Origin of the sequence: Segatella baroniae DSM 16972 = JCM 13447, from assembly GCF_000426585.1 — a bacterium.
GTDB lineage: Bacteria > Bacteroidota > Bacteroidia > Bacteroidales > Bacteroidaceae > Prevotella > Prevotella baroniae.
In genome coordinates this window covers 57672-113420 of record NZ_AUFQ01000012.1, presented here as the reverse complement: position 1 = coordinate 113420, position 55749 = coordinate 57672, and the positions used below count along the sequence as shown (strand labels likewise).

Below are 55749 nucleotides of genomic sequence, written 5' to 3'. Positions count from 1 at the left end.
GGCCGTCGCCCGAAAGCGGATGCAAAAGTAGGGACTTTAAAACGAAAAAACAAGGAAATGAGAAAGAAATGTGCGAAAAAAGCAATCTTTTTCCACTTTCTTTACAATAAGGCTTAGAAAAAGAGCTTATATTCACCTCTACACCCTCGTTTTTTTAATCATTGATGGCTCCACAATGCGGGCAGCGGCCCTTACGACGCAAGGTTGCACCGCAATTTCCACATTGATAAACCACTCGATGGTTACGGAAATACTGCCGAAGCGCAAATACGACGTAGACAACCAACAGCAAATAGCCTATATAATATAAGGTGGAAATACCGAACACGATATAATCCACAGCGCATACGGCAGCCAAACCACACAGATACATCACAGCCTCGCCCAATGACAGCTCATGCCGAACGTCATCTATAGCCGCAATCCCTATAATCAATATCGCCCAAACCGATATAAGGAATATTCCCAGAATCAAAGGCACCGAGAAGGGATTCAGCGTCGGATGGAAATAGAAATGCCGCCAGGTCTCCTGCGCAAACATCTGAATGCTGGCATAGAAGGTTGCAGAAGCGGCCACAACAATACACAACAAGGTGGGATAGAAGGAACTGATGTCTCTGAAATGCACGATATTCGCATTCTGGCGCATCAGTTTTCGAGTCACGTAAACAACACTGATGAGACTGATGATGACAAGGAATATCAGCAAATGGACATTGGAGAAAGTGTTGATAAACTGCGAGATCGGGTCGTCGGGCACCACGGCCGGCAACAACCTGCTTTCCTGAATCCATCCAAAAGTCTCCTGGTCACGGGCCAGCTGCACCCACACCGAGTCGGCATTCGCCAATGAATCGTTTTTCAGAATGCGGATGTCCGCAACAACCAGATGGTTGTGCCTGAACACCTTGACCGTATCTATCGGCAAGCCAGACAAGACTTCCTCCGGTTGCTGGCGCATAAGGCTCAGCGAATCCTTGCTGACAATGAAGTTGAAGTTGTTCGTATAGTGGTGGGTTGCCTGGAAAGTCAGTGAATCCTGCTGGTGCTCACTGTATGGCATGGCATTCCCATGACGGAAGGCCGGTTTGTGATAGCATGACGAAAACATCTCCGTCATCACCATACACATTATTATATATATGACACTTCGCACTGACTTCATATTTTATCCATCCTTTCTATTTCGTTGCGTAAATATTCATCTGACACTCATCACACTTAAATTCGAGCTGAAACCTGCGTCCGTCACCCAAAGTGAGAAACAGCGGCTCGTGCCAAACGGGCTTCCGCCCTCCTCGTTTCACGCAGAAGCCCAGCGAGTAGCGTATACAATGGCGGCATTGCATCACCAACGGATTGGCAACACTCCCATCCACTTCGTAGGCAGGCACCACTTCGCCCAAGTTCTCTTGCTCGTAGAATTTTACGGCAGACTCATTGGCTATGTTGTACAAATAAGGGAATTTCTTATATTCAGACTGCCAAGCCACCTTGACAGCCGTCCCTGCCTTGTCCGTAAGCTCATGCACAGCCTTCTTCTCCACATCAGCCTGCAACTTCTCCGTCAAATCACGCCGCAAATCGGCCAACAGACTGCTTGGAATGAAATATCGGTCAGCTTCATCTACGATTTTTACACGCTCACAGCGGTAAGGCGTATTGCCCAATTTCGTCAATTGTCTGTTTACATTCTCCGTCTGCGGCTTCTGTGCCTGCTGATGTTCAAACACGACCACAGCCTTCTTTCCGTTTGCCTCCAGCCGAAACCCGTCATCCGTCAGGCCATACGTCATCGCCAAGTCAATCTTTCGTTCAGCCGTCTTACCTGCCATCAGCTTTTCAAACGCTTCATCATTGTTGCGATACAGTCCGGTTCCAGGCTTCAGGTGTTCGGGCATACGCATGGGAAACAAGCGGTTGCCCACGGCCTTGTTCACCCTGAAACCTTCCAGTTCATGTTCCGCGTTGATGAAACACAACCCATCTCCATTGGCAAATGTCGCCGTCCCGGCCACACTGAAGCTGTTGCCACGTATTTCCTTCACCTTGCCCACATACTCCCCCATGGCCTTGGGCGTATCAAAGCTGGCTATGTCGGGCTGGCGTCCATGAAGAAAATAGGATGTAAAGCCACGATTGAACGTTTTTTGCAGATTGGGTTCAAAGTGATATTCCACCCGCCCATGTGAAGCTCTGCGATACTGTTTGGGATTCTCCTGCACAATCTTGTCCAGTCGTTGGCTATAAGCCGAAACCACATTCTTCACGTAAGCTACATCTTTCAGGCGACCCTCTATCTTAAACGAGCAGGCACCTACATCGGCCAACTCCTTCAGGTTGTCTATCTGGCTCATGTCTTTCAGACTGAGCAAATGGCGTTGCCGTTCAATTACGTGGCCGTCAGAATCGGACAAATCAAACTTCATACGGCAGAACTGGGCGCATTCTCCCCTATTGGCCGACCGATGAAAGCAATACTGCGACGCATAGCAGACACCCGAATAGCTTACGCATAACGCACCATGCACAAACGCCTCCAATTCAACATCGGGCAATGCTGCATGAATCTGCGCAATTTCTTCTGCCGACAGCTCGCGAGCCAGCACCACCCTTTGGAATCCCTGTGCATGGAGCCATTTCACTTTCTCTATACTACGACTGTCACATTGCGTGCTGGCATGTAGTTGAAAATGACAGTCGGGCATTTCCGCTACGATTTTGGACAACACGCCCATATCCTGCAAGAGCAGCGCGTCCACCCCCACTTCATCCAATTGCTTTATCAAAGCCATCGTGTCCTCCAGTTCTCCATCATAGACGATGGTGTTTACCGTCACGTGGACACGTGCGCCGAACTGGTGCGCATAGCGGCACAACTCACCAATGTCTTCCACCGAATTGCCTGCCGCTGCCCTGGCGCCAAACTTACGGGCGCCGATATATACGGCATCGGCACCATGGTCGATGGCAGCCATGCCACATTCCAGATTCTTGGCTGGAGCCAACAGTTCGAGAAGACGCATTGGAAAAGGTAAAAAAGTAAAAGGGTAAAAAAGTAAAGGGGGGGCTTTTAATCACTAACGTATCGCATTAATGTCATACGGCGTTTCCTGGTAAACATAATAGTCTATCCAGTTGCTGTAGAAGAGATTGGCCGAAGAGCGCCAAGTCACGACAGGCCCATCGGCGGGTTCATCATTGCGATAGTAATTCTGCGGCAACCCCACGTCATCCCGCTTGCCGAGGTCGCGCCGATACTCTATATCCAGCGTGTTGGGCGCGTACTCCAAGTGGCCCGTGATGAAGAACTCACGGCCGTTGCGGGCCATCACAATGCTCACGCCGCTCTCCGGCGACTCGGAAACGACCGTCAGCCCATCCACATGCTCTATGTCTTCGCGCCTCACTTCCGTATGTCGGCTGTGCGGCATGTAGAACACGTCGTCAAAGCCGCGGAATATCGGCAGCTGTTGGTTGAGCGGATACTGGCGGAAAATGCCGAACTTCTTCTTTGGCAACGGATATTTAGGCACGCCATAGAAGTGATAGAGGCCCGCCTGTGCCGCCCAGCAGATGTAGAGCGTACTCGTCACGTGGGTGCGGGCCCAATCGAAAATCGCAGTCACCTCCTTCCAATAGCCCACTTCCTCAAACGGCATGTGCTCCACGGGTGCTCCCGTGATGATCATTCCGTCGAACTTCTGCAACCTCAATTCGTCAAAGTCCTTGTAAAACATCATCATGTGCTCCACAGGCGTATTCTTCGGCGTATGGCTTTTCAGCTTCATGAAGCACACTTCCATCTGCAACGGCGTGTTCGACAGCAGGCGAATCAAGTCCGTTTCCGTCGTTATCTTCAACGGCATGAGGTTCAACACCACGATTTTCAATGGACGGATATCCTGGGTATGGGCCCTTGTATCATCCATGACGAATATGTTTTCCTTCTTCAGAAGCTCTATTGCAGGTAGTTTGTCGGGTAAACGTAATGGCATATTCTCTATTAAAATACAATGCAAAGATAGTGAATGATACCCACAAAAATAATGATTATATTCGAGATTCCAAAACGACACGGGTGATAAAACTACAGAGTGATGGAGATTCGCTATGCTTTGAGCGTGTAAAAGCATAGCGATTGGCCGCTAAAAGCAGCCCTTTGACAACGCAAAAGGACTGCGGTCAGAAGACAAAAGCACAGCCGGCAGACTGCTGACATTCGAGAAGTGCAGCGCCGACGACCGTTCACGAATGACGCTTTTTAGTTTGCCAACAAGGAACGAATCGAAAAGAATTCAGTAACTTTGCGGTCATCAAACCCAAAAGGACAATGAATTATACACGACATACAAAGAAATATCTCGTTCTCTCGATGGCCTTACCCTTGTTGATGGCCTGCGGAAACGAGAACAAAAGCAAGGAAAAAGACAACGGACAGGCCCTTCAAAATTCCATCAAAATAGACAGCGCGCTGAGAAATCGGCTGGCCGACTTCGCCAAAAAGCCACGCCCCAAGGGCAACTTCGGCTTTCATGTCTACGACCTGACGGCCGACAAACCCGTCTACGGCTATGACGAAGACAAGGCGCAGTCGTCGGCCTCGTGCATGAAGCTGCTCAGCGGCGTGGCCGGACTGCACCTCTTAGGCACGAAACACCTATATTCCACATCCATCTACACGCAGGGCCACATGGTGAAAGATACGCTCGTGGGCAGCGTGACGCTGAAGGTCGGGCTGGAACCGCAGCTCAACGGGCCCGACCTGAGGATGTTTGCCGAGGCCTTGCGACGCAAAGGTATCAAGCATGTGAAAGGCAATGTCAACCTGGACTTGCTGCTGCACGAGCCCGTGAAGAGCGAACCGCACTGGTATCCCTGGGACTTGTCGTTCTCCCGATATGGCATTTTCTACAAAGGCGCCGACCGCGTGAAGCGGGAATTCAAGGCTGTGCTGCGCAACCAGGGCATTGCCGTGAGCGACGCACAGCTCGTCATGGCGCAGTTGCCCAAGGGCTCGCACTGCATTTTCCGCTTCTACCGCTCCATCGATCGCGTGACCCGGCGCATGTGGAAGAACAGTTCCAACACGCAAGCCACATCGTTGCTCTATACCATCGGGCATAAGGTCAGCCCCAAGGGCAACTACACGGCTGCGGGAGTGGCCTATCTGAAGAAATTCATGCGTGAAGAACTCGGTCTGCGGGACACTACCCTCGTCATCCACGACGGTTGCGGACTCTGCACCTACAACCTCCTTTCGCCCCGATCGCTCACCACCGTGCTGCGCTACGGCTATCAACACAAGCCCATCTACAGGCTGTTGAGAAGCCAACTGGCCGTCGCGGGCGTGGACGGAACGATGCGGCGTGAGATGGCAGGAGCCAAGACGCGGGGCAAAATCAGGGCAAAGACCGGAACACTCTCCCACCCCTATGGCATCAGTTCGCTGGCGGGCTACTGCGAAGGGGGCAACGGCCACCTGCTGGCCTTCGCCATCATGGACACCGACATGTCGGTGCTCGACGCACGGGTGCTGCAACGCAAGCTGTGCGAGGCCATGGTGGAAAAGGAAAAGTAAAAGGGTAAAAAAGTAAAAGAGTAAAAAGCTTAGGCAAGTGTTTCTAAAGTCGCCGGGCGGTTGCATGCGCAGTATGCCGTGACCATGTTCCAACAAACCGCTTGAGTTAAATCACCGAGGTGGAAAAGACAAACGCGTACTTCCAAAAAGCAATTTGGAAATACGCGTTTGATGATTTTGCACAGCCTGGAGATTACCAGAGCTGGAGGCGTTCGTTCTCGGGAATATACATCTTGTCGCCCTTCTTCACGTTGAAAGCCTTGTACCATGCGTCGACATGAGGCAAGGCGCCATTCACACGCCACTTGCCCAGCGCGTGCGGGTCGCGCTTCACGCGGTTGCGGATTTCCTGATCGGTGATGTTCTGGCCCCAAACGCCGGCATAAGCCAGGAAGAATCGCTGCTCGGGCGTGAAGCCGTCGAGATTCTTCAGCGGCTTTTTGGCCGTGGCATTTTCAAACGCGTTGAAAGCCACCTGCAAGCCTCCGTGGTCGGCCAGGTTCTCGCCCAGCGTGAAACGGCCGTTGGAGTGGAGACCGGGCAACACTTCGATGGCGTCGAAGAAGTTGGCATAGAGGTCGGCACGCTCATTGAAACCCTTGGCGTCGTTGGCCGTCCACCAGTCCTTCATATTGCCGTCGGCGTCGTACTGGCGGCCTTGGTCGTCGAAGCCGTGGGTCATCTCATGACCAATCACCACGCCGATGGCACCATAGTTGAAAGCGTCGTCGGCCTTCGGGTCGAAGAACGGATACTGGAGAATGCCTGCCGGGAAGCAGATTTCATTGGTCGTGGGGTTGTAGTAAGCGTTGACGGTCTGCGGCGTCATCAGCCATTCGTCTCTGTCGACAGGCTTTCCGGCTCTTTCGTCGATGACCTTTTTGACGGCGAATTCACGACAAGCCAGCACATTCTCGTAGAACGACTTGGCGAGATCGATGTCGAGTTTGCTGTAATCAGTCCACTTGTTGGGATAACCAATCTTCACATAGAACTTATCCAGCTTCTTGTGCGCGGCAGCCTTGGTGGTGTCGCTCATCCAGGTCTGCGCGTCGATGCGCTGGCCGAGGCTGATTTGCAGATTGCGCACGAGCTGTTCCATCATCTTCTTGGATGAAGCGGGGAAGTAACGCTCGCAATACATCTTGCCCAACGCTTCGCCCATGACGCTCTCCACTTGGTTGGTGGCACGCTTCCACAGCGGATAATCCTCCTTGCGGCCACTCATCGTGCGGCCGAAGAAGTCGAAGTTGGCTTCACGAATCTCGTCACTCAAGTAGCTGGACGAACCACTGATGACGTCCCACTCCATCACGGCCTTCATCGTTTCAGCGTTTTCTGCACCGAGAATCTTGTCGAGTCCCGTCATGAAACTGGGTTGTCCCACCACGATTTCCTGGAGACAGTCGCTCTTCACGCCCTGCGCGTTCAGCGATTGTTCAAGGTCTATGTTGGGATAGTTGGCCTGGAACTCCTTCAGCGTCATCTTGTTGTAGTTGGCCTGCGGGTCGCGCAACTCGGTCATGCTCTTCGACACGAGCGCCAGCATGGTCTCATGTTGGAACACAGCCTGCATCTTCTGCTCGACCACAGCCTCCGAGAAGCCGTAGAGACGGAACATCTTGACAAGATATCTCTTGAAAGCTTCACGAATCTGGACGGTCGCCTCGTCGTTGTTGATGTAGTAATCTTTCTGTCCAAGCGTCAGTCCACCCTGCCCGACGTTGAGGATGTTCATCGTCACATTCTTCTCGTCGGCTGCAAATCCCGAGCCGTAGCTCTCGCCAAGGCCCATGTAAGGGTGCTTCAACTGCACCTCCTTGAGTGCGGCTTTCGTGTCGGCGGCCTCAATCTCGTCGAGCAACGGCTTCACGGGCGCATAGCCTTCCCGGTTGCGGCACTCCACGTCGAGGGCCTGCTTGTAGAAGTCGGACAACTTCTGCTCGGTCGTTCCTTTCTTGAACTTCTTCTTCTGAAGTTCGCCGAGAATCGTGTTGATACGCTTGTTGTTGTCCTCCTGCAACAGGTCGAAGCTGCCGAAGCGGCTGTAGGCGGCAGGAAGCGGATTGTTCTTTTGCCATCCTCCGGTTGCAAACTGGTAGAAATTCTCTGCAGGACTCGCAGTCTTGTCGAGGTTCTGCATCTTCAATCCCGACTTGTTTTGGGCTACGCCGCCAAGTGGCATGGCTGCCATCGCCATCATCGGAATCATCATTTTCATGTTCATTGTTGTTGAAATTATGTTGATTAAAACGTTCTATTCGTCACTGAAAAATAGAAACAGGAAAGCCACCGCTTACGAAGAACGGCGACAAAGGTTAAACATCACTGGCATTGAGCGGCTTCCAAAGCTTCGGAGAGCGTGAACCAATCTTCATTCTCCTTGTCCAAACGCCGCATAAGTCCGGTATATTCTGAAATCAAATCCATGTCGGCCGCATTCTCGGGCTTGCACAGCAAGGCGTCGATTTCGGCCTTGCGGCTTTCCAACTTGGCGATTCGGGCCTCGCAATCCTTCACGGCTTTCTCGGCTTTGCGAATCTTCTTTTGCTGTTCCTTCCGCTCGACATAGCTCTGCTTGCCGGCCGATTCCGCCGCTGTAGCTGTGGAAACGCTTGCCGGCTGCGCAGCCACCGCCTCGCTCTTAGGCCCGGACAAGGCCAGTGCCGCGTCGATATTCTCGGCCTGGTGGGCACGCAGATAGTCGTAGATACCGCCCAAATGCTCACACACCTTGCCGCCGCCGAACTCGTAAACCTTGTCTACAAGCCCGTCGAGGAACTCTCGGTCGTGGCTCACAATGATGGCCGTGCCGTCGAAAGCCTTGATGGCTTCCTTCAACACGTCCTTGGAAGGCATGTCAAGATGGTTGGTCGGCTCGTCGAGAATCAAGAGATTGACCGGCTCCATCAGCAGTTTGATCATGGCCAAGCGGCTCCGTTCGCCGCCGCTGAGCACCTTCACCTTCTTTTCAGACGTTTCGCCGCCGAACATGAAAGCCCCCAACAGGTCGTTGATTTTCAAGCGCATGTCGCCCGTCGCCACCCTGTCGATGGTGTCATGGATGGTGATTTCCTCATCCAACAGCTGGGCCTGGTTCTGCGCGAAATAACCAATCTGCACATTATGCCCTATCTTCAGGTTGCCGGCAAAGGGTATCTCACCCATGATGCACTTCACGAGCGTGGACTTTCCTTCGCCGTTCTTGCCTACGAAAGCCACCTTCTCGCCACGCTTGATGGTGAAGGTGACATGGTCGAAGACCGTGTGTGAACCGTAATCCTTGCGCACCTCGTCGCAGATGACAGGGTAATCGCCCGAACGGAGACAAGGCGGAAACTTCAGGTGCATCACTTTGTTGTCCACTTCGTCAACCTCTATGGGCACAATCTTCTCAAGTTGCTTGACGCGTTGCTGCACCTGTACGGCCTTGGAGGCCTGATAACGGAAGCGGTCGATGAAGGCCTTGATATCGGCCATCTCCTTCTGTTGGTTCTCATAGGCCCGCAACTGCTGCTCACGGCGCTCCTTTCGGAGCACCACATACTGGTCGTAGCTGACGCGATAGTCCTCCACCTGACCACAAGTCAGCTCAAGAGTACGATTCGTCACATTATTAATAAAGGCGCGGTCGTGGCTTACCAGCACGACAGCCTTGGCGCTTTGGGCCAGAAATTGTTCGAGCCATTGAATGCTCTCTATATCGAGATGGTTGGTCGGTTCGTCGAGCAACAGGACGTCGGGACGGCGCAACAAGATCTTGGCCAGTTCGATACGCATGCGCCAACCGCCCGAAAACTCACTGGTGGGGCGGTCGAAATCCGCGCGCTCGAAGCCGAGACCGGTGAGTGTACGCTCTATTTCGGCTTCATAATTCTCACCTCCCATCATCATGTAACGCTCGTGTTCCTGCGTGAATTTCTCCACCAGCTGGGCGTAAGCCTCGCTCTCATAGTCGGTGCGGACGGCCATTTCCTGCTGCATCCGCTCCAGACGGGCCTGCAACTTGGTGTTGTCGGCAAAGGCCTTGCGGGTCTCTTCCTTCACGGTCGTGTCGTCCTGCAACTTCATTACCTGCGGAAGATAGCCGATGGTCGTGTCGTTGGGCACGGCAACAGCACCCTCGGTAGGTTTCTGCAAGCCACACAATATCTTGAGCAACGTAGACTTTCCGGCACCATTCTTCCCCACCAACGCGATACGGTCGCGGTCGTTGACGACAAAACTCACATCATGGAACAATGGTTTTACCCCAAACTCTACTTTCAATCCTTCGATGGAAATCATAAAAATCAATCTATTTTCCTTACAAAAGTACGGCAAACAAGCGATATGGCCAAAAGATTCAGCGCTTTTTGGGTGCCGGCAACTCTTTGCAAGTGGCCTTCACAAGTTCTGAAAGCCTTGCGTGGTCGTCCACGTCGGCAATATAAAAGTAGTCCTTGGCACCGTCGTAAGGAGGTTGCAAGTCGACAACGGGCAACATTTTGCGACCCGCTTCCGTCGGCTTGATATACAGTTTGTCGTCACAGATTAGGCCGAATATCTTGCCGTGGCAGTAAATGCCATAGTCGCCAAACATCTTTCGGGTTGTGATGTCGCCTGCACAGGCGCATTGGTCGGCCACATATTGAACAAAATCGGGATTGCTTGCCATAAAAAACGTCTATGAATTAATAAGAAATCGTTTATGAATCAACTTGCTTCATGCTCAAGGCGATACGATTGCGATGGTGGTCTATCTCGACGACCTTCACCCGAACATGCTGATGGAGTTTCACGACTTCGTTGGGATCGCTCACAAACCGATTGGCCAGCTGCGAGATATGCACCAGTCCGTCCTGATGTACGCCGATGTCGACAAAGGCTCCGAAATTCGTGATATTGGTGACAATGCCGGGCAATTCCATACCCACCACGAGATCGTCGATGGTATGCACGCGCGCGTCGAAGGCAAATTCCTCCAACTGTTCACGTGGATCGCGGCCCGGTTTCTCCAGTTCCTTCATGATATCGGTCAATGTGGGCAGTCCCACCTCGGCTGTCACGTAACGCCGTATGTCGATGGCCTGCTGCCGTTGCTTGTCCTGCATCAGTTCCTTCACGGTGCATCCCTGCTCCTTGGCCATCTTTTCAACGATGTGATAGCTCTCGGGATGGACTGCGGAATTGTCGAGTGGATTCTTGGCGTCGGGCAACCGGAGGAAGCCGGCGCACTGCTGATAGGCCACATTGCCCAGCCGGGGCACCTTCTTCAGTTGCACCCGTGAGGCGAAAGCCCCATTCTCACGTCGATAGTCCACAATGTTCTGCGCCAGCACGGGGCCCAATCCGCTGACATAGGTCAACAGATGGCTCGAAGCCGTATTGAGATTGACCCCCACAAGATTCACGCAACTCTCCACGGTCATGTCGAGTGAGCGTTTCAACTTGGTCTGATTCACGTCGTGCTGGTATTGTCCCACCCCGATACTCTTCGGGTCTATCTTCACCAACTCGGCCAGAGGATCCATCAGCCGGCGGCCGATCGACACCGCGCCACGCACCGCCACGTCTTCATCGGGGAACTCATCGCGCGCTATTTTCGACGCGGAATAGATGGAGGCGCCGTCCTCGCTCACCACGTAAGTGGGCACATCCTTCAGCTGCCGCAGGATATCGGCCGTCTCCCGGCTGGCAGTTCCGTTGCCCACGGCGATGGCTTCAACCTGATATTGCCGCGCTATGTCTTCGAATTTACGGAGCGCGTCGCCCTTCGCCCTGTCGCCGACGGCAAACACCACCGTATGAAAAAGCAATTCACCCTGGGCGTCCAGGCACACCACCTTGCAGCCCGTGCGGATTCCGGGGTCGACGCCCATCACCCGTTTCTGCCCGAGTGGGGCAGCCAAAAGCAGTTGGCGCAGATTCTCCGCAAACACATGGATGGCTTCATCGTCGGCGGCTTCCTTGCTGCTATTGGCAAACTCGGTCTCGATGGCAGGTTTGACAAGCCGCTTGAAGGCGTCTTCGATGGCTTCACCCACCAGCTGTTGGCACCTGCCGAAGCCGTGGATATAGTGCCGTTTGATGCGGTTCGTACATTCTTCACCATCTATCTCAATCGTGATGCGCAAGAATCCTTCATTCTCTCCACGCCGCATGGCCAGCAGACGATGGCTGGTGCAACGCCGAAGCGGCTCGCTGAAATCAAAATAGTCTGAAAACTTCCGTGCGCCGTCAGCCTCACTTCTCGCCTTTACAACCTTGGAAGTGATGACGGCGCCGCGCTTGAACACGCTTCTCACCTGCTGACGGGTCTGCTCGTCCTCGCTCACAATCTCGGCGATGATGTCCTGTGCCCCCTTGATGGCGGCACCGGCGTCCCGCACGTCGCCCTTGACAAAGCGTTCCGCAGCCTTGACGGGATTCTCCTCGCGCTGCATCAGGATGATGGTGGCCAAGGGTTCCAGCCCCGCTTCTCGGGCCATCTGCGCCTTGGTACGGCGTTTCGGCTTGAACGGCAGATAGATGTCTTCCAGATCCGTGGCGTCCCAACACCGGTCGATGCGCTGCTGCAAGTCGGCCGTCATCTTGCCTTGCTCGGCGATTGTCTTGACAACCGTCTCCTTGCGCTTGGCAATTTCTTTCAGTTTGTCGTGAAGTTCGCCGACCTGTTGTATCCGCACCTCGTCCATCGAGCCTGTACGCTCCTTGCGATAGCGGGCGATGAAAGGGATGGTGCACCCTTCGTCCAACAACTGCAACACGTTGTCAACCTGCTGGACGGCCAGTTGCAACTGGCATGCAATCATGCTTGTAAAAATATTCATCCTGTCTTTTTCTAATCGAAAGCAAAGTTACGAATAATTAATCGTAATGCGTAGAAAGCCTGAAAATAAAGCAACGCTTTTGCCCAATCAAAAAGATTGTCTTATTTTTGCACCTCATTCAACACGATATATATGATGACCAAGGACAGCATAGAGGCCGCCTACTGCTTCTTCCACCAGAAATGGAACGTCTATTCGCGGTCGAACATCGACCGACAACGTGACGAAATAGAGTATGCCATCGACTCCTACACCCAACAGATGAGCCGTGAACTCTACGAGGCGATAGCGCAGGGGCAGCCGGACTACCTGCGCGCGCACGCTGCATTCCACGCCGACCTCGCGTCGGCCGTAGACCGTCTGGAGGCCATGCTTTAGCCTTTGGCCGCCATCGGCCACCGGCGCGCAAATCGCGCCACCGCCATACAGAAAAAGAGCGTGGACTACATCTCAAATGTAATCCACGCTCTTTGCGTTATGTAATTTTCATTTACTTCACCTTGTCTACGATGGCCTTGAAAGCTTCGGGATTGTTCACCGCGAGGTCTGCGAGAACCTTGCGGTTGATCTCGATACCAGCCTTGTGAAGGGCGCCCATCAAGGTAGAATAGCTCATGTTTTCGAGGCGGGCGGCAGCGTTGATACGCTGAATCCAAAGCGCACGGAATGTACGCTTCTTGTTACGACGGTCACGATAAGCGTAGGTAAGACCCTTCTCCCAAGTGTTCTTGGCTACTGTCCATACGTTCTTTCTTGCTCCATAGTAACCTTTAGTGAGCTTAAGAATTCTAGTTCTCCTTGCTTTTGACGCAACGTGATTTACTGATCTTGGCATAGTTTTCTTCTAATTTAAAAGTTCGACTAAAAAGTTAATGATTAACGGAGGCGGAGCAAGTCACGAACCTGCTTCATGTTGGAGTGGTCTACCAGTGTCTGGTGAACCAAGTTCCTCTTCTGTTTCTTTGTCTTCTTAGTCAGAATGTGACTGTGGTAAGCATGATGTCTCTTGATCTTACCCGTACCGGTGAGTCTAAATCTCTTCTTTGCACCGGAATTTGTCTTTACTTTTGGCATTTTTTTAAAATTTTAAAATTGTTATTGTCATTCGATGGCAACGCATATACCGGGCGTTACGCATCTTTTTTTCTGCATTCCTTCGGCCAAGAATCAATCCTCGGCAGCCTCTGCCAGCTTCTTCAAGGCCTCGCCACCTTTGGCGTTGGCCAAACCGTTCTTCTCCGCCATCGCCTCCTTTTCGGCATTCTGGGCTTCCTTGGCCTCAGCCTCACGGCGTTCGCGGTCAATCTTCTGTTGGCTCTTCTTCGTCACGCCGGCTTTCTTCGGCGCAAGGTAGAGAAACATCTTCTTGCCTTCGAGCTTCGGCATTTGCTCCACCTTTCCGTATTCTTCCAAATCGTTGGCGAAACGGAGCAGAAGCACTTCACCCTGCTCCTTGAAGAGAATCGAACGGCCGCGGAAGAAGACGTAGGCACGCACTTTATTGCCTTCGTTCAGGAACTCCATCGCATGCTTCAGCTTGAACTGATAGTCATGTTCGTCGGTCTGAGGCCCGAAACGGATTTCCTTCACTTCCACCTTCACCTGCTTCTGTTTCATCTCTTTCTGATGTTTCTTCTGCTGATAAAGGAACTTGGAATAGTCGATGATGCGACAAACAGGCGGCTGGGCGTTAGGAGAAATCTCTACCAAGTCTACTCCCGCTTGGCGTGCCAGCTCCAAAGCTTTGCGCGTGGGCATTACTTCGGCACCGCCATCGCTCACCACTCTCACTTCACGTACACGTATCTGTTCGTTGACACGGTACTGATTTTTCATTTTGTCATTCTTCATTCAACTATTTTAAAGCGCTTTATTTGTTAAACGGCTGCAAAGTTACTATTTTCCAACGAATTAGACAAGCAAATCGCCACTTTTTTAGGCTGCGACTCCATCCTTGTTCGCCAATGAACAGGCAGAGCACGCTACCCTCTGCCGCCGCATCCGCCCAACGGTCTACTTCAAGCCGACACCCAACCAACTTGCAAGGGTGCGCCAACTCGTTTGTAAAAGCATGGCTTTCAGCGCGCAACAAGCCTCCTTTTAGAAGCTAAAAGGGCTGCCGTCAGGAGTTGAAAGGGCTGCTTTCGCAACGCAAACGCTTGACGCCGACGGACACGTGGTTGCGGCTTGCTCTTCCGGCAATGGCGCTTCTGCCGGGACTTGGGCTTTGACAGGCCGCCGACCGTTTCGCCGTCGTGCCTGTATGGAGCCAGAAACGCCCCAAGACAAGACGGCGAACCAAACGCATCGGCCGACTATTCATGAAGGAAAACAAAAAAAGTGGACAAACGGCCGATTCCTTTTCGGAACAAACCGCTTGTCCACATATATCACTTCATCGCCCCTTCATTCCTGAAAATCAAGGCATTCGCCTCCATGGGAACGGGTGTGGGGGAAATGCTTTCAATTCACCACCTTCAGCATTTCGGCGCATTCCGCATTGATGCGCTTGCCAAATTCCTCCATGGTCATGGTGGCTTGCTCGCCGCCACCCTGCTTGCGCATGGCCACGGTGCCCTCGGCAGCTTCCTTGTCGCCCACGACGACCATGTAAGGAACGCGCTTCAATTCATTGTCGCGAATCTTGCGGCCAATTTTCTCGTTGCGGTCGTCAATCTGCGAACGCACGCCGACGCTGTCCAAGTACTTGGCCACCCGTCCGGCATAGTCGTTGTACTTCTCTGAAATGGGCAGGATGGAGACTTGGTCGGGGGTCAGCCACAAGGGGAAATGGCCTGCGGTGTGCTCGATGAGTACGGCCGTGAAGCGTTCCAACGAACCGAACGGTGCACGATGGATCATCACCGGCGTCTGCTTGGAGTTGTCTTCAGCCGTATATTCCAGCTTGAAGCGGGCCGGCAGGTTGTAGTCCACCTGGATGGTGCCCAACTGCCACTTGCGACCGATGGCGTCCCTCACCATGAAGTCGAGCTTGGGACCGTAGAAAGCGGCCTCGCCAATCTCCTCACGGGCCTTCAACCCCTTCTCCCGACAGGCCTCACGGATTGCGTTCTGGCTCTCTTCCCATATCTCGTCGGAGCCGATGTACTTCTCCTTGTCCTTGGGGTCGCGGAGCGAAATCTGTGCTTCGTAGTTCTCGAAATTGAACGTCTTGAAGACTTTCAGGATGATATCGATGACATTCTCGAACTCCGCTCTCACCTGGTCGGAACGAACGAAGATGTGGGCGTCGTCCTGTGTGAAGTTGCGCACACGGGTCAAGCCATGCAGTTCGCCGCTCTTCTCATAGCGGAAGACGGTGCCGAACTCGGCGATGCGCAGCGGCAGGTCCTTGTAGGAACGCGGTTTCCTCGCGTACACCTCACAATGGTGGGGACAGTTCATCGGCTTGAGCATGTACTCCTCGTCCTCCTCCGGCGTGCGGATGGGCTGGAACGCGTCCTTGCCATAGTGGGCGTAGTGGCCCGAGGTCACATAGAGGCTCTTGCTGCCGATACCCGGCGTGATGACCTCTTGGTAATTATAGGGACGGAGAAGGCTGCGCAGGAACTCCTGCAGGCGAAGGCGCAGGTCGGTGCCCTTCGGCAACCAGATGGGCAAGCCCTTCCCCACCCGCTCGGAGAACATGAAGAGTTCCATCTCCTTGCCTATCTTGCGGTGGTCACGCTTCTTGGCCTCTTCCAACATGACGAGATACTCGTCCAACATCTTCTTCTTGGGGAAGGTGATGCCATAGATGCGCGTCATCTGCTCGCGCTTGGCGTCGCCGCGCCAGAATGCGCCGGCCACGCTGGTTATCTTGATGGCCTTGATGGCACCGGTGGAAACGAGGTGCGGGCCACGGCAGAGGTCGGTGAAGTTGCCCTGTGTATAGGTTGAAATCGTGCCGTCTGCCAAGTCCAGGTCGATGTGTTCGCATTTATATTCCTGTCCGTCGGCCTTGAACTCCTTCAACGCGTCGGCCTTGGATACGTCATGACGCACGACAGCCTCGTTTTTCTTGGCCAACTCCTTCATCTTCTCCTCGATCTTGGAGAAGTCGTTCTCCGAAATGGTCTGGCCTTTGGGGGGCATTACGTCATAGAAGAAGCCGTTCTCCACGGCCGGGCCGAAGCCGAACTGAATACCGGGATAGAGTTCCTGAAGGGCTTCTGCCAACAAGTGGGCCGAAGTGTGCCAGAACGTGTGCTTGCCTTCATCGTCGTCAAACTTGTACAACGCGATGGTCGCATCTTCGTTGATGGGACGATTCAACTCTACCGTTTCACCATTGACACCGCAAGATACAACGTCGCGGGCGAGAGCCGGTGAAATGCTCTCGGCAATTTGCAAACCAGTAACGCCCTGTTCATACTCGCGAACAGACCCGTCTGGGAATGTGATTTTTACCATAACAACTAGTATTTTTTAATCGATGGCAAAAATAACACTATTTTTTGAAACTGAACAAGAAATGCGGTGAAACCTTCGCAATCAGCCTTCTGCATCGGCCCTTTGGGCCTTTCTCCACGCCGGCGGTCTCGTCTTTTGCTTAATTCGGTGGGCGTTGTGCCATGCGTCTTCGTGCAAACATGGCGCAAACAGACCGCATGGTCAAAGCCACTCCCCCTTATTTCCCATACCGCTTCAATACGGCATAAGCATTGTAAATGCCCAGTTCGCCGGCCTTGCTCAAGTCGGCCGCCCCTTCCCTCTTCCGTCCGGCTTCGATGCGGCAGACGCCACGGTTGAAATAGGCTTCGGCCAACTTGGGTTCCAAGGCGATGGCGCGGGTGTAGTCGTCTATGGCCTGCTCATAACTCTTCTGCGAGGCATAGACGTTCGCCCTATTATAATAAAGGTAGGGGCTCGAAGGACTCAACCGGATGGCCTTGTCCAAATCGTCGATGACCAAGGCGTTCTTCAACCTGACCTGCTCGGCGCCTCCGGTGAAGCGGCTCAGCTGAAACTGGCAGACGCTGCGCTGCCAATAGGCCAGCACATTGGCGGAATCTTCCTGTAGATAGGTGTCGAAATCGGCCAGGGCTGCGTCCAGATTCTGCACGACGCTGTAGGTGACTGCACGCTGGAAAAGGAGCGGAAGCACGTCGGAAACACGCTTGGCAGCGGCTATCTGGGCCGAGAGATGGTCGATATTGTTGAAATACACACGGCTTTCCTCTTCGGTCAACTGCTTCGGACTGCACGACACGAACAAGGGTTGCACGGGGTGCAGACCGGCATTGAAGTCTTCAACGGCTTTGTCATACATCTGATAGGAATTGACGCCGTTGGCGTAGGAGGTGTAGGAAAGGGCGAAAAGGGGCAGGATTTCCAAGTCGACATTGCGATTCTGAACATGTCCGCGGAACTCGCTCTTGTACTCGTGCTCCACCGTGTTCTCGTCGGCCACGACGATTTGGTTGTACTTTTCCGGGTCGATTTCGCTGCGCTTCCTCACCGCCTGCCTCATGCTCCTCGACCACCGGGGCTGAATGCCCAAGTGCTTGTTCATCTGTGCCTTGAAGATGCGGAACTCGTCCTGCTCCGCCTTGGCCGTCATCCCCAAGCGGCGATAACAGCTGGCTCGATAACTCAACCCTGTCCAGAAGTTCGGAAACTGCTCTATCACCGTGGAATAGTCGCGAATGGCAGCCCTCAGGTCGCCTGTCTTGTCGTGTAGCACGGCCCTGTTGAAGATGGCCATGACGTTCTGAGGCTCCATCCGGATGACATAGTCGAAGTCGGTGATGGCGCGGTTGTCGTCACCCAGCTGCATCCGCAGCAAGCCGCGGTTGTAATGGGCCAGGAAGTTGTTCGGATCCAAGTCCAAGGCCATGTCGTAGTCGGCCATCGCCCCTCGCAGATTGTTCACGTTGAGACGGGCCAAGGCACGGTTGACATAGTTGCCGACGAACTTCGGCTTCAGGTGGATGGCCTTGCCCAGTTCCGTGTCGGCGTCTTTCCAGCGCTTCCGCGCCAGGCTGATGTAGGCCCGGGTGGTCCACGCGTCGGCATTGTAGGGGTCGAGTGCCAGGCTCTTGTCGAGCCACTTCACCGCCGTCAGGGTGTCTTTCTCTTGCAGGTAGGCCTCCGAATTGAGGGTATAGGCCTGCGACATCTTTCCCCATTTGCCCACAATCGTATCGATGTCAAGGTGCAACTGGCGATAGTCTTTCATGTTCAACCGGCAGATGGCACGGTTGAACCAGAAGTTTCGGTTGGTGGGATTCAGCTTGATGGCCTCCGAATAGTCTTTGACAGCCGACTCGTATTTGTTCTGTCGGATTCTCGAAATGGCCCGGAGGTCATAGAGTTGGTCTACGAAAGGATTGAGACGGATGGCTTCCGTGGCATCGCCTTCAGCCCCAGAGAAGTCATCGAGATAGAACTTGGCGGCCGCCCGGTATTGCCAAGGCTGGTAGATGTAAGGCTTCAGTTCGATGATGCGGTTGAAATATTGTATCGAAAGCACGTAATCGTCATAGCTCAAAGCAATTTGACCGCTTGTCAACAGACGGTCAATATTATACTGTGCCCGGGCGCCGATGGCCGCCACGAGCAAGAAGCCTATTAAAAACGCCTTACGACTCAATGCTATTTCCTTACGACTTTCGTGCGATAACTGCAACGGAACTTGCCTTGCAAGATTGATTTGAGCTTGTTCTTGATAAGTTGCTTGCGCAATGGCGACAACCGGTCTACGAACATGTTACCTTCCAGGTGGTCGAATTCATGCTGCATGACACGCGCCAGATAACCTTCCACCCACTCGTCGTGCTCCTGAAAGTCGGCGTCGCGATAGACCACGTGTATCCGGCTCGGCCGATCGACCACCTCATGAATGCCGGGTATGGAGAGGCAGCCCTCTTCCATAGGCTCTTTCTTCGACTTCTCGTCCACCTCCACGATGTGCGCATTGATGAAAGCCTTGCGAAAGCCCTTGTATTCGGGCAGGTCTTCGCTCAACACATCCAGGTCGATGACCACCACACGGATGGCCTTGCCTATCTGCGGAGCCGCCAACCCCACCCCTTCACTGGCCGTAAGCGTCTCGAACATGTCGCTTATCAGCTCTTGAAGACCGGGGTAATCGGTCGGAATGTCTTGGGCAACCTTTCTCAATACAGGCTGCCCATAAGTATAAATAGGTAAAATCATTGTTTTCTCCTTGAATTAAAAGGTTTTTCTCGACGACATCCAGTCTTGCAGAATGATCGTCGCCGAGACTTCATCCACCAACCCCTTGTTCTCGCGCCGCGCCTTCTTCCTGACGCCTCCGTCGATGATGGCCTGGTGTGCCAATGCCGACGTGAAGCGTTCGTCATAATACGTGACGGGAATCTCGGGGTGGAGTTTCTTCCATCTGTTGACAAACGCCTCGACACGCTGCAGATTCTCGCTGGGCAAGCCGTTCATCTGCACAGGCTTGCCTATCACAACGCGCGCTACAGGCTCCTTTGCGATATAATTTTCAAGAAACTCCAATAAGGTGGAAGTGGAAACTGTGGCCAATCCGTTGGCAATGATTTGCAACGGATCGGTCACAGCAAGTCCGGTACGCTTTCGACCGTAATCTATCGAAAGGACACGCATTACTTTTTGAAGATCAGCCAAGCACCTTCGTAGGTACTGCGCAACTGATCGCGGCTGCGTGCCGCATCACTCTTGGAATCAAAAGAGGTCGCCACAACGCGATACATGTTGCGGTCTGCGTTGTAGACGATGGACGGCGTGTAGCCATTGGCTTTCAAAGTGCCCGTCAATCCCTCGGCGTTCGCCTTCAACGAGAAAGACCCCACCACCACGCCGAAGGCCTTGAGTGCCGGACCGGTGATGACACTGAAATTTTCGGAACGCACCACGACATTGTCCGTGTTGTCTATCACTGTGGTCTGCGTTGCCGGACGGGTCTCCAACGGGGTTACGACGGGTGTCGGTGTCTCGACCTGCGGCTCTGCGTTTCTTGCCTCCTGCGCCTTCGCCTTGTCGTAAGCTTTCTTATAAGCGCTTTCCGATGAGCGACAACTTACAAACGTCAAAGCCAGGCACAAGCCTGCGCAAGCCAACATGTATTTCTTCATAATCAAATGTTTTATTGGTTTTTACATTCATCTAATTGATGTTGGCGAAATTAATAAATATCTCGTAAAGCGTAAAAAGAACAGCACATAAAGTTTGTTAAATAGCTCAAAGACAATGGTTTTAACAAAAAATAGTAGTAAAAAGATTTGAAATGACAATTCTTTTGCCTACATTTGCGACACGATTCATATTAAATATTGAGCTTATGAAAACATTAGGTTACATCGGTGCTTTTCTTAGTGGCGCCATTGCCGGGACGGCCATCGGACTGCTCCTTGCTCCGGAGAAAGGTGAAGACACACGGCATAAAATCGCAGACGCAGTGGACGACTTCTGCAAGAAGCACGACTTGAAAGTATCTCGCAAGGATGTAGACGACTTGGTGGATGACATCAAGGACGCAACCGACATCGACGAGTAATCCATGACCGCTTGGCTTGGGACAACAACCTGCCGATTGACAGGCTGCCGCCCAATCCAAGCGGCTTCATTTCCTCACCAAAAGGCAATACAGACTTTGTTTTCGAACGACCAGAACATAGAGACCATAGGGCAGTTGATAGAAACCCTTCGGCATTACATCGGGCTTCAGAGCGAGTTCGTGAAGCTCGATGTCGTCGAGAAGATTGTCAGGCTTCTCACAGCCGTGTTGATGATGGGCATATTAAGCCTGCTCCTCATCCTCGTCATCATCTTTCTTTCCCTATCGGCAGTCCACGCATTGTCGGCCATCATGGGCCTCCCTTGCGCATTTCTCGCCATAGCCGGCTGCTACTTGGCCGTCTTCGTGCTCTTCATCATTTTCCGCCGACAATGGATTGAAAAGCCTTTGGTAAGATTACTGGCCGGTATTTTAATGCAGAAATGACATGATGAAGCAACAAACCGACACATCCTTCTCATACAAAGACTTGCACGAGATACGTGTCCGCAAAGAGATGATTCGACGGGAGATACAGACTGACGACGTCAGGATCAAAGCCTTGTGGAACGAACTCTTCCATCCCAGACGGTCGTCCGCCGACACCACCACGCCATCGAAGCGTCTTTCACGCTTCATCAACACCGGCGCGGGGATTCTGGATGGGGCGATTTTGGGATGGAAACTCTATCAGAAATTCAAGAAAATGAGGTAGAAAGCGCACCCGTTTTGGTTAAAATTGCTTTATACAAGTTAATAATAACTATATAATCGATAAATAATGTGGTGCAGAGTTGCATTATAAAGAATAATGTGTAACTTTGCATTGTGTTTTTCATAGTATTAGATTTAAGGTTAACAAGGTTGGAGTACAGCGGTACTCCTTTTTTTATGCCCATTCGCCAACCATCTATACCTCTATCACTTGCCCGTCGTATCCGAACTCAAAGCCCACGGGCAGCCGCTCATTAGCCTCTTTTTGCAAGCCTATATGGTGTGTTACATGGACCAATAGGGTGCGTTTTACATCCAATTCGCGGGCAAATGAGATTGCATCGGCTATGAGTTGATGGCTATGATGCGGCTTTTCCCAGCGCAAGGCATTCACCACCAGTGTCTTCACCCCTGCCAAGCAAGCATATTCAGACGCAGGAATTGTCTTCATATCCGTAATATACGCCAAATCTCCAAAGCGGAATCCCAGAATCGGCAACGCGCCATGCAGCACACGAATCGGAACTACGTCGATGTCGCCAAACGTCAAATGCTGATGAGGCGCAATCTCGTGCAGATTCAACTGTGGCACACCAGGATAGAGATGGTCTGTGAAGCAATAAGGCATCGTGGCCTTCAAGCCAACCACCACTGCCCGTTCGGCATAGATGTCGATATCTCCAAACAGACAGTAAGGGCGCAAGTCGTCGATGCCGGCCACATGGTCGTAATGGATATGGCTCAACAATACAGCGTCAATCTTACGGAAAGGAACGTCCATCAACTGCATCCGGATGTCAGGGCCGCAATCTATCAAGACACGCGTCGACTCCGTCTCCAGCAATGCGGCCGTCCGCATGCGCTTGTCCTTCGGATCCCTGCTCCTGCAAACCTCACAATCGCAGCCCAAGAGGGGCACGCCATGCGACGTTCCTGTTCCCAACAGCGTGAGCTTCATACGATATTGACCTCCGGATAGATCTGAATGCCAAACCGACCATGCACTTCCTGCTGTATCGTCCGGCAGAGGTCAAGCACCTCGCGTCCCGTTGCCTGTCCATAATTCACTAAAACCAAAGCCTGCTTGTCATGCACACCGACATTCCCCACACGCTTTCCTTTCCAGCCACACTGGTCTATCAGCCAGCCGGCGGGCACCTTCACATGGGTTGCATCGACCTCGTAATGGGGCATTTGCGGGCAATCTGCTCGCAGACTTTCATATTGTTCTCTGCCAATGATGGGGTTCATGAAGAAACTCCCTGCGTTTCCCAGGACGTCGGGGTCGGGCAACTTGGCCTGCCTTATGCGGATAATTGTTTCGCGCAACTGCAAGGCTGTGGGCTCCACAATGTGCTCCGCGTCCAAGGCTCCCCTGATATTGCCATAGTCCAAGTGGGGGACAAAAGTCTTGAAAAGGCGATATACGACTGCCGTTATGAGATATTTATCCTTCCATTCATGCTTGAACCGGCTTTGCCGATAGCTGTATTCACATTCCCTCCGCTGCAAGACGACAGCCTTGCCGGTGGCAATCTCCACCGCTTCCACACGTAAAATCAAATCCTTGACTTCTGCGCCGTAAGCCCCGATGTTCTGCACGGCACTGGCACCGACCTCTCCCGGAATCCAGGAAAGGTTCTCCGCGCCATACATCCGATGGCCAATGGCGTAGGCTATCACGTCGTCGAAACGGGTTCCGGCCCAACATTTCAGTTCAACTCCAGCCTCATCCTCCTTCACGACCTCCACCTCAAAGCGTGGTTCGGGCGTCACGACAAGCCCCTGAAAGTCCCGTGTCAACAACAGATTGCTGCCACTGCCTATCAACAGACTGCGGCCACTCTTCCGAATGTCACCTGCCGCAAGGCATGCCTCGTCGACAGTGGCGTAAACAAGGAAGCGGTTGCACGCAGCCGCTATGCCAAACGTGTTGTGCGACTTGAGATTATAATTTTCATACACTTTCATTTCAACCTACATTGAGAGCTTCATCAACTTCCACTGCCCGCCGACGCGTCTGAAAGTAAGTTCCGTTTCCAAGCCGTTCGCAATGCCGCGAATCACGAATATCTTCTGATTGCTCTCCGTATATTTCTGCCCGTAAATGATATTGTAAATCATATCATGCGGCAAACTGGGAGCAAACATGGGCCACTGCTCGGGGGCGAGCGTGCCAGTCATCGTGCTGAAATCGTCATCGGGGTCAGGGCCTGTAAACGACAGCGGGTCGTTGACGCTGCGAATCTGGAAAGCCGAGTCCACCACAAACTCACGATAGAATTTCAAGAACGAAGCGTTCTGGTTCTGATACATGGGCTTGTAGTTGATACTCGTCAACATCCATTGTCCATTGATGCGGTTGAAGAGATACTGTTCAACGGTTTTCAACTTGAAGAAAATCTTCTCGATGACCACATGACTGACACTGGTATCCTTCACCAGGTTCATCTGTTTCCTGCTGTCGAATATCAATGTGTAGAAATCCTGGTGCATGAAGAAGTGTTCCATCTTCCAGTTCGCCCGCTGAATCTGGTGGTCTTTCTTTCCATTCTTGTACACGTCGAGAGGGAAATGAATGCGTTTGCGTTGCAAACTCCTGTTGGCGGCGAAGTTGAAGATAAAGTCGTCGAAGAGTTCGTCGGCCGCCTTAGGCATGGGAGTCTCGGCAATAATGCTTTCCATCGTGTCGACCGACGACGTGTCGGTCAAGCTGTCATGACCCGTGAGAACGGAGTCTACCGGCGACGGCTTCTTATTTGAACAACCAATCGTTGAGAACCCAAGGGAAAGCAATGCTAAAAACAAGAGTAAAACAAATATTTTTCTCATAACATCACCAAAGTAATTGCACGCAAAAGTACAACTTTATTTCCATTGCAACAATAAAGTTTCTTGAAAAAAGGACAGCCGTTCAAAAATATGAACACGCGATTCCACTATATCAATTCTTTTAATTACCTTTGCAAAGCTAATTGATTGGGAATTAAAAGCTTTATATTGACATGTTATTAGAAAAGATTGAATCGTTACTTAAGGAGGTGAGTACGCTGACAGCAGCCAACGCCGAAGAGATAGAGCAGCTTCGCTTGAAGTATCTTAGCAAGAAAGGTGAGATCAACGCCCTCATGGCAGACTTCCGCAATGTGGCGGCCGACCAGAAGAAAACCGTCGGAATGAAAATCAACGAACTGAAGCAGTCCGCCATAGAGAGAATCAATCAGCTCAAGGAAGAGGCTCAAAATGCCGAAAGCCACAGTGACGACATCGACCTGACACGCTCCGCCTACCCCATCGGTCTGGGCACACGTCATCCCATTTCCATTGTTACAAACGAGATTATCGACATATTCTCTCGCATGGGCTTCACACTTTATCAAGGTCCCGAGATAGATGACGACAAGCATGTGTTCACCATGCTCAACTTTGCCGCCGACCATCCGGCCCGCGATATGCAGGACACGTTCTTCATCGAGCGCAGCGATCCCAACGACGTCACCAAGAACGTGCTGCTCCGCAGCCACACTTCGGGCGACGAAGCACACTATATGGAGACGCACGAGCCGCCCATCCGCATCCTGTGCCCGGGCCGCGTATATCGCAACGAGGCCATCAGCGCCCGCGCCCACTGCTTCTTCCACCAGGTGGAAGGGCTCTATGTCGACAAGAACGTCAGCTTCACCGACCTGAAGCAGGTGCTTCTCACCTTCGCCCGCGAGATGTTCGGCCCCGACACCAAGATTCGTTTGCGTCCCAGCTACTTCCCGTTCACCGAGCCCAGTGCCGAAATGGACATTTCCTGCAACATCTGCGGCGGCGAAGGTTGCGGCTTCTGCAAGCACACGGGATGGGTGGAGATTCTCGGTTGCGGCATGGTCGACCCGCACGACCTAGCTGCCTGCGGCATCGACCCCGACGTCTATACGGGCTATGCCTTCGGCATGGGCGTCGAACGCATAACCAACCTGAAGTATCGGGTCAACGATCTCCGGTTGTTCTCCGAGAACGACACCCGCTTCCTCCGAGAGTTTGAGTCGGCTTATTGAACGACCTACCAAGCGAAGTGTAAAGGATAAAGGGTGAAAAACCCGGAATCACGTGGCGAAGAGCCAATGGCGTCACGTGATTCCGGGCTCTTCACCTTTTAGTTTTTACTTTTATTGTTCTTCATTGCCATCCCTGATGGTATCGACCAGCATGGCCGCCCCCCTCCGAACAACTCGTGCACGAGCCTGTCGTATCCTCCGTATAGGGCAACGTGTGGTTGATTCGAAACACCAGCTTCACGTCACGCATCCATACCTTGTAGTCTTCTTCCAAAAAATCGCGAAGATTCACTGTAAAACGCTTTCCTTTCTTCTTTTATATTCTTTCCTCCTGATTTGATTAAACTATGCACAAGCATGGACATTCCCCGCAGGCCGCTCGTTGCGGCACGACTTCATTCCGCTGCCCAAGCCTCCTTTTCCTTTTCATTCGATTGTCTTGACGACCCGGGCGGGCACCCCCGCCACGACCACATTGTCGGGAACGTCTTTCGTCACCACCGATCCACCCGCCACAACGGCGTTTTCGCCGATGGTCACACCGGGCATTACCGTCACACGGCAGCCGAGCCAGGCGTTTTTCTTGATGTGAACGGGCTTGCAGCGCAGCGTGTTGTAGTCATGAAAATCATGGTTTGTGGTCACGATGTATGCCGTTCGTGCAGCGGCCGGCCCGCGTCGGAATGGATCACGGGCTACGCCATGCAAGAAATGCAGCGCATGCTGAAGGATCCGGCCCTCACCCTGACGGAAATCTCCGACCGCATGCGCTTCCCCAACTATCCCAATTTCACCAAATATGCCAAGAGCAACCTCGGCATGTCACCATCGGAATACCGACAACGGCTGGAGAAACGGGCCAGAACATGAAGGTGCCATGGCACTAAAAGATAGAAAGTGAAATCCGTTTTCCCAATCCGGCGAATATACGGAATAATGTTGAGAGCTGCACATCGGCATGTCCGTTCTCAATCCGTGAGATATAGCTTTTCTTCGTGCCGATTTTTGCTGCCAACTGTTCTTGCGTAAGCCCGGATTTCTTGCGCTCTTCCTTCAGTCTTTCCCCAAGAATGAAAGAATCTACTCCTGCTTCAAACTCCATTCTTTCAGGCGTACCTTCTGCACCGAAGTCTTCTGCAATATATTCCTCTATGGAAGTAAGTCCAAGTTGCTTCATTTGTTGCTCATCCATATTGCGTTTCCTCCTTTTTCTTATAATATTCATTCATGATACGTTTTGCCCGTTCGATCTCTCGTTGCGGAGTCTTTTGCGTCTTCTTTTGAAAAGCATTGAAAAGAATCACAAGACAATCTTCATCCATACAACAAAAGATTCTATATATATTACCGCTCTCTTCCACTCTTATCTCAAACAAACCAGGTACCCCCTCCACTCGTTTTAGAAAAGTTACAGGCACCACCTGTAAGGTCATGATATATAAAAACACCTGATAAATCTTGTTCAAAACCCGTCGTGGTTGAACCTTTTAAATTCTTTGAAGTAATCTCCAAAAGCAATGACCTGCCTTACATATTCGCGTTTGGGCATAATTATACCTTTGCAACAAAGGTAACTAATTAGAAAACATCATCCAAATATTTCAACAACGATTTTAAGTTATCATCATCTACAGACTTTTATCTTTTCAAAAGCAGCCTTTTGGGCTTGCAAAAGCTGCCCTTTCAGCGTGTCAAAGAGCAGCTTTTGCAAGCCCAAAAGGCTGCTTCTGCATTTCATCGGCACATCATTTCACATTCTACAGCCAACACGAAGAGGTAGTCGCTCAGGCGGTTGATGAATTGCAGGATGGCGGCGTCCACGGGATAACGTGCGTGCATGGTCCACAACCGACGCTCGGCCGTGCGACATCGGGCACGGGCCACGTGCAGCCAGGCATTCAGCAGCGTCTCACCCGGCACGGAAAAACAGAACTTCCCGTCGACAGCCATGGCGTCGATGTCCTGCTCCAACTGCGTGGTGAGGCCGGTCAGAGCCGTCATGTCGTTCATCCGTGCACCGGCAACGACGCCCATGATGCGCATGACCTGATTCTGAATGGCGTCGATCTGGCCCTTTCGTGGCGACTCGGGCATGGCGGCCTTCACCACACCCAGCACGGCATTCAGCTCGTCGAGCATGCCGTTGGCCTCGATGCGCACGTCATCTTTCACCACATTCTTCTCCCCCATCAGCGAGGTTTGTCCCCCATCGCCGTTTCTTGTATAAACTTTCATACTGATATTCCTTTACTGAAGATTCACATTTTCATTGTCGATACGGCCCCGACCAGCCCCCTACCTCCTTTTCACGACAACATAGATGATGACGGGCGCACCGATGAGCGGCGTCACGGCATTGAGCGGAATGACGCCGGCCCGCCCCGGCAAGGCACAGAGCACGTTGCAGGCGAGTGCCACGGCCATGCCGCAAAGGATGGTGCCGGGCAGAAGCAGCTGGTGGTTGTCGGTGCGCAGCAGCAAGCGGGCCATGTGGGGGACAGCCAGCCCGATGAAGGCGACCGGTCCGCAGAAGGCGGTGACGACGGCGGTCAGCAATCCCGTCACGACGAGCAGCCTGTTGCGCAGTCGTCTGACGTCAAAGCCCAAGTTCTCGGCATATTGCGTGCCGAGCAACAGGGCGTTGAGCGGCTTGACAAGCAGCACGGCGGCCGCAAGTCCCACCACCGTGACCGAGGCAAAGAGCGGCATTTGCGCCATCGACACGCTGCTGAAGTTGCCCATTCCCCACACCATATAACTTCTGACGCCCTCTTCGGTGGCGAAGAAGTTGAGCAGTGAGATGGCGGAATTGGCCAGATAGCCGATCATCAGCCCGACGATGAGCAACATCACGTTGCTGCGCATCACGGATGAAAGGCCGAAGATGACGGCCGTGACGAGCATGGCGCCTGCGAAAGCGGCCAACAAGACGGCCATGAAGCCCGTGAAGGTGACGCCGCCGGCCGTCAGGCTGCCGCCCATGGCCAACATGACGAGGGCCACGCCCAGGCCCGCGCCGCTGTTGATACCGAAGACATCGGGGCCGGCCAGTGGGTTTCGGAAGGCCGTCTGGAGCATGAGTCCGCTCACGGCCATGGCCCCGCCGCCCAACAGAGCCGTGAGTGCTTGGGGCAGGCGCGACTCCAGGATGATGAACCGCCACGACGGATTGCCGCCGGAATGGCCTGTCAGCACGCGAACGACCTCTTCCACGGGGATGCGGACACTGCCCACAACCAGGTTGAGCATGAAAAGCAGCCCGATGACCGCCCCCATCGCCACGCCATATCGTAGTCCTTTATTGCGCACGTAATGGATGATAATAACGTAACGGCCCCTGTTTCAACTCGGGATGGAATATCGCGACCATGTCGCTCAGCACCCTGTCGGGATGAAACGAAGCCTCTTCAAAATAATGATTCCTATTGGTGTCGGCGCCATAAACCCGCCCCGTGCGGAACGCTTTCATGGCCGTGTAGCCGGCATACTCGGCCCGCAGCTCGGCCAAGGTGGCCGGATGGTCGCCATACTTATAGAGCCACACGTCGGACTGGCCCGCGCCGTCGAGCACCTGCTCGAACGACAAGCTCAGGGAACCCATGCTCCGGTCGGCAGAAAAAGCGTATCGCCCACCCGCGTCATGGATGAATCGAGCCATGAAACTGCGTCCGCCGGGCACATACCACACGCCGCCCGTCCGCCGCTCGGTGATGACCGTGGGCCGACGGCGGGTCTTTCGAGCCTTGCCGCACAGTTCCTGATAGTTGCGGCTCACGTCGGCGAACAGCTTCCGCGCCTCTTCCTCCCTGCCATAGAGCATGCCGTAGAAGACCATCCACTCGGCACGGCCCAGCGGCGTGGCCTCCATGTAGTCGGCCGCCTCGACGATGGGAATGCCCATATCGTGCAGTTTGTCGTAGCCCCCGTAGTTCTCGTAGGGCGAAACGACCACAGCCTGGGGCCTGACAGCCACCAGCCGTTCGATGTCGGCGCCCATGCTGCTGCCACAATCGGCCACGCTGCCCTCGGCGGCACGCCGCTGCAGGTCGGGTATCTGAATGTATTTCAGGTCGCATACGCCGCTGATGGCGTCCTCGGCGTGCAGGTCGTAGAGCAGACCGCAGTGCACCGTGGTGAAGACCACGCTGCGTCTGACGGGCGTATAGACCACCGTGCCCTCGGGCAAGGGGCCTGCCGAGGCCGAATCCTGCCGAGAAACGAGCACATAGGTGTGCAGTGTCTTGCCCTCATGCCAAGGGTCGGCAAGCGTCACGAGCGAACAGCGAGGATGTTTGACGATGGTGAGGAGGCGGGCAAAGCGCAGCCGCAACGTGTCTCCCGCCCCCGCAACGGCGCCATTGCGGCCGCCGTTGCACGAGGCGAGAAGGCATAAAGCGGGGAAAAGAAGCGCAAGACAGACTTTTCGCATACATGATTTCCTTTCGGAACTACTCCGTCACCACACGGAAACCGGCATTGAAGAAGATGGCTGTCGGCCCCACGCCCGTCTTGTATTCAGCCAGCTTGGTGCCGGAAGTGTTGTATTGGTACACATAACCATCCGCATTGTAGTCTGCGAAGTTGCCGTCCTTGCTCTTGGGATTGGACATGACGAAGACATCGCCGCGCACCGGGTCTATCTTTACGCCGCAGGGAAACTCCACTTTGTCGGTCAACGCCCAGTCTTTCTTCGCATTTTCGGCCGGAGAAAAAATGGTATAAGACGCTTGCTGACCATAGGGCGCATTGACAATCACGAAGATTCCTTTGAGCACAGCTACGTAGTTAGCATCGGCCACCTTCTCAGAAGTGGATAAACCGTCCTTCAAACGACGCAGATTGCTTTCTGTCAACGGCTTATAATTGGCGTCGTATGTGGCCCAGTCGAGCACGTAGAGCTGGCGGTCGTTGCCGTAGTAGAAGCTCTGGGGATTGTTGAGACCCTTCACATCCTTGGTGATGACGGTGCCGTTGGTGAAGTCTATGATGGAGATATTGCCACCGCCCTTCGCGTAATTGGAGTTGGCAACGAACAGATTGTTGCCTACGACCAGCATGCCCTCGGGATAATTGCCCACCTTGTACTTGGCGGCAAGCTTGAAGGAGATGGTGTCGATGGCCGCAACGTAGCCACCAAAGGTGCTGACATACACCCTGCCGTTGTCGGCCACGACGTGACGGGGCGACTTTCCCTCGGCCGCTCCGAGCAGTTCGGTCGTCTTGATCTGCTTGATACGCTTGAAAGTAGTCTTGTCGAGCACCTCCACCGTATTCTCTTTGTCAACGGCGATATAGATCTTGCCGCCATAGACGAGTCCGTCGTTGGGCGTATTGCCCAGGCTCACGCCGTTGGCAGTCTTGAAAACCTGCTGCGTGGCCTTGTTGGTCTTGTAGTCGATGGCGGTCAGCGAGCCGTCGATATGACTGAATATATTACCGGCATTCACGACAAAAGCGCCTTCGCTGTAGACCTGTATGCCCGCAACGGGCTTGTCGTCCTTGTCACAAGCGGTGAAGAAGGCCGTTGCGGCCACCAACATTGTCAATCTAAAGAATAATTTTTTCATTGTTGTTTTTATTATTTGATGGGTTATGAATATTCCGTTCAGCGGCTCCATTCCCACGCAAGGGTCAGCATGAGCCGCCGGCCGGGCATGGGATAGTGGGCCACAATCTCATATTGCGTGTTGAAAAGGTTCTGCAGGTCGAGCCGCGCGCAGAGGGGTTGGCGGCCGACGGTGAAGCTGCGGTGGAGCGTGGCGCCCACGTCCGTGTAGGCTTTCATGTCGGTGCCCTCGTAATGGTTGTTCGTGGCCCAGGCGCGGCTCACGCCCGTGGCGTTCAGACTGATGTCGAGCCACGGATTCCGCCATCCCATGGCCACGTTGCCGGAGTGCTCCGGCGTGTAGGCTATCTGCCGACCATAGTAGTCGGACTGCCTGTTGGTGCGGTTTGCGGCCCGCAGATAGCTGTAGTTCGCGGCTATGGTCAACGTATGTCGACCACTCAGGCGGCATTCCCAACGTGCGGTGGCGTCCAGACCCAGCATTTCCACCTTGCCCAAGTTGATGTTCTGCCAGATGAACATATTATAAGGTATGGCGATGATTTTGTCGGTCACGTGGTTGAGATAGCCGTCCAGCGTCCATGTGAAATGGCTTCCACGGAGCGTTTTGTCGTAGGTGAACCCCAGATTGAGCTGGTCTGTCGACTCCGGCTTGAGCTCTCTGCTGCCATAATGGGCATAGTAGCTCTCATTGAAGTTGGGCGCCCGGAAAATGTTCTTATAGGAGAGGCGGACGAAAAGCAGTTCGTCGGGCAGCAACCTGTAGGACAACGAAAACGAAGGCGACAGCCTCCGCATGTCGGCGGAGGCCTCCGTGCGCCTGTTGCCATTGAGATGGAGCGAGTGCATCAGGCGGCCGACGGCCGACAACCGCCCCCGTCTGTAGTGGAAAGCGAGCGTCTGCAACCACGAATTGCGGTAAGGCAAGCCGTAAAGATTCCTGCTGCTGTTGAGACTGGCATGGCTGAAGTCGACGGAATAGTCGGTCGACAGCCCATCCGAAGGCTGCCACAGCACGCACATGTTGGCATAGTACTCACGTTGCCAATAGCGGGCGTCGTTCATGCCGTCGGGATAATTGCCGTCCACATAACCGCTTTCGGCCCAATCGGCCTTGGCGTTCCACTTCAACCGCCACTGTTTGCCCGCGACATACTGGTAGGTGAACTGGGCGAAAGCGTTGCGTTCGTGAAGCCGTTCACGATTCAGATTGGTGTAATACCTGACGATACCGGGCAGCAGACGGTCGTTGTCATAATAATACAGCTTGCCGTTCAACTGCCGGCGGTCGGTTTTCAGCATGAAGTTCACTTCTCCATGGCCGCTGTCCATGCGGCTGTTGGTGCGTCGGTCGCTCACGGTCTCAGTGACATTGCGGATGGTGTAGGGGTAACGGTTGTCCGCGTGCAGGTAGTCGAAGGCTGCGGAAAGGGTGAAATGAGGCGTGAAGCGGTGTTGCCAACCGACAAACGGGCTGACGTGGCCGAAGCTTCCGGCCTTGAGTTCGGCCCTGAGCGCAGTCGTGCGATGGGCCTCCGGCTGTTGCAAAGTGTTGATGTTCAAGACTGCGACCCTGCTTCCGTAGCGTGCGGGGACGAAGATGTCACTGCCATCGCCCACCGAAAGCGAGATATCCTTCAGGTTGGTCAGCGAGTAACGCGACAGGTCTATCTGTCCGCTTTGGCCGTCGCCGAGCATGATTCCGTCATAACCCACGCCCGTATGCTGCGCTCCGAAGCCCCTGACGCTCACCGTCTTCATTCCTCCCGCGCCGCCATAGTCCTTCAGGTTGACGCCGGGCAGGCGGTGCATGGCGTCTGCAAAGTCGACAATGCCCAAGCTCTGAAAGCTTTTACGGTCGAGCAACTGCACGACATTGCCGCTCACCACGCTTTCAGCAACGCGACGACGCTCGACGACAACGCCGTTCAGCTGGTGAATCTTGCCGGTGTCGACGGGCAAAGTCAAAGCTCCGCAAATGAACAATGCTGGTAATGACATAGAAAGAATACATATTCCGGCCCTCCTCGGGGCCTGAAACACAAGACGACAATTGGCAGGTCTTCTGACTCCACGGCTCCGGGAGGAGCGTCTTCCCAGGCAAATGCCCAGTGACTTCGGGCTCTCCGACAACGCCGTTTACAGCAGCGGGACTGTGCATGACTCTCACATGCTTCCCTTTTAATCAACGATATGAACCAACCGCACGTGCGAAGTTACGACATTCCCGCATGAAATCCAATGAAAACACGGCTTTTTAACAAAAATATATGATTCTTTCTTTTGTATATAAATCGGAATATACTACCTTTGCCACACCCCAAATACCATTTAGAAAGAAACGGCTTTCCCTGCGGAAGCCATGCGGCATTCCATTGAAAACATCATTCTAAATAACTAAAAACATGCAAGAAACAATTCACAAAGTGCTTTCCGGCGACTTCAACAGGCGCAAAGCACTGATGTTCGCCGTCACGGCGCTCATCACATTGGTTGTCTGGAACTTGCCCATCACCTGCTTTGGGATAGACGGGCTCACCGTAGTCCAGCAACGAGTCATCGCCATCTTCGTCATGGCCGTTCTCCTTTGGTTGACGGAAGCCATCCCCTCATGGGCCACCTCCATCGTCATCATCTTCGTTCTCCTCTTCTGTGTGTCCGATTCGGCATTCAATTTCCTGCAAGGCACAGAGGGGGAATACGGCGAACTGCTCGATTATCAAGGTGTCATGTCGTGCTTTGCCGACCCCACCATCATCCTTTTCCTCGGTGGTTTCATCCTGGCGATTGCCGCAACGAAGAGCGGACTCGACGTCATGATGGCCAAAACACTGATTGCTCCTTTCGGAAAGAAGAGCGAGAACGTGCTTCTGGGCTTCATGCTCATTACGGGTGTCTTCTCGATGTTCATCTCCAACACGGCCACGGCAGCCATGATGCTGACTTTCCTGACGCCCGTGTTCAAGGCATTGCCGGCCAATGGCAAGGGACGCATAGCCCTGACGATGGCCATTCCCATAGGGGCCAACCTCGGCGGCATGGGAACACCCATCGGAACGCCGCCCAATGCCTTTGCATTCAAGGTGCTCAACGACCCTGCCGGCATGAACATGGGAATCAGTTTCGGCCAGTGGATGATGATCATGGCACCGCTGGTGATTGTTCTTTTGCTCATCGCGTGGCGGCTGTTGCTCAAGTTCTTCCCGTTCAGCCAGAAGACAATAGAGCTTAAAATAGAAGGGAACATCTCGCACAACTGGCGCACTGTCGTCGTTGCCGCAACCTTTATTCTGACCATCATCCTGTGGGTGTTCGGCAAGAAGCTGGGTATCAACGCCAATACGGTGGCCATGTTGCCGATCGCCGTCTTCGCTTTCACGGGCGTCATCACGTCCAAGGACCTGCAAGACATCGACTGGGCGGTCATCTGGATGGTCGCCGGCGGCTTTGCGTTGGGCAACGCCATGAACCATACGGGCCTTGCCGCCAACGCCGTGAACAGCATTCCGTTCGGTGATTTCAACCCCATCGTCATCCTGGTCATCAGCGGTTTGGTCTGCTTCGCGCTGAGCAACTTCATCTCCAACACGGCCACGGCGGCCCTGCTGATACCTATCCTGACCGTCGTCTGCGTCGGCATGGGCGACAAACTCGACATGATCGGCGGCACACCGACCGTCTTGATCGGCATTGCCGTGGCCGCAAGCTGCGCCATGTCGCTGCCCATCTCCACACCGCCGAACGCCATCGCCTACTCCACCGGCCTCATCGAGCAGAAGGACATGGCCAAGGTGGGCGTGACGGTAGGCCTCATCGGCCTGGTCATCGGCTACTGCGTATTGATCGTCTTCGGCAAGCTGGGCATTTTCTGATACGCCCCCATCGATGGTCGAGGCCTGTCGAGCCTTGCATGAAGGTCCGGTCAAGCAGACATGAACAAAAAATCCCAGCGCGGTTTGCGCTGGGATTTTTCATTATAATATAAAACTATATTCGCGAAAGCGTGTCGAATCACTTCACGTAAACGACTGCCAAGCGGTTGGAAGTGTTGCCCTGAACACCCTTTCCCGTAGCTTCGTCAACGACAACACCCTTGTCTTGCAGGTACTTGGCCACTACATCGGCGCGAGCCTGTGAGAGTTTGTCGTTGATTTCCTTCGATCCTTCGGGCGAAGCGGTACCTACAATCTGAACGTGCTTGCCGGCTTTCACTTCATCCAAAGCGGCCTTTGCCTCCTTCGTGAGGGCCGACTTGCCCTGAGCGAAGGTCACGAACACGAGGTTCTCAACCTTTACCACCTGGGGTGCGGGGGCTTCCTTGACAACCGTCTTCACCACTTCCTTCGGCTTCTGGGCCAGTTCGTTGCGCAAACTGTTGATCTGTTCGTTCAACGCGTCAATCTCCGACTGGTCGCGAAGCTGGGCAATCGTGAAGTTGTGGGTGCCGTTCGAGTTCTTGAACTTGTAGACGATACCGGCGTTCAGCTGAACGAAGCCGTGGTTTACATTATACTTTACGTTGCCGCCGGCCAGAGAATAAGGATTGGCTACGGCGTCGTTCAGGCCATAGACGATGGCCGGTTCGAGGTAGAACTGCCATGCCTTCTTGGCACCGAGGTTGAAAGCGAAGTCAAGCGCAAGCTTGGAAGTGAGGTTGTTGGTGTGCTTTGCGGCCTTGAACTCTTTGGTGTTGCCGAACAAGTGGCCCCATCCGAGACCGGCAACGGCGCTCACTTCGAAAGCTCTGGGCTCACCCTTGTAGCCACCAAACCAATTGGAAAGATTCACCGTACCCAGCAGACTGGTGTTCAAGAAGCGAACCGCCGTGCCGGTGGACTTCCAGGGTTTGTTGGAGAAATAGGCATTGCTCTCCACAGCCAGGCCGAACACAGGAGTGAGATTGCGGCCCAGACGCACGCCGAAGTTGGGGTTCAAGCCCTTCGTCCATGCGTGACCGGTTGCCTTCGTGGCAAAACCGCCGTTAACTCCAAAATAAACATTGTCCAATGTCTTGCTTTCTGTCACTGTCTGAGCAGAAGCCGAATAGGTCATGGCTGCTGCTGCGAGAAATAAAATCAACTTTTTCATTGTCTCTCTAATACTTTAATTAAACACTAAAAATATCCTAAAATAATTTGAATTACATATAACTGTTGCTCAGAAGTACGGTCAAAATCATCGCGCAGACAAGTGATGACCCCTGTACAAAATTGCTGCAAAGGAATTAAAAAATCTTGGTAACTCCAAAATTTTCTTACAGAAAACTTGTTAAATAATACTTTGGGTGACAAAAAAGCTTAACTTCCAGCCGGCGTTGGCCCGCACAAAACTTGCAATCCACAGCCTCTCCCACGCCCATGTGCCCCGAAACACCGGACGGAAGGGCCTCTCTCGCTTTGCAAGGGCACCGCTTTCAGCTCCTGAAAGGGCTGCTTTCGCAAAGTCAAAGCACTGCTTTCGAATCCTGAAAGGGCTGCTTTTGCAAAGTCAAAGCACTGCTTTCGCAAAGCCAAGGCACCGCTTTGGGGCGGCAGAGGCATACAAAACAGGCCCGCATCACTGCGAGCCTGTTCCAAAATTAGAGAGTTATAAAAAAATCAAGTTATTGTCATTATCGTCTATTGATTGCTTTTTTCCGATGGACTTCCCACTCGTTGGAACCGCAGACGCCTGCAAGACCGTTCCTTCACGTCCGCCAACGCTTTGCTTCCAACAGGCGGCAGCCTCATTGATAAAACTCTTTCTTGCCTGCCGACAATGTATTCTTCATCAAAGAACATATCGTCATCGGCCCGACGCCGCCCGGAACCGGCGTTATGTAGCTGCACTTGGGCGCCACTGCCTCGAAATCGACGTCGCCGCTGAGCCTGAAACCGCTCTTTCGAGATGGGTCGGCGACTCTCGTCGTGCCAACGTCAACAACCACGGTGCCCTCCTTCACCATGTCGGCCGTCACGAAACCGGGTCGCCCTATGGCCGCAATGATGATGTCGGCCTCGCGGCATTCCTCCTTCAAATGGGCTGAATGACTGTGGCAAACGGTCACCGTTGCATCGCCATATTGCTTCTGCATCATCAGCTGCGCCATGGGTTTGCCGACGATATTGCTGCGTCCGAGCACCACACACTTCTTTCCCGAAGTCTGAACGGCATAGTGTTTCAACAGCGTCAGAATGCCGAGTGGCGTCGCGCTGATGAAACAGGGAAGCCCGATCGACATGCGACCGACGTTGATGGGATGGAAACCGTCGACGTCTTTCTTGTAGTCGATCGCCATGATGACCTTCTGTTCGTCGATATGCGTGGGCAAAGGCAGCTGCACGATGAAGCCGTCTACATCCTCATCACGGTTCAGCTTGTCGACACAGGCCAGCAACTCCTCTTCGGTGACATCGCTTTCATAGCGAATCAAGGTGGACTTGAAGCCGCACTGCTCGCAGGCGAGGACCTTGTTCTTCACGTATGTCTCGCTGCCACCATCGTGGCCGACCAGAATCGCCGCCAGATGAGGTTGCTTTCCACCGTTGGCGACAATCTCCTTCACCTCTTCCGCTATCTGCGCCTTTATGGCAGCAGCCGTAGCTTTACCATCGATCAGTGTCATCTTTGCATTCCTTTCATTTGACGCATCATGTTGGCCATGCCGTTGCCGGTCACCATCTTCATCATCTTCCGGGTCTGGTCGAACTGCTTGATGAGGCGGTTCACCTCCTGAATGTTGGTTCCCGACCCCTTAGCAATACGCTGTCGCCGGCTCGTATTGAGCACTTCCGGGTTCATGCGCTCCTTCGGCGTCATGCTCTGGATGATGGCTTCAATGCCTTTAAAGGCGTTGTCATCTATGTCAACGTCCTTGATGGCCTTGCCGACGCCTGGTATCATGCCCGCCAAATCTTTCAGATTGCCCATCTTCTTGATTTGTTGTATCTGGTTCAAGAAGTCGTTGAAGTCGAATTTGTTCTTCAATATTTTCTTCTGAAGCCTGCGGGCTTCCTCCTCGTCGAACTGCTCCTGCGCGCGTTCCACCAACGAAACGACGTCACCCATGCCCAAGATGCGGTCGGCCATGCGCTCCGGATGGAACACGTCGATGGCCTCCATCTTCTCGCCCGTGCCGATAAACTTGATCGGTTTCGCAACGACGGTACGGATACTCAAGGCCGCTCCGCCCCGCGTATCACCATCGAGCTTGGTCAGAACGACGCCGTCGAAGTCCAATCTGTCGTTGAACTCCTTGGCCGTATTGACCGCGTCCTGGCCTGTCATGGCGTCGACGACGAACAAAGTCTCGTGCGGTTGGACGGCATTCTTCAAGTTGGAGATCTCCGTCATCATCTCTTCATCCACGGCCAAACGGCCCGCCGTATCGACGATGACTACGTCGTTGCCCTTTGCTTTGGCCTGTTGGATGGCGTGTTTGGCAATCTCCACGACGTCCGTGCTGCCCGGTTCGGCATACACTTCCACACCGACCTGCTCGCCAACGACCTTCAACTGCTCGACAGCCGCGGGACGATAGACGTCGCAAGCCACCAACAAAGGATTCTTGTTTCTTTTCTTTTTAAGAAGGTTTGCAAGCTTTCCACTGAACGTTGTCTTACCCGAACCTTGCAAACCGCTCATGAGTATAATCGAAGGATGGCCGTCAAGACGCAGCGGAACCTCCTCGCCACCCATCAACTGGGCCAACTCGTCGTGAACAATCTTCACCATCAATTGACCCGGTTTCACAGCCGTGAGCACGTTCATGCCCAACGCTTTCTGCTTGACTGCGTCCGTAAAGCCTTTCGCCACCTTGTAGTTGACGTCGGCATCCAGCAACGCACGGCGCACATCCTTTAAGGTTTCGGCAACATTAATCTCCGTAATCTTGCCTTCACCCTTCAATATTTTAAACGACCGCTCTAATCGGTCGCTAAGATTCTCGAACATAATTCAATGTGATTTATGGGAAGTCTCATCTATACTTGTGCAAAATTACACAATTAATGATGAACCACGAAGATGGGATAGGTTATTTAAAGTATTTTAAAAGATGGCCTTTTAGACCCAACAGGCTGTCAAAGCTCGATTTTGACGACAAGCGGCAGGTGGTCGCTATAGCCGTCGTTGTACTTGTACATCGAGAAATTCCTGAGCGGCATGACCCCTCCATACCTGTCGTCAGGTGTCAACAGGAAAGGGAAATCCACGATATGGCTTTCCCATTTGCGGCGCCACAGGTTCTCGCTGACCAATATATGGTCCAGACTTTTCCATGTTCCCCGAAACTTGTACGTAGCTTTCGCCCCGTGGGTGCCCCGTGCCGTCTCCGTCACAGAGGCCATTCCGTGCGAGCGCAGCAGCCTCAGGCTTTCCCCCTCGGCGTAATCGTTGAAGTCGCCGGCCACGACAATCTTCGCTTCCGGCGCAGTGTGGCGCACGGAATCAATGGCTGCGCACAGTTGCCGGGCCACCTGCGCCCGGAAAGGGTTCGAAAAGGTGTCGCCGCCCGCCCTGCTCGGCGCGTGCACCACAAGCACGTGCAGCGTGTCGCCCGTAATCACCTCGCCCGCAACATACAGGATGTCGCGGGTGGGTTTCATGTCTTTGAGCAGCTGAATCCTGATGGAATGCGAGACGATGGGCCTGAAAGAGAACGGCGAATAGAGCAAGGCCACGTCTATGCCGCGCTCGTCCGGCGAGTCGGTCATGATGTATTCATAGCGTGCGTTGCGCAGAAGCGACTTCTTGGTGAGGTCTGTCAGCACGCTGTCGTTCTCCACTTCGCACAATGCTATCAGGTCGGGTTGCGTCCAGTTGACGCCCTCTCCCCCGCACGCCACCAGCTCCTGACCGATGTGGTTCAGCTTTTTCCAATAGCGATAGTGCGTCCAATGGTGGTAGCTTTGGGGCAGAAACTCCACGTCGTTCTTGAGGGTGTCATGCTCGGCGTCGAACAGATTCTCGCAATTCAGCTCCGCAATCGTGAAGATTCCCAGCAACAATGAAACGAGCCAGCTCATGAATTGCAGCGTACATGGCTGCGAATCTTCTCCAGATAGCGCCTCATGCCGTCGGCGTCTTTCGTGTCGATGATTTGCAACAGTTCCTTCAACTCCTCGCGAATCTTGCTCACCTGTCCACTCGTATAGGGGTTGAAGAGAATCTCCTGCAACAGATAGTCGTCCTCGTTCATCACTCCTTTCGCGATTTTCATGTGTCGTTTGAATGTGGTTCCGGGCGCATCCTGGTGCTTCATCACCGCCGCGAAGACGAAAGTGCTGACGAATGGAATGCTCAAAGAGTAGGCCACGGTCTCGTCATGCTCCCTGAACGAATATTCATAGATGTTCAGTCCCAGTTTTTGATACAGGTCTTTGAAGAAGATGCGCCCCATATAGTCGCCTTCATTGATGATGATGGCGTTCTCCTCGCTCAACTGGTTCAGGTTGGCGAAGGTGGGTCCGAACATCGGATGGGTGGAAACAAACGGATGACCGGCCGACAAGTAGTAGTCCTTCAGCCCCGTCTTCACGCTCGCTATGTCGCTGATGATACAGTTTGCAGGCAGATAGGGCATGACTTCCTCGAAGGCCGCGACGGTGTATTTCACCGTAACGGCGTTGATGACCAGCTCCGGTTGGAACTCCTTCACCTCCTCCAGACGCTGAAAACGGTAACAGTTGTAGGTGAACCGCAGGCGTCTGGCGTCTTTCTCATACACGGCTATCTCGTGGTCGAAGCTGAGCAGGTCGATGAAGAACGACCCCATCTTGCCTGCCCCCATCACTAATATCTTCATACAGGCTTACCGATTGATGATTTCCAACTGCTGTCGAACGCTCTCTTCGTGGATATGTTCAAACACCTGGGCGGCAAATTCGGGCGACATTCCACACAGGCTGGCCTGTGCGCCACGCTTCTCCAGGATCTCGCTATAGCGGTTTGCCTGCAGCACGGTCATGTTGTGTTCCTTCTTGTAGGTGCCGATTTCACGGCAGACGCGCATTCGCTTGGCCAAGAGTTCCATCAGCTGGTTGTCCAACTCGTCTATCTGGCTGCGCAACTGACGTATGCCTTCCGTCGTGGTATGCTCGTCGCGCACCACCAGCAGGCTCAGAATGTAGTCTAATATCTCGGGCGACACCTGCTGACTGGCGTCGCTCCACGCCTCGTCGGGGTTGCAATGGCTCTCCACAATCAGCCCGTCGAAGCCCAAGTCCATGGCCTGCTGGCAGAGCGGAGCTATCAAGTCGCGGCGTCCACCGATGTGACTCGGGTCGCAAATGATGGGCAGTTCCGGTATGCGGCGGTGCAATTCGATGGGAATCTGCCACATGGGCAGGTTGCGGTAAATCTTCTTGTCGAAGCTCGAAAAGCCACGATGGATGGCACCCAGCCGTTTGATGCCGGCCTGGTTGATGCGCTGCAAGGCCCCAATCCACAACTCCAGGTCGGGATTCACGGGGTTCTTCACCAGCACGGGCACGTCCATGCCCCTCAAGGAGTCGGCCAAAGCCTGCATGGCAAAGGGGTTGGCAGAGGTTCGGGCGCCCACCCAAAGGACGTCAATGCCATACTTGAGCGCCAGTTCCACATGCTCGGGTGTAGCCACTTCGGTAGCCGTGAGCATGCCGGTTTCGTCCTTCACGCACCTCATCCAGGGCAAGGCTTCTTCACCTTTGCCCTCGAATCCGCCCGGTTTGGTGCGCGGTTTCCACACACCCGCCCTGAAAATATGGCAACCTTTAGCTGCCAATTTACGAGCGGTGGTCATCACTTGCTCTTCCGTTTCGGCCGAACAGGGGCCGGCTATCACGCATGAGGGACGCTCGTTGTCGCTGGGCAACCCCAAAGGTAAAAGTTCTAATTCCATAGTTTGTATGCTTTATTGTTCATTTTTCGATTCGATTGACAACGTCTGCCTTGTCACTTTCCAAACACGTGCCTGACACGGGCCAACGCTTCCTCCATCTTCTCGTCCTTGGCACAGAGCGAAATGCGGATATAACGTCGCCCATTGGAGCCGAAGATGAAGCCGGGCGTGATGAAGACACGGGCCTCATGGAGCACCTTCTCGGTCAGTTCCTCCACGTCAGTATAGCTGTCGGGAATCCTTCCCCACAGGAACATGCCCACCTGCGTGCTGTCATACGTGCATCCCAGCGCGTCCATGATCTGCTCGGCGACGGCCCGCCGGCGCTTATATACATTGATATTGTACTCCCGGTGCCATTTGTCCGTGTTCCCACGCAGGGCCTCGGCCGCCGCCAGTTGTATGCCTCTGAAGGTTCCACTGTCGATGTTGCTCTTGATTTTCAGTATCCAACTGATGAAAATGGCGTTCGATGCGCACATGCCCACACGCCAACCGGGCATATTGAAGCTCTTGCTCATCGAGTTGAACTCGATGCAACAGTCCTTGGCGCCCGGCACCTGAAGGATTGAAAGCTTCTCCCCCTCGTTCAAAATGAAGGAATATGGATTGTCATTCACCACCACTATATGGTGTCTCCGTGCGAAGGCAACCAGCCGTTCGTAGGTCTCGCGCCGCGCGTTTCCACCCGTCGGCATGTTCGGATAGTTCACCCACATCAGCCTGACGCGGCTCAAATCCATCTTTTCCAACGCATCGAAATCGGGTTGCCAGCCACAGTCCTCGCGCAGGTTGTAAGTCCTGACGCGCGCGCCGAGTATCGTACTGAGCGACGTATAGGTGGGATAGCCCGGATCGGGCACCAAAACATCCTCACCGGGATTGACGAAGGCCAGCGTCACGTGCAGGATTCCTTCTTTCGAGCCGATAAGTGGCTGTATTTCACGGGCCGGATCCAAGTCCACCCGATACCAGCGGCTGTAGAAGTCGGCCATGGCGCCGCGCAACTCGGGTGTGCCCACGGTGGGTTGATAACCATGCGCGGACGGCAGCGCGGCCACCTCGCACAATTTGTCTATCGTTTGCTGCGATGGGGGCATGTCCGGACTTCCTATCGCCAAAGAGATGATGTCCTTGCCCTCGCTGTTCAAGCGGGCCACTTCTTTCAGTTTGCGGCTGAAGTAGTACTCCTGTATTTCAGAAACTCTTGCTGCGGGTTCTATCATAAGTCTGTGTTTTAGCCGGGTTGCTATATATAATAAGGTGTGACTCTCGGTCAACATTCCGCGTATTCGCCCAGAATCTTGATGTTTCTGACCAGCGGCGTTATCGCGTCGATGGACTGGCGGTAGCGCGTCGTGCTCTCGAAGGTCACGTCTACGTAGAACAAGTATTCCCACTCGTGGCCGATGATGGGCAAGGATTGTATCTTCGTCAGGTTGATTCCATAGAAACTCAGGATGGTCAGTATCTTGCTGAGCGACCCTTCCTCGTGCGGCAAGGAGAACACCAGCGAGGCCTTGGTGGCCTGGGAGGCGGGAAAAAGCATATCGGCCTCAAGCGCGTTGGCCACCACCAGGAAGCGGGTGAAGTTGTGTTTGTTGTCGTGGATGTCTCGTTGCAGCACCTTCAGGCCATAGATGTCGGCCGCGTAGGCCGAACAGATGGCCGCCCACCCCGTCTTTTTGTGACGTGCTATATACTCGGCGCTGCCTGCCGTGTCTTCCGCCTCCACGGCTTTCAGCCCCGGATGGCCCATCAGGAAGTGGCGACATTGCTGCAAGGCCACGGGATGGGAGTGCACTTCGTGAATGCTTTCCCAACCGTCCTGGGGCAGACAGCAGATGGAATGCTCGATATGGAGCTTATGCTCGCCCACAATCACGACGTCGGCCTGACGCAGCAGCTCGTAGTTGTGGAGCAGACTGCCCGCTATCGTATTCTCGATGGCCAGCATACCGATGGTCGTAGGGTCGTGGCGCATGCTGTCAAACACTTCTTCAAACGTGGCACAACACACCAGTTCCACCGCTTGGCCGCTGAAATATTCATGGGCGGCTATGTCGTGGAACGAGCCCGCCTCTCCTTGTATCGCTATTTTCTTCATTTTCGCCTACTCGCTGCTTGCTGTAACGAAAACGGTCCGCACTCTCAAAGAGCGGGACCGTTTCGTTATTTTTCTATAATTCCTAAGCTGAACTCTACACGCAACTTCCCGCTTCACAATTCCTTGCAAAGTAAAAATAGAAGTAAAAGTAAGATGCGCAAAGATTCATATCTATTGTTTTAATCTCTTAACAAGTGCAAAAGTAAAGCATTCCATCCATTCTGCCAAACAAATTGAAAGAAAAGTGTCGCTTGATACCTAACTTTTTTTACTATCTACAGTGCGTATCGTGAAACAACGGAACTATTTCACGAGTTCTTTCACCATGTGTCCATCGCTGTATTTCACGATGTTCAAACCTCGTGTGGGATGAGAGATGCGACGACCGGCTGCGTCATATCGGGCCGTTTCGACGGCTTTTCCTGCATCCGCCATACTGTCAATACCCGTCGTGGCACTATCGGAAATCGTACATTGGTCGGCGTTGACTATCTCCTTCGTCTTCGTATTGATGACCAAAACGCAGACATGGAGCTTCGATTTATCCTGAATGGTACGGTATTGTGATATGTTATTGAATGAAACTTTGTGGGTCTGTACTTCATCCGCTACGGCAGAAGGTTTGAGACTTCCCGTCAGTCCAGTATCTATTCCCATAGCGGAGATGGCTACATGGTTGAATTCCATACCATGAATGAATCTCGGACTATTGATAAAGAAGTCCATTTCCTTTGTGATACCCAGGTCTGCAGTACTTCCTGAGTAGTAGTTTTTCTGATAATATGAACTATGTTGCAGTTCATCAGCCGTCAAGACATAAGCAAGCGCATAGGGAGCTTCGGCCATATCAATACGGAAAATAGTCTCAGATGTTACTGAAATATTGTTCTTCTTTTCGTCCCAAACTGCCGACACCTTTACATCCAACTCTGCTCCTTTCTCCTGTTCAGACATGAAAGTGCTGGCAGCATTGAAGTAAGTGAAATTCGTTGTGCGGTCGAACATCACAGTTGGATATCTGTTATAACGGTTCTTCTGGCTTTGGTAGGAAGGGCAATGCAAGGGTTCCCTATTGGAATGAACGGATATACCGATGAACTCATCGGGGAAGGTATGTGTTAAGTTCTCTATCAGGGCAATGGCCCCGGGACAGTTTCCGCACCACATAGCCGTATAGGCTTCTGCTACGACCTTGCGCTTAGGCACTTGTGTGAGGGTCATTCGTGTGATGGTAGTATACGGAATCGTGGCACCATTGGGCTGTCCGTTGACTTTTGTTACATTGAAAGTCAGTTCCGTTACTGATATTTTCGTGTGTGGCGAAATATGTATATTGATGAGTTGGCTGTCGTGAGAGACGATAGCTTGAGGAAGAGAGAGTTCCTTTGTCTCGATAATTTCATTGCCGAAACTGAGCGTATACTCGATATTCTTTACCTCACTGTCACCATAGTTTACGAGTGAAACAGGAGCGTTAACACCCTCAGAGTTGATACCGACAAGCGCTTTTCGCATGGATACCGGCGAAATGGAGTTATTGTAGCCCCCTGAAACTTGTAGTGCTACAGCATAGATAGATGTATGCAACAGTGTCAACAAGAAGGTGACTATGACCCGTAAGTATGTTCTTTTTATCATGCTTTTATCTTTCAAGGGTTACTGAACGATTTTCTTTTCCGTACTTATCACTCGCTTGTCATTTATCTTCTTGATGATATAAGTGCCCTTGGCAAGTCCTTGCAGCGATGGCAGACTCTTGCCGATAAGGCGACCATCAAGACTATAGACATTATAATTGATGGTCTTGTCTGTGTTGAGGGTACCGATGCCTGTAGTTGTTTCGTCAAAAATAAGCGTAATAGATGGTCCTGATTTGTCAGTTACCCATTCATTATTCTCCCTTTTTGCAGTGAACAGCTGTAGAACAATGGTACAATGCGCCTTGTCTTTGCGCTCTTCTTTGGGTAAAAATTTTATTTCAAGTGACTTTCCCTTGGACATCTTAGCCTGCAAAAGAACTTCCTCTGTCTTGTAATTCCCGACTTCTTCCCACACTTCACAGGATTTGCTGAAGCATGCTTGCACTTCTCCTTCTCTGATGTTCTTGATCGAGCAAGAGAGAATCACTTGTTGAGCCATATCTGATATATTGTGAGCAAATATACCACTCGACATATACTTTGGAAATTCTGGTGAGTCTGGATCAATCTCTAACTTATTGACAGTAACTGTCGAGCCGTTGGCAATGACCTTTCCTGTGGCATCTACAAACTCAAGTGTTTGTGCCATCAAGGTTACCATACCAAACAATATAGCGCAACAAAGGGTAATTATTCTTTTCATTTTCAGTTATCTTTATGATTGTTTTAAGGTTTAACGAGTTGTTGACGGGTCACTTGAAGCACTCCGTCGTCATTATATACAAAAGCCACAATAGACATGCGGGCAGCCTCCCACTCTTCTTCGAGCCGGCAGTCGGCCTCTTTGCTGACAGAAGCTCCATGTCCAAGGGAGACAGTCTCCCCCCATTCACCGTTGACAGCAGCTCTCAGTATGTGGTTATGTATGTAGTCTTTGCTATACTTGCCATCAGGCATGGCTTGAATGGCCTTGATACCATCTTCCACAAGCCACAATTGTAACTTGCCAGAGAGGGCATTTCCCAAAGCATTGACTATGGCTTTGACATGTGAACGACGTGTTGCCGCGTCATAGCTGACGGCCAGTTTTATATCGACGGCAACCTTTTGCTGTATCTCATTGTAGACCAGCGACGGCCATTGCCAATCGTTGGTAAGCTTACCTCTACGATTGACCAACCCCAAAGGCAGAGCATTGACCTTCCAATGCTTATAATAAAGGTCACCGAGAGCGGTCCGAAAACCATTGATTGTGGGTGTACGTCGCAAAGCAAGCGACCCGGCATGGATGGCTACGGCTATCACCGTGTCGGCTCCGTACTGCTTCTGAAGCTGTTCGATGACTGTCGCAGCCCGCGGACAGTTGCGACATTTCTGTCCGGTAAAGTCTTCTATGAGTACACATCGCCCTACGGTTGCAGGTTTCACGTAGATGAGACGGTCGTCGCTGTCAATGCGGTCGCACGCTGTCAGCATGAGTATGGTGCAGGCAATAGTCGAAAGAAGTTTTATCATATTGCGTCAGAAGTTGTAATTATATGAAACGGTGAAACCCTTGCTGGCAGGGATATATCGACATACACCACCCGAACAGTTGTAGCCGCTGCGAGTTCTTCCATAACCGAACTGCAGCCGGTGCGCCTCCTTGAGATAGGTGACGAGTCCTTGGTAATAATGGATGTGGGTGTTGCCGCTGTTGTACATGTCGGAAACGGTGAACATCCAGCAGGGAGCCAGCGACAGTTCTGCAAGGCCGAAGAGCCAGTCTCGGTCGTCGTCTTTCGACGAGAGATATTGCATTTCGGCCCGCAACGTGGCCTTGGGAGCGAACTTATACTTCGCGTCGGCTATGAAAATATCCGACCGAATCATGCCGCCCTCACCCTCCACGATGGTCTTGTTGTAGAGCTGGTTCATGTACATGAGGTTCAGTTTGAAAGATTTGGAGAGTCGTTTTTCCATCTGCACGTTGACGTCCTGATAGTAAGTGGAAGGCCCCCAGGCCCAAAACGCCGACCCGTAGCCATCGGTTCCCTTGCCGCCGACATCGTTTCGACGCACGCCATGCACATGCGAGAAGTTCAGTTTCACGTTGGTTCCATACCTGCCGCCGAGCGTCGAGCGTCTTGGAAAGTTGTAACCCAAGGCCGCCTGATAAGCGCATTCGCCGCCAGGCTGCGTGGCATAGGGATAGAGAGCGGCCAAAGCGTAGGTGTGTTCCATTGCGAAAGCCGGCAGATGGTTGATGAAGAAGGAGGCGCCCACCATGCTGCGGCTGCTTCGCCAAGCCATGTTGATGCTTCGCTTGGCCTGCAACAGCAGACTCATCCAGCGCTTGGAATAAGAACCGGAGAGCATGGCTACATAGCCGTTGCGATAGATATAGCCGTTGTCGAACGAGGGGTCCTGGCTCTTGAAGGCATATTCGGCAAGGAGACTGACCGACCGGTGCTGCAAACGGGCACGCACATCGAAGGCATTGACATGGCGGGGCAGGCGCAAGCGGTGCGTGGCATCGGACATTACGTCCTCATCGCCCTCGTGCTTGTTGACGAACGAGGCGCCCAACATGACATAGGTGTTGCCTCCGAGGCCCTTGAACCATTCGTCGAGGCTAAGCTCCACGTCGCCACCCGACACCAGCGCGTGGTTGTATTCCCAATATCTGCGCTGCTTGCCGGTGAGCAACTTGAGGCTCACACCTCTCATCGGCTTATACTGAAGACGCGCGCCGAGCAGCGAATTGTCTATCCCCAGGCTGCGCTCTTCATAGGCGCGGAGGATGAATCCCGAGCCGAACTGCTCGTAAAAGCTGCCCAACGTAAGCTCGGCGTCCTTGTAACGTCCCTTCAGATAGAAGTAGGGCACGCCCCATCCCTTAAAGTCGTTCTCGAAACCGGGCAGCGGATGCTTGAGATATTCCAACCGCAATCCGGCATCCACATGCTTGCTGGTGGCATTCAGCTCCACGTAGGTATTGGTAAGGAAGTCTCCCGAAGCCTTCGTCGCGCCTATCTTGTCATCCTTCTGCGGCAGAAGGATGTCGCTCTGCACGCTCCCCGAAAGCCTTATCCTGTCGCCGTTTTCCTGTGCCGGCGACACCATGGCGGCGCAGACCAGCAGTCCCGCCAAGACATAACTTCTCATGCTACTTGCCACAGGCCTCCTTCACCTTCTCATACAGTTCTTCCTCGGCGCCATCGGTATATCCGTTGTGCTTGAAGACGATGTTTCCCATTCCGTCGAGCACCATCACGTAGGGTATCAGCTGCACGCCGAGCGCGCGCTTCAGGTCGCCGTTGGGGTCGAGCAGCACCTCATAGGGCCACCCATGTTCGTCGACCAGAGGCTTCACCTTGTTTATATTCTGCGCCTGGTCTATGGAAACGGCAATCAGTTTCACACCCGTTTCCTCCTGCCAGTCGGCATACACTTCGTTGATGGCTTTCAATTCACGATTGCAGGGCTTGCACCATGTGGCAAAAAAGGATACTATCATCGGCTTCCCTTGATTGGAAAGCGTGTCCAACCGTACGCTTTTGCCTTCGATATTCCTAAGGGTCAATTTGGGCAGTCCTGTCTGTGCATGAAGTGCCAGACTAAAAAAGACCGTCGCAAACAGCAGTCCCACTTTTCTCATACAGCGTTCAGATTATAATTTTGAGTGTGCAAAGTTACAACAAAAAAGCAACAAACGGAAAAAGATGGCAATGGATTTGAGCCAGAAAGGCATGTTAAAAAGTCCATATCCTGCTGCATTTTGACATCGCCGCAATATATCTTTACCTTTGTTGCATAGCTTATGGTCTACTTTCTTTAATTTCTTGCTCGAGATCATCAAGATAACGCGCATCTTCATCATCTGCCAAACGTGCCTGATACTGCTTTCTTTTTTCTTCAAAACGGCTATAGACCTCCTTAACATACTGCTCCATTTCAAAATTAGAAACGCAACCATTCCCTAAAAGAATCTTTTGTCCTTGAAAAGTAAGCAGATTATTCACGTTCTCTCGCCAGAAATCCAAGGTCAAATCCTTGTGTTCTTTTACTCTCATTTCGGCTGATTCAAGAAATATTGTCGTCAAACGATTCAACTTTTCAATCTCTTCTGCTCGCAAATAATTCTTCGCTATAATGATATCGCCTTTGCGAACAACATCTCCTTTCCATGTTGTTAACCCCATATCAGGGGCTTCGGAATCAGCACGACTTACGATAAGTTCCGCAGCAGTCTTCTCTGTCACGGCATAAAGCAACTTGTTCTGCGTCTCCGCAAAGAACATTTGTGTAGCTTTTTCGCGTGCTTCATAATCACTACTGAGTTTAAATAAGTCACGAAGTTTTTGATAGAATCGCTTCTCCGAAGCACGTATGTCACGGATACGGGCAAGCAATTCATCAAAATAATCAGGACGCCCATCTGGATTCTTAAGCCGCTCATCATCCATAGTAAACCCTTTAACCAGATATTCTGCCAGATGCAGGTTTGCCCACTGCCGAAATTGTGTACCCCGAATGCCTCGAACTCTGAAGCCAACGGCTATGATCATTTGCAATGAAAAGTAGAGAGTGTCGTATCGTTTGCCATCTAAAGCAGTTGTCAAATATTCTTTGACAACTGCTTTTGCATCTAACTCACACTCTCTCAGGATGTTGTTTATATGATAACTAACAACTTGCTTGGAGGTGGAAAACAAGGTGGCTATTTGCAATTGATTGAGCCAAACATTGCCATCTCGCGCCATCAGTGCGACATTGATTTTACCATCTGCTGAACGATACATAATCATACCATTCTGCTCACTGCCCATATCGGGTACAATACCTTTGTTCATGCTATTTGCAAAAGATTCTTTGACAAGGTGTTTGCCTTTCCTTCCCCCTTCTCTACTCCTTGGGCACGGGATAACTGTAGCGGTAGCGCGGCGGATAGGCGGCGCGGTCGCCATTATACCAGGCGCCCTCCACGGACAGCTGGACCGAGAAAGCGGGCGTCGGCGAGTACTTGACCGCAGCTCCAAGCACGTCGGCGCCGGGCGTCATCATGCCCATTCCCGCCGTATAATAGGGATATATATTATAATAAGGTGAACCCAGTCGGCCGGCATAGCTGTCATGATTGTCGGCAATGTTCTTCTTTCCATACACCCAGGCTTCCCAATGGTCGTTGAACCGATAGCCCAAGGCGGCATAGAGGGCGCCGTCGCGATAGGAGTCGCTGCCGTAATTGAAATGCTGGACATAACCGCCCACGGCCAACCACAGCTTACGGTCCTTGTCGAGAGGCGACAACCAGGTGGCCGAAAGACGTTGGCCGAAGCCGCCCTTGTGGGGAGCGTGCTTGCCGAAAGTGGCAAAAGCACTCAAGTCCAGGCTGGCATTGAGCCCTTCGTGCAGACCCCAGCCGTAGCCGTTCCAGCCATAACGCCAGGCATAATAGGACAAAGGAGGTTGAGGCGCGCCCTTGTCGGCGCGCAACGTGTCGTGCTGTGCCGACGCCAAAAGCCCATGAAGCCCCAACAATAGCAATATCAAGATCTTCTTCATACGTTGCTTTCAACTTTTACTGTGTTGCAAAGTTAATTAAATAACTTGAATTTATTTTGGACGTTAACCTTTTTATGTTATTTTTGCCAGCGTTGTATTAAATTACTGATATTTAGCAAGTTGCCCGCATTTTGCCGACGACGGCGGCCGATGGCCCAACGGCTGTTTTGCAAAAGCAGCCTTTTCAGCCGCTAAAAGCACTGCTTTGACACGCTCAAAGGACTGCTTTCGGAAAACAAAAGGACTGCTTTCGCCGTGCAAAAGGGCTGCTTTCAGAAAGCCATCGTGGGCCCGTGTCCCGAACACGATTGGCGACTTGCTGCAAGTAAAACCCTATCAAGAATGAACATGATGAAAAAGAAACTGATTGCCAGCCTGTTGGTCATGGCTGTTCTGCCCCTCTCGGCACAGAAAAAGACCACCACGCCCCAGCGTCCCATAGCCAAACGCGTGTCCGATTTCTTCAAGAAGACCAAGAAACAGGTGTCCTATACGGGCCAGCGCATTGGCGAAGCCATCGGCTTGGAACAATCGGAAGTGGACAAGACGCTCATCACCATAGACGGCGTGAAATACATGCCTGTCTACAAGAAGGACCTCATGGTCGACCGCGAGGAAGCGGCCCGACTGGAAACGGCGGCCCGCACCGAGTTCCTCAAGAAGTATCCCAAGGCCGAAATCGTCACTTCGGTCGTGCCGCAGGAGGACTGGAACCACTATGCCATACACAAGAAGAAAATAACGGGCTACAAACGGCGGGCATACGTCTACATTCTGGCCAAGGATGGAGACGACGCCTACCTGAACGCCAGCTACCTGTTCGAGGCCGAAAGGGAGCCGGGACAGGAGTATGTGAACGCCCGCGAATATCCGCAACTGAAGCGGGTGGACGCCATTCCCTCATCCGTATTGGGCAAACTGGAGCAATAGACGGATGAAACTGTTCAGCAATCTTTTCAAGAAGAAAGAGAAGACGGGGGCGGAAGCGGCCGTCGTGGAAGAGGAAAGGCCTACTTTCGGGGCGCAAGGGCCTGCCGACGAAGAACCGGCGCAGCCCGACGAACCGTCAGCCTCGCTGCTCGACGCATTCAACAGGCTGCAACAACAGGTAGACGAGTCGCCCGAAGACACGGCACTGCTGATCCGCATGGCCGAAATCGCCTGCCAACTGAAGGACTACGTGGCCATGCAGGACGCCTGCGAGCGGGCCGTCGTCGTGGACAGCAGCCTGCTCCGTGCCCACCATCTCTACGCGGAGGCCTGCCAAGCCCAGCACGATGTCATCAACGCCATCGCCATGAGCACCAAAGCCATCATGCTGCTTGAAGGGCAAGACACGGCCTATCCGCAGGCCGCCGACCTCTACCGGCTGCGCGGGGAGTTGCTCATGCGCGTCGGAGACAAGGCCGGCGCCGAGGCCGACATGCAGAAAAGTGTTTCAGTTGAGCCCGTCCGCCCCGCCAGGTGACGGACGTTTTTGAAGCCGAAGGCGGAGATTGAACTGACAAAAAGGAGATAAAGCCAAGCTGTCAAGCTGTCTTTATCTCCTTTTTGCTGTCATTTCATGAACTTGAGGCGCATGGAATTGAGCACCACCGACAGGCTGGAGAAGGCCATCAGCGCCGAGGCCCACATGGGAGAGATTTGAAAATCAATGCCGAAAAGGTAGAGAACACCGGCTGCCAGGGGAATACATACGATATTGTAGATGAACGCCCAGAAGAGGTTTTGCCAGATCATCCGGACCGTATGGCGGCTCAATGCCACGGCGTCGGCCACACTTTGCAGGTCGTCGCCCATCAAAGTGACTTGCGCTACGTCCATGGCGACGTCGGTGCCGCGGCCCATGGCCATGCTCACATCGGCCAAAGCCAGGGCCTGGGTGTCGTTGATACCGTCGCCGATCATGGCCACCACTTTGCCTTCGGCCTGCAACTGCCTGACGAGTTGCTCCTTGTCCTGGGGCAGCGCCTTGCTGCGGTAATGCCTGATACCTGCCTTTTCGGCCCAATACCGTGCAGCTTCTTCCTTGTCGCCGCTCATCATGTAGACCTCGACACCTGCCTTCTGCAACCGCTCCATCACGGCCCGCGCGTTCGGTTTCAGCGTCTCGCGCTCGTCCAGCGGCAGCTCGTCGGCCTTCGTGAAGTCGATGTTCTGATTGGGAATGGTCAGCGTTCCGGTCTTGTCGATGACGATGGCGTTCACTTTCCGCAGCCTTTCGAGCGCAGATGCGTCCTTGATGAGCACCTGTTTCTCGGCCGCCTTGCCGATACCCACCATCAAAGCGGTGGGCGTGGCCAGGCCCATGGCGCATGGACAGGCGATGACCAATACGGCGATCGCGCTCAAAACGCCCTGGGGCAACGCGGCGTTTCCGCCGAGAATCCACCAGGCAAGGAACGTCATCAATGATATTCCGGCCACCACGGGCACGAAAACGATTGCCGCCTTGTCGATGACACGCTGCACGGGAGCCTTGGAACTCTGGGCCTGCTGCACCATGCGGATGATGTGGGCCAGGGCCGTTTCCTCCCCTATCTGCCTGGCCTTCATGCGCAGTTTGCCCTGGCTCGGAATGGTACCGGCCAACACCCGGCTGCCTTTCCGCTTGGCCACGGGCGACGGTTCGCCCGAGATCATGCTCTCGTCTACGTAGGCCGCGTCGGCCGTCATGAAGCTTTCGGCCCATGTCACCTCACCGTCTACGGGTATCTTCTCGCCTGCCCACACTTCCAGCACGTCGCCTTTCTCGATGGTCGAGATGGGAACGTCCTCCAACTTGTCGCCGTCCACGAGGCGGGCAGTCTTGGGTTGAAGCCCCATCAGCTGGCGTATGCTCGACGCGGTGCCGTCCTTCGCCTTCTCTTCAAGCAAGCGACCGGTCAGCACAAAGGTGATGATCATGACCGAAGCGTCGAAATAGGTGTGCCATTCCATGCCGCGGCTGCCCCACACTTGTTCGCCCCAAAAGGTGTTGAAAGCGCTGAACAGGAAAGCCACAGCTGTCGACAGGGCCACCAACGTGTCCATGTTGGCCGCGCCATGGCGCAACTGCTTGGCCGCCGACACGTAGAAACCGCGACCGCAATAAAGCAGGTTGGCCACCGAAACGATGAGCGCCAGCTGGTTGGCCGTACTCTTGTTGGTGATTCCCAGCCAGCCCATGGAAATGGCCATCACCAGCAATGAGAACATCCAAGACAAGAGAGTCTTGCGACGCAGCAGGCCGAACTCGCGCTTCTCGATGGCCTCCACCGACTCGTTCGCGTCGACAATCAGGTCGTAGCCGATATCGTTGACGGCTTTCTTCAGCTGCTCCAGGCTGATGACATCTGCATCGAAATCGACCAACGCGCTGCGCCCCGGCAGGCTGACAGAGGCCTCCGTGACGCCATGGAGCGAGTTGAGTTTGCGTTCAACGTTGGCAGAGCATGCCGAACACGCCATGCCAACGACGGGAATCGTCTGTTTCATGCGCCCTCCTTCACAAAGAAAGCTCGTAGCGGCCGGCTCCATTGACGGCCGCTTGGATGGCTTCGGGGGTTGCGGGAGCCTCGAAATCGACCGTTACATTGGCCTCGTTCAAGTCGGCTTCGGCAGCAACGACACCGTCGACACCCTTGATTGCGTTTTCCACATTGGCCTTACAATGTGTGCACTTCATACCCGATACTGTGAAAGTCTGTTTCATTTGTTTGTCTCCTATTATTGATTGAACTGTTGCAAAGATACGCCTTATACCCATTTTATATATTATATAATTATGGATGAATATTACATGATTCCGCAGAACTGCGGAACCGCGGGCGGGAGCTGCTTCCGGAGCAGGCGGAAAAACGTCAAATAACTTGAATTTAAGCCCCTTGCGGTTAAAATAAGCTAAACCGTTAAACTTTTGAAGCGCAAACCCTGTCTTCTATTATATATTTGCAAGCACATGACGGCCTGCCAACGGCCACGCATGGCCCGCAGACCGGCACGAATATGATTAACTAAAAACAGAAGAATATGAAGAGAAACGTTATCTTTGTCATGACGCTGGCCAGCGTATTGCTCGCAAGCAGCTGCGCCAGCAAGAAGGAATTGCTGAATTGCCAGACGGAAAACAGAGAACTGACAAGCAACTACCAGAACGCGAAAGAGGAACTGGCAGCATCGAAAGCGCGCGTGGCCAGCCTGGAAGAGCAGCTGGCACAGCAGAAGAAAGACTACGCGCAACTGCAAAATTCGCTGGACAAGAGCTTGAACAATGCCAACTCCAACAACATCAACATCTCGAAACTGGTGGACCAAATCAATGAGAGCAACCAGTATATCCGCCATCTGGTGGAGGTGAAGAGCAAGAGCGACTCGCTCAACATGGTGCTCA

Annotated in this window: 55 protein-coding genes and 1 riboswitch (1 of these 56 cut by a window edge); of the genes, 11 read left to right on the top strand and 44 right to left on the bottom strand. The window is 53.1% G+C overall.

Going from position 1 to position 55749, the window contains the following annotated elements:
• Nucleotides 1–154: 154 nt before the first annotated feature.
• Genes K334_RS0108860 through metA form a run of 3 tightly spaced genes read right to left on the bottom strand, consistent with a single transcriptional unit; the run spans nucleotide 155 to nucleotide 3998 of the window.
• The gene (locus K334_RS0108860) at nucleotides 155–1165 is read right to left on the bottom strand and encodes a TFIIB-type zinc ribbon-containing protein (protein WP_025880670.1); all 1011 of its coding nucleotides are present in this window, start codon (nucleotides 1163–1165) and stop codon (nucleotides 155–157) included.
• Nucleotides 1166–1181: 16 nt separating this feature from the next.
• Entirely contained in the window at nucleotides 1182–3026 is a 1845-nt protein-coding gene (locus K334_RS0108855; protein WP_025880669.1) for a peptidase U32 family protein, read from the bottom strand.
• A gap of 54 nt (nucleotides 3027–3080) precedes the next feature.
• On the bottom strand, nucleotides 3081–3998 hold the full coding sequence (gene metA, locus K334_RS0108850; RefSeq protein WP_025880668.1) for a homoserine O-acetyltransferase MetA: 918 nt from the start codon (nucleotides 3996–3998) through the stop codon (nucleotides 3081–3083).
• Nucleotides 3999–4333: 335 nt separating this feature from the next.
• Between metA and K334_RS0108845 the strand changes: the two genes are divergently transcribed.
• A complete protein-coding gene (locus tag K334_RS0108845; RefSeq protein ID WP_025880667.1) occupies nucleotides 4334–5581 on the top strand; it encodes a D-alanyl-D-alanine carboxypeptidase/D-alanyl-D-alanine-endopeptidase in 1248 nt (415 codons plus the stop codon).
• Between the two features lie 193 nt (nucleotides 5582–5774).
• Here K334_RS0108845 and K334_RS0108840 read toward each other — a convergent pair whose 3' ends face one another.
• The 4 genes from K334_RS0108840 to K334_RS0108825 all read right to left on the bottom strand — a co-directional run bounded on the left by K334_RS0108840 (nucleotide 5775) and on the right by K334_RS0108825 (nucleotide 12393).
• Complete coding sequence (locus tag K334_RS0108840; RefSeq protein ID WP_025880666.1) at nucleotides 5775–7808, bottom strand: M13 family metallopeptidase; 2034 nt, start codon at nucleotides 7806–7808, stop codon at nucleotides 5775–5777.
• 98 nt (nucleotides 7809–7906) lie between these two features.
• Nucleotides 7907–9868, bottom strand: coding sequence for an ABC-F family ATP-binding cassette domain-containing protein (locus K334_RS0108835; RefSeq protein WP_027444841.1), 1962 nt, complete (start codon nucleotides 9866–9868; stop codon nucleotides 7907–7909).
• A gap of 58 nt (nucleotides 9869–9926) precedes the next feature.
• The gene (locus tag K334_RS0108830) at nucleotides 9927–10238 is read right to left on the bottom strand and encodes a TfoX/Sxy family protein (RefSeq protein WP_025880665.1); all 312 of its coding nucleotides are present in this window, start codon (nucleotides 10236–10238) and stop codon (nucleotides 9927–9929) included.
• A gap of 31 nt (nucleotides 10239–10269) precedes the next feature.
• Entirely contained in the window at nucleotides 10270–12393 is a 2124-nt protein-coding gene (locus K334_RS0108825; protein ID WP_027444840.1) for a Tex family protein, read from the bottom strand.
• A gap of 132 nt (nucleotides 12394–12525) precedes the next feature.
• Between K334_RS0108825 and K334_RS0108820 the strand changes: the two genes are divergently transcribed.
• A complete protein-coding gene (locus tag K334_RS0108820) occupies nucleotides 12526–12771 on the top strand; it encodes a hypothetical protein (protein ID WP_025880664.1) in 246 nt (81 codons plus the stop codon).
• A gap of 112 nt (nucleotides 12772–12883) precedes the next feature.
• Here the strand turns inward: K334_RS0108820 and rplT are convergent, their stop codons facing one another.
• The 8 genes from rplT to K334_RS0108780 form a co-directional block, all read right to left on the bottom strand.
• Nucleotides 12884–13228 carry a 50S ribosomal protein L20 gene (rplT, locus tag K334_RS0108815; RefSeq protein ID WP_021590233.1) on the bottom strand — a complete coding sequence of 115 codons (345 nt, stop codon included), beginning with the start codon at nucleotides 13226–13228 and terminating at the stop codon, nucleotides 12884–12886.
• Nucleotides 13229–13269: 41 nt separating this feature from the next.
• A complete protein-coding gene (rpmI, locus tag K334_RS0108810; RefSeq protein ID WP_025880663.1) occupies nucleotides 13270–13467 on the bottom strand; it encodes a 50S ribosomal protein L35 in 198 nt (65 codons plus the stop codon).
• Between the two features lie 93 nt (nucleotides 13468–13560).
• Complete coding sequence (gene infC / locus K334_RS0108805) at nucleotides 13561–14244, bottom strand: translation initiation factor IF-3 (protein ID WP_021590227.1); 684 nt, start codon at nucleotides 14242–14244, stop codon at nucleotides 13561–13563.
• 612 nt (nucleotides 14245–14856) lie between these two features.
• The gene (gene thrS, locus K334_RS0108800) at nucleotides 14857–16806 is read right to left on the bottom strand and encodes a threonine--tRNA ligase (protein WP_021590262.1); all 1950 of its coding nucleotides are present in this window, start codon (nucleotides 16804–16806) and stop codon (nucleotides 14857–14859) included.
• A 217-nt stretch (nucleotides 16807–17023) separates the two neighbouring features.
• Nucleotides 17024–18988 carry a tetratricopeptide repeat protein gene (locus K334_RS0108795; RefSeq protein WP_027444839.1) on the bottom strand — a complete coding sequence of 655 codons (1965 nt, stop codon included), beginning with the start codon at nucleotides 18986–18988 and terminating at the stop codon, nucleotides 17024–17026.
• Nucleotides 18989–18990: 2 nt separating this feature from the next.
• A complete protein-coding gene (gene def / locus K334_RS0108790) occupies nucleotides 18991–19554 on the bottom strand; it encodes a peptide deformylase (protein WP_021590257.1) in 564 nt (187 codons plus the stop codon).
• A gap of 15 nt (nucleotides 19555–19569) precedes the next feature.
• Nucleotides 19570–19989: a Holliday junction resolvase RuvX gene (gene ruvX, locus K334_RS0108785; RefSeq protein ID WP_025880658.1), complete on the bottom strand. Its 420-nt coding sequence runs from the start codon at nucleotides 19987–19989 to the stop codon at nucleotides 19570–19572.
• Nucleotides 19989–20477: an SPOR domain-containing protein gene (locus tag K334_RS0108780; protein ID WP_021590245.1), complete on the bottom strand. Its 489-nt coding sequence runs from the start codon at nucleotides 20475–20477 to the stop codon at nucleotides 19989–19991. The genes ruvX and K334_RS0108780 overlap by 1 nt, the downstream gene beginning before the upstream one ends.
• Nucleotides 20478–20683: 206 nt before the next feature.
• Between K334_RS0108780 and K334_RS0108775 the strand changes: the two genes are divergently transcribed.
• The 3 genes from K334_RS0108775 (at nucleotide 20684) to K334_RS0108765 (ending at nucleotide 21614) form a co-directional block, all read left to right on the top strand.
• A complete protein-coding gene (locus K334_RS0108775) occupies nucleotides 20684–20899 on the top strand; it encodes a YtxH domain-containing protein (protein ID WP_025880657.1) in 216 nt (71 codons plus the stop codon).
• Nucleotides 20900–20995: 96 nt separating this feature from the next.
• Nucleotides 20996–21346 carry a phage holin family protein gene (locus K334_RS0108770; RefSeq protein ID WP_021590161.1) on the top strand — a complete coding sequence of 117 codons (351 nt, stop codon included), beginning with the start codon at nucleotides 20996–20998 and terminating at the stop codon, nucleotides 21344–21346.
• A gap of 1 nt (nucleotide 21347) precedes the next feature.
• Entirely contained in the window at nucleotides 21348–21614 is a 267-nt protein-coding gene (locus K334_RS0108765) for a hypothetical protein (RefSeq protein ID WP_025880656.1), read from the top strand.
• Between the two features lie 195 nt (nucleotides 21615–21809).
• On the opposite strand, the gene K334_RS0108760 is transcribed toward K334_RS0108765, so the two are convergent.
• From K334_RS0108760 to K334_RS0108750, 3 genes are read right to left on the bottom strand one after another with little or no spacing between them, the layout of a single operon-like run.
• Entirely contained in the window at nucleotides 21810–22571 is a 762-nt protein-coding gene (locus tag K334_RS0108760; RefSeq protein WP_025880655.1) for an MBL fold metallo-hydrolase, read from the bottom strand.
• Nucleotides 22568–23584, bottom strand: a complete 1017-nt coding sequence (murB, locus tag K334_RS0108755; protein WP_025880654.1) for a UDP-N-acetylmuramate dehydrogenase — start codon at nucleotides 23582–23584, stop codon at nucleotides 22568–22570. Before murB ends, K334_RS0108760 begins: the two co-directional genes overlap by 4 nt.
• A gap of 6 nt (nucleotides 23585–23590) precedes the next feature.
• Nucleotides 23591–24445: a DUF4348 domain-containing protein gene (locus K334_RS0108750; RefSeq protein ID WP_021590279.1), complete on the bottom strand. Its 855-nt coding sequence runs from the start codon at nucleotides 24443–24445 to the stop codon at nucleotides 23591–23593.
• Between the two features lie 173 nt (nucleotides 24446–24618).
• Here K334_RS0108750 and pheS point away from each other — a divergent pair, with 173 nt between their 5' ends.
• On the top strand, nucleotides 24619–25659 hold the full coding sequence (pheS, locus tag K334_RS0108745; protein WP_021590175.1) for a phenylalanine--tRNA ligase subunit alpha: 1041 nt from the start codon (nucleotides 24619–24621) through the stop codon (nucleotides 25657–25659).
• A gap of 121 nt (nucleotides 25660–25780) precedes the next feature.
• On the opposite strand, the gene K334_RS14830 is transcribed toward pheS, so the two are convergent.
• Together K334_RS14830 and K334_RS15275 are read right to left on the bottom strand one after the other, a co-directional pair.
• The gene (locus tag K334_RS14830; protein ID WP_154655583.1) at nucleotides 25781–25951 is read right to left on the bottom strand and encodes a hypothetical protein; all 171 of its coding nucleotides are present in this window, start codon (nucleotides 25949–25951) and stop codon (nucleotides 25781–25783) included.
• Between the two features lie 134 nt (nucleotides 25952–26085).
• Nucleotides 26086–26304 (bottom strand): acyltransferase, encoded by a 219-nt coding sequence (locus K334_RS15275; RefSeq protein WP_021590204.1) that lies wholly within the window; start codon nucleotides 26302–26304, stop codon nucleotides 26086–26088.
• On the opposite strand from K334_RS15275, the gene K334_RS15175 reads away from it, so the two are divergent.
• Entirely contained in the window at nucleotides 26281–26529 is a 249-nt protein-coding gene (locus K334_RS15175; protein WP_211225443.1) for a helix-turn-helix domain-containing protein, read from the top strand. The two genes, K334_RS15275 and K334_RS15175, sit on opposite strands and share 24 nt — an antisense overlap.
• 13 nt (nucleotides 26530–26542) lie before the next feature.
• Here the strand turns inward: K334_RS15175 and K334_RS0108730 are convergent, their stop codons facing one another.
• From K334_RS0108730 to K334_RS0108695, 7 genes are all read right to left on the bottom strand, one after another.
• A complete protein-coding gene (locus K334_RS0108730) occupies nucleotides 26543–26851 on the bottom strand; it encodes a helix-turn-helix domain-containing protein (protein ID WP_021590167.1) in 309 nt (102 codons plus the stop codon).
• A complete protein-coding gene (locus K334_RS13800) occupies nucleotides 26844–27125 on the bottom strand; it encodes a type II toxin-antitoxin system RelE/ParE family toxin (RefSeq protein ID WP_306302551.1) in 282 nt (93 codons plus the stop codon). Before K334_RS13800 ends, K334_RS0108730 begins: the two co-directional genes overlap by 8 nt.
• A gap of 268 nt (nucleotides 27126–27393) precedes the next feature.
• Nucleotides 27394–27894 carry a cob(I)yrinic acid a,c-diamide adenosyltransferase gene (locus tag K334_RS0108715; RefSeq protein ID WP_027444838.1) on the bottom strand — a complete coding sequence of 167 codons (501 nt, stop codon included), beginning with the start codon at nucleotides 27892–27894 and terminating at the stop codon, nucleotides 27394–27396.
• Nucleotides 27895–27954: 60 nt separating this feature from the next.
• Nucleotides 27955–28935 carry an iron chelate uptake ABC transporter family permease subunit gene (locus K334_RS0108710; protein ID WP_036890205.1) on the bottom strand — a complete coding sequence of 327 codons (981 nt, stop codon included), beginning with the start codon at nucleotides 28933–28935 and terminating at the stop codon, nucleotides 27955–27957.
• Nucleotides 28936–28957: 22 nt separating this feature from the next.
• Complete coding sequence (locus tag K334_RS0108705) at nucleotides 28958–30088, bottom strand: ABC transporter substrate-binding protein (RefSeq protein ID WP_025880651.1); 1131 nt, start codon at nucleotides 30086–30088, stop codon at nucleotides 28958–28960.
• A gap of 19 nt (nucleotides 30089–30107) precedes the next feature.
• Nucleotides 30108–31226, bottom strand: coding sequence for a YncE family protein (locus tag K334_RS0108700; protein ID WP_027444837.1), 1119 nt, complete (start codon nucleotides 31224–31226; stop codon nucleotides 30108–30110).
• A 38-nt stretch (nucleotides 31227–31264) separates the two neighbouring features.
• Complete coding sequence (locus K334_RS0108695) at nucleotides 31265–33226, bottom strand: TonB-dependent receptor (protein WP_051218714.1); 1962 nt, start codon at nucleotides 33224–33226, stop codon at nucleotides 31265–31267.
• A 37-nt stretch (nucleotides 33227–33263) separates the two neighbouring features.
• A riboswitch (cobalamin riboswitch) is annotated at nucleotides 33264–33443 on the bottom strand.
• Between the two features lie 187 nt (nucleotides 33444–33630).
• Between K334_RS0108695 and K334_RS0108690 the strand changes: the two genes are divergently transcribed.
• Nucleotides 33631–35097: an SLC13 family permease gene (locus K334_RS0108690; protein ID WP_025880650.1), complete on the top strand. Its 1467-nt coding sequence runs from the start codon at nucleotides 33631–33633 to the stop codon at nucleotides 35095–35097.
• A gap of 139 nt (nucleotides 35098–35236) precedes the next feature.
• On the opposite strand, the gene K334_RS0108685 is transcribed toward K334_RS0108690, so the two are convergent.
• From K334_RS0108685 to K334_RS0108615, 15 genes are all read right to left on the bottom strand, one after another.
• Nucleotides 35237–36313, bottom strand: a complete 1077-nt coding sequence (locus K334_RS0108685) for an OmpA family protein (protein ID WP_025880649.1) — start codon at nucleotides 36311–36313, stop codon at nucleotides 35237–35239.
• Nucleotides 36314–36950: 637 nt separating this feature from the next.
• On the bottom strand, nucleotides 36951–37829 hold the full coding sequence (gene folD, locus K334_RS0108680) for a bifunctional methylenetetrahydrofolate dehydrogenase/methenyltetrahydrofolate cyclohydrolase FolD (protein WP_025880648.1): 879 nt from the start codon (nucleotides 37827–37829) through the stop codon (nucleotides 36951–36953).
• Complete coding sequence (gene ffh / locus K334_RS0108675) at nucleotides 37826–39157, bottom strand: signal recognition particle protein (protein WP_021590243.1); 1332 nt, start codon at nucleotides 39155–39157, stop codon at nucleotides 37826–37828. The genes folD and ffh overlap by 4 nt, the downstream gene beginning before the upstream one ends.
• Before the next feature lie 128 nt (nucleotides 39158–39285).
• Nucleotides 39286–40230 carry an endonuclease/exonuclease/phosphatase family protein gene (locus tag K334_RS0108670; RefSeq protein WP_025880647.1) on the bottom strand — a complete coding sequence of 315 codons (945 nt, stop codon included), beginning with the start codon at nucleotides 40228–40230 and terminating at the stop codon, nucleotides 39286–39288.
• Entirely contained in the window at nucleotides 40227–41009 is a 783-nt protein-coding gene (locus K334_RS0108665; RefSeq protein ID WP_025880646.1) for a prephenate dehydrogenase, read from the bottom strand. The genes K334_RS0108670 and K334_RS0108665 overlap by 4 nt, the downstream gene beginning before the upstream one ends.
• A 6-nt stretch (nucleotides 41010–41015) precedes the next feature.
• Nucleotides 41016–42083 (bottom strand): bifunctional 3-deoxy-7-phosphoheptulonate synthase/chorismate mutase type II, encoded by a 1068-nt coding sequence (locus tag K334_RS0108660; protein ID WP_027444835.1) that lies wholly within the window; start codon nucleotides 42081–42083, stop codon nucleotides 41016–41018.
• Nucleotides 42084–42136: 53 nt separating this feature from the next.
• Nucleotides 42137–43309 (bottom strand): pyridoxal phosphate-dependent aminotransferase, encoded by a 1173-nt coding sequence (locus K334_RS0108655; protein ID WP_025880645.1) that lies wholly within the window; start codon nucleotides 43307–43309, stop codon nucleotides 42137–42139.
• Nucleotides 43310–43359: 50 nt separating this feature from the next.
• Entirely contained in the window at nucleotides 43360–44190 is an 831-nt protein-coding gene (locus tag K334_RS0108650) for a prephenate dehydratase (RefSeq protein ID WP_021590200.1), read from the bottom strand.
• A gap of 303 nt (nucleotides 44191–44493) precedes the next feature.
• Nucleotides 44494–45828 carry a hypothetical protein gene (locus K334_RS0108645; protein ID WP_025880644.1) on the bottom strand — a complete coding sequence of 445 codons (1335 nt, stop codon included), beginning with the start codon at nucleotides 45826–45828 and terminating at the stop codon, nucleotides 44494–44496.
• Between the two features lie 18 nt (nucleotides 45829–45846).
• Nucleotides 45847–46533: a T9SS type A sorting domain-containing protein gene (locus tag K334_RS0108640; protein WP_025880643.1), complete on the bottom strand. Its 687-nt coding sequence runs from the start codon at nucleotides 46531–46533 to the stop codon at nucleotides 45847–45849.
• 23 nt (nucleotides 46534–46556) lie between these two features.
• Nucleotides 46557–47345 (bottom strand): Omp28 family outer membrane lipoprotein, encoded by a 789-nt coding sequence (locus tag K334_RS0108635; protein ID WP_025880642.1) that lies wholly within the window; start codon nucleotides 47343–47345, stop codon nucleotides 46557–46559.
• Nucleotides 47346–47351: 6 nt separating this feature from the next.
• Nucleotides 47352–48977 (bottom strand): DUF6029 family protein, encoded by a 1626-nt coding sequence (locus tag K334_RS0108630; protein ID WP_025880641.1) that lies wholly within the window; start codon nucleotides 48975–48977, stop codon nucleotides 47352–47354.
• Between the two features lies 1 nt (nucleotide 48978).
• Nucleotides 48979–49470, bottom strand: a complete 492-nt coding sequence (locus K334_RS0108625) for a TlpA family protein disulfide reductase (protein ID WP_025880640.1) — start codon at nucleotides 49468–49470, stop codon at nucleotides 48979–48981.
• Nucleotides 49471–49630: 160 nt separating this feature from the next.
• Entirely contained in the window at nucleotides 49631–50665 is a 1035-nt protein-coding gene (locus K334_RS0108620; protein WP_021590261.1) for a virulence RhuM family protein, read from the bottom strand.
• Nucleotides 50666–50717: 52 nt separating this feature from the next.
• Entirely contained in the window at nucleotides 50718–51377 is a 660-nt protein-coding gene (locus tag K334_RS0108615) for a hypothetical protein (protein WP_021590172.1), read from the bottom strand.
• Nucleotides 51378–51725: 348 nt separating this feature from the next.
• On the opposite strand from K334_RS0108615, the gene K334_RS0108610 reads away from it, so the two are divergent.
• Together K334_RS0108610 and K334_RS13795 are read left to right on the top strand one after the other, a co-directional pair.
• Nucleotides 51726–52307, top strand: a complete 582-nt coding sequence (locus K334_RS0108610) for a Tat pathway signal sequence (RefSeq protein ID WP_211225442.1) — start codon at nucleotides 51726–51728, stop codon at nucleotides 52305–52307.
• A gap of 4 nt (nucleotides 52308–52311) precedes the next feature.
• Nucleotides 52312–52845, top strand: a complete 534-nt coding sequence (locus K334_RS13795) for a hypothetical protein (RefSeq protein ID WP_025880637.1) — start codon at nucleotides 52312–52314, stop codon at nucleotides 52843–52845.
• An 89-nt stretch (nucleotides 52846–52934) separates the two neighbouring features.
• Here K334_RS13795 and K334_RS0108600 read toward each other — a convergent pair whose 3' ends face one another.
• Both K334_RS0108600 and K334_RS0108595 read right to left on the bottom strand, forming a co-directional pair.
• Nucleotides 52935–54854 (bottom strand): heavy metal translocating P-type ATPase, encoded by a 1920-nt coding sequence (locus K334_RS0108600; RefSeq protein ID WP_027444832.1) that lies wholly within the window; start codon nucleotides 54852–54854, stop codon nucleotides 52935–52937.
• A 10-nt stretch (nucleotides 54855–54864) separates the two neighbouring features.
• On the bottom strand, nucleotides 54865–55071 hold the full coding sequence (locus K334_RS0108595; RefSeq protein WP_025880635.1) for a heavy-metal-associated domain-containing protein: 207 nt from the start codon (nucleotides 55069–55071) through the stop codon (nucleotides 54865–54867).
• A 317-nt stretch (nucleotides 55072–55388) separates the two neighbouring features.
• Between K334_RS0108595 and K334_RS0108590 the strand changes: the two genes are divergently transcribed.
• On the top strand, nucleotides 55389–55749 hold the beginning of the coding sequence (locus K334_RS0108590) for an OmpA/MotB family protein (protein WP_025880634.1). The gene runs 491 nt beyond the window's last position; 361 of the gene's 852 nt are visible here — the first part of the coding sequence; its start codon is at nucleotides 55389–55391; its stop codon lies off the right edge, out of view.

Coding starts and splice junctions, on each gene's coding strand:
- pheS (WP_021590175.1), top strand. CDS start 24,619: ATGTTATTAGAAAAGATTGAATCGTTACTTAAGGAGGTGAGTACGCTG.
- K334_RS0108645 (WP_025880644.1), bottom strand. CDS start 45,828: ATGATAAAAAGAACATACTTACGGGTCATAGTCACCTTCTTGTTGACA.
- K334_RS0108730 (WP_021590167.1), bottom strand. CDS start 26,851: ATGGATGAGCAACAAATGAAGCAACTTGGACTTACTTCCATAGAGGAA.
- folD (WP_025880648.1), bottom strand. CDS start 37,829: ATGACACTGATCGATGGTAAAGCTACGGCTGCTGCCATAAAGGCGCAG.
- K334_RS0108700 (WP_027444837.1), bottom strand. CDS start 31,226: ATGAAAAAATTATTCTTTAGATTGACAATGTTGGTGGCCGCAACGGCC.
- K334_RS0108630 (WP_025880641.1), bottom strand. CDS start 48,977: ATGAGAAGTTATGTCTTGGCGGGACTGCTGGTCTGCGCCGCCATGGTG.
- murB (WP_025880654.1), bottom strand. CDS start 23,584: ATGAAAGTGTATGAAAATTATAATCTCAAGTCGCACAACACGTTTGGC.
- K334_RS0108840 (WP_025880666.1), bottom strand. CDS start 7,808: ATGAACATGAAAATGATGATTCCGATGATGGCGATGGCAGCCATGCCA.
- K334_RS0108650 (WP_021590200.1), bottom strand. CDS start 44,190: ATGAAGAAAATAGCGATACAAGGAGAGGCGGGCTCGTTCCACGACATA.
- def (WP_021590257.1), bottom strand. CDS start 19,554: ATGATTTTACCTATTTATACTTATGGGCAGCCTGTATTGAGAAAGGTT.
- K334_RS0108610 (WP_211225442.1), top strand. CDS start 51,726: ATGATGAAAAAGAAACTGATTGCCAGCCTGTTGGTCATGGCTGTTCTG.
- K334_RS0108600 (WP_027444832.1), bottom strand. CDS start 54,854: ATGAAACAGACGATTCCCGTCGTTGGCATGGCGTGTTCGGCATGCTCT.
- K334_RS0108775 (WP_025880657.1), top strand. CDS start 20,684: ATGAAAACATTAGGTTACATCGGTGCTTTTCTTAGTGGCGCCATTGCC.
- K334_RS0108625 (WP_025880640.1), bottom strand. CDS start 49,470: ATGAGAAAAGTGGGACTGCTGTTTGCGACGGTCTTTTTTAGTCTGGCA.
- K334_RS15175 (WP_211225443.1), top strand. CDS start 26,281: ATGAAAATCATGGTTTGTGGTCACGATGTATGCCGTTCGTGCAGCGGC.
- K334_RS0108715 (WP_027444838.1), bottom strand. CDS start 27,894: ATGAAAGTTTATACAAGAAACGGCGATGGGGGACAAACCTCGCTGATG.
- K334_RS0108705 (WP_025880651.1), bottom strand. CDS start 30,088: ATGCGAAAAGTCTGTCTTGCGCTTCTTTTCCCCGCTTTATGCCTTCTC.
- K334_RS0108830 (WP_025880665.1), bottom strand. CDS start 10,238: ATGGCAAGCAATCCCGATTTTGTTCAATATGTGGCCGACCAATGCGCC.
- K334_RS0108635 (WP_025880642.1), bottom strand. CDS start 47,345: ATGATAAAACTTCTTTCGACTATTGCCTGCACCATACTCATGCTGACA.
- K334_RS0108860 (WP_025880670.1), bottom strand. CDS start 1,165: ATGAAGTCAGTGCGAAGTGTCATATATATAATAATGTGTATGGTGATG.
- infC (WP_021590227.1), bottom strand. CDS start 14,244: ATGAAGAATGACAAAATGAAAAATCAGTACCGTGTCAACGAACAGATA.
- K334_RS0108825 (WP_027444840.1), bottom strand. CDS start 12,393: ATGAATATTTTTACAAGCATGATTGCATGCCAGTTGCAACTGGCCGTC.
- K334_RS0108620 (WP_021590261.1), bottom strand. CDS start 50,665: ATGAACAAAGGTATTGTACCCGATATGGGCAGTGAGCAGAATGGTATG.
- K334_RS0108690 (WP_025880650.1), top strand. CDS start 33,631: ATGCAAGAAACAATTCACAAAGTGCTTTCCGGCGACTTCAACAGGCGC.
- K334_RS0108640 (WP_025880643.1), bottom strand. CDS start 46,533: ATGAAAAGAATAATTACCCTTTGTTGCGCTATATTGTTTGGTATGGTA.
- ffh (WP_021590243.1), bottom strand. CDS start 39,157: ATGTTCGAGAATCTTAGCGACCGATTAGAGCGGTCGTTTAAAATATTG.
- metA (WP_025880668.1), bottom strand. CDS start 3,998: ATGCCATTACGTTTACCCGACAAACTACCTGCAATAGAGCTTCTGAAG.
- K334_RS0108835 (WP_027444841.1), bottom strand. CDS start 9,868: ATGATTTCCATCGAAGGATTGAAAGTAGAGTTTGGGGTAAAACCATTG.
- K334_RS0108595 (WP_025880635.1), bottom strand. CDS start 55,071: ATGAAACAGACTTTCACAGTATCGGGTATGAAGTGCACACATTGTAAG.
- K334_RS0108615 (WP_021590172.1), bottom strand. CDS start 51,377: ATGAAGAAGATCTTGATATTGCTATTGTTGGGGCTTCATGGGCTTTTG.
- K334_RS0108660 (WP_027444835.1), bottom strand. CDS start 42,083: ATGGAATTAGAACTTTTACCTTTGGGGTTGCCCAGCGACAACGAGCGT.
- K334_RS13795 (WP_025880637.1), top strand. CDS start 52,312: ATGAAACTGTTCAGCAATCTTTTCAAGAAGAAAGAGAAGACGGGGGCG.
- K334_RS0108665 (WP_025880646.1), bottom strand. CDS start 41,009: ATGAAGATATTAGTGATGGGGGCAGGCAAGATGGGGTCGTTCTTCATC.
- K334_RS0108765 (WP_025880656.1), top strand. CDS start 21,348: ATGATGAAGCAACAAACCGACACATCCTTCTCATACAAAGACTTGCAC.
- thrS (WP_021590262.1), bottom strand. CDS start 16,806: ATGGTAAAAATCACATTCCCAGACGGGTCTGTTCGCGAGTATGAACAG.
- K334_RS0108760 (WP_025880655.1), bottom strand. CDS start 22,571: ATGAAGCTCACGCTGTTGGGAACAGGAACGTCGCATGGCGTGCCCCTC.
- rplT (WP_021590233.1), bottom strand. CDS start 13,228: ATGCCAAGATCAGTAAATCACGTTGCGTCAAAAGCAAGGAGAACTAGA.
- ruvX (WP_025880658.1), bottom strand. CDS start 19,989: ATGCGTGTCCTTTCGATAGATTACGGTCGAAAGCGTACCGGACTTGCT.
- K334_RS0108750 (WP_021590279.1), bottom strand. CDS start 24,445: ATGAGAAAAATATTTGTTTTACTCTTGTTTTTAGCATTGCTTTCCCTT.
- K334_RS0108695 (WP_051218714.1), bottom strand. CDS start 33,226: ATGTCATTACCAGCATTGTTCATTTGCGGAGCTTTGACTTTGCCCGTC.
- rpmI (WP_025880663.1), bottom strand. CDS start 13,467: ATGCCAAAAGTAAAGACAAATTCCGGTGCAAAGAAGAGATTTAGACTC.
- K334_RS0108845 (WP_025880667.1), top strand. CDS start 4,334: ATGAATTATACACGACATACAAAGAAATATCTCGTTCTCTCGATGGCC.
- K334_RS0108710 (WP_036890205.1), bottom strand. CDS start 28,935: ATGGGGGCGGTCATCGGGCTGCTTTTCATGCTCAACCTGGTTGTGGGC.
- K334_RS0108780 (WP_021590245.1), bottom strand. CDS start 20,477: ATGAAGAAATACATGTTGGCTTGCGCAGGCTTGTGCCTGGCTTTGACG.
- K334_RS0108670 (WP_025880647.1), bottom strand. CDS start 40,230: ATGAGCTGGCTCGTTTCATTGTTGCTGGGAATCTTCACGATTGCGGAG.
- K334_RS0108855 (WP_025880669.1), bottom strand. CDS start 3,026: ATGCGTCTTCTCGAACTGTTGGCTCCAGCCAAGAATCTGGAATGTGGC.
- K334_RS0108655 (WP_025880645.1), bottom strand. CDS start 43,309: ATGATAGAACCCGCAGCAAGAGTTTCTGAAATACAGGAGTACTACTTC.
- K334_RS0108685 (WP_025880649.1), bottom strand. CDS start 36,313: ATGAAAAAGTTGATTTTATTTCTCGCAGCAGCAGCCATGACCTATTCG.
- K334_RS0108820 (WP_025880664.1), top strand. CDS start 12,526: ATGATGACCAAGGACAGCATAGAGGCCGCCTACTGCTTCTTCCACCAG.